The sequence below is a fragment of the Pseudoalteromonas sp. '520P1 No. 423' genome (assembly GCF_001269985.1).
Lineage (GTDB): Bacteria > Pseudomonadota > Gammaproteobacteria > Enterobacterales > Alteromonadaceae > Pseudoalteromonas.
This window is the reverse complement of the sequence record NZ_BBZB01000002.1, coordinates 1,153,427-1,211,097: the sequence shown is the minus strand read 5'-3', so window position 1 is coordinate 1,211,097 and position 57,671 is coordinate 1,153,427. Positions and strand designations below refer to the sequence as shown.

55 protein-coding genes and 5 pseudogenes (2 of these 60 running past the window's edge) are annotated in these 57,671 nt (G+C 35.3%); 38 read left to right on the top strand and 22 right to left on the bottom strand.

Going from position 1 to position 57,671, the window contains the following annotated elements:
* The 6 genes from glgC to PSA_RS23725 form a co-directional block, all read left to right on the top strand.
* Positions 1 to 484, top strand: partial view of a glucose-1-phosphate adenylyltransferase gene (glgC, locus tag PSA_RS23750; protein ID WP_042145235.1) — the 3' end only. 824 nt of this gene lie to the left of the window's left edge; only the last 484 of its 1,308 coding nucleotides appear in the window; its start codon lies off the left edge, out of view; the stop codon is at positions 482 to 484.
* Positions 485 to 498: 14 nt separating this feature from the next.
* A complete protein-coding gene (locus PSA_RS23745) occupies positions 499 to 2,052 on the top strand; it encodes a glycogen synthase (protein WP_042145234.1) in 1,554 nt (517 codons plus the stop codon).
* A gap of 191 nt (positions 2,053 to 2,243) precedes the next feature.
* Positions 2,244 to 2,525: a hypothetical protein gene (locus PSA_RS23740; RefSeq protein ID WP_059365076.1), complete on the top strand. Its 282-nt coding sequence runs from the start codon at positions 2,244 to 2,246 to the stop codon at positions 2,523 to 2,525.
* A complete protein-coding gene (locus PSA_RS23735) occupies positions 2,526 to 2,819 on the top strand; it encodes an ATP-binding protein (RefSeq protein ID WP_082305892.1) in 294 nt (97 codons plus the stop codon). It begins immediately after the preceding gene.
* Between the two features lie 103 nt (positions 2,820 to 2,922).
* Entirely contained in the window at positions 2,923 to 3,384 is a 462-nt protein-coding gene (locus PSA_RS23730; protein ID WP_042145228.1) for a DUF1456 family protein, read from the top strand.
* Between the two features lie 544 nt (positions 3,385 to 3,928).
* Positions 3,929 to 7,339, top strand: coding sequence for a PKD domain-containing protein (locus PSA_RS23725; RefSeq protein WP_052379969.1), 3,411 nt, complete (start codon positions 3,929 to 3,931; stop codon positions 7,337 to 7,339).
* Between the two features lie 315 nt (positions 7,340 to 7,654).
* Here the strand turns inward: PSA_RS23725 and PSA_RS24980 are convergent.
* The 3 genes and pseudogenes from PSA_RS24980 to PSA_RS23715 form a co-directional block, all read right to left on the bottom strand.
* Positions 7,655 to 7,828, bottom strand: a pseudogene (locus PSA_RS24980) (IS66 family transposase); the annotation flags it as partial.
* Between the two features lie 1,054 nt (positions 7,829 to 8,882).
* Positions 8,883 to 9,086, bottom strand: coding sequence for a hypothetical protein (locus PSA_RS23720; protein ID WP_042145226.1), 204 nt, complete (start codon positions 9,084 to 9,086; stop codon positions 8,883 to 8,885).
* Positions 9,087 to 9,451: 365 nt separating this feature from the next.
* Positions 9,452 to 9,703 carry a hypothetical protein gene (locus PSA_RS23715; protein ID WP_042145224.1) on the bottom strand — a complete coding sequence of 84 codons (252 nt, stop codon included), beginning with the start codon at positions 9,701 to 9,703 and terminating at the stop codon, positions 9,452 to 9,454.
* 574 nt (positions 9,704 to 10,277) lie between these two features.
* Between PSA_RS23715 and PSA_RS26700 the strand changes: the two are divergent.
* Together PSA_RS26700 and PSA_RS26695 are read left to right on the top strand one after the other, a co-directional pair.
* Positions 10,278 to 11,027: pseudogene (locus tag PSA_RS26700) on the top strand (reverse transcriptase domain-containing protein); the annotation flags it as partial.
* Positions 11,028 to 11,177: 150 nt separating this feature from the next.
* Complete coding sequence (locus PSA_RS26695) at positions 11,178 to 11,435, top strand: group II intron maturase-specific domain-containing protein (protein ID WP_231665543.1); 258 nt, start codon at positions 11,178 to 11,180, stop codon at positions 11,433 to 11,435.
* A 195-nt stretch (positions 11,436 to 11,630) separates the two neighbouring features.
* On the opposite strand, the gene PSA_RS23705 is transcribed toward PSA_RS26695, so the two are convergent.
* Entirely contained in the window at positions 11,631 to 12,008 is a 378-nt protein-coding gene (locus PSA_RS23705) for a hypothetical protein (protein WP_127924108.1), read from the bottom strand.
* Between the two features lie 559 nt (positions 12,009 to 12,567).
* On the opposite strand from PSA_RS23705, the gene ltrA reads away from it, so the two are divergent.
* A complete protein-coding gene (gene ltrA, locus PSA_RS23700) occupies positions 12,568 to 13,428 on the top strand; it encodes a group II intron reverse transcriptase/maturase (protein ID WP_231665509.1) in 861 nt (286 codons plus the stop codon).
* Between the two features lie 12 nt (positions 13,429 to 13,440).
* Positions 13,441 to 13,812: pseudogene (locus tag PSA_RS26690) on the top strand (group II intron maturase-specific domain-containing protein); the annotation flags it as partial.
* Between the two features lie 68 nt (positions 13,813 to 13,880).
* Here the strand turns inward: PSA_RS26690 and PSA_RS23695 are convergent.
* A complete protein-coding gene (locus PSA_RS23695) occupies positions 13,881 to 14,279 on the bottom strand; it encodes a hypothetical protein (RefSeq protein ID WP_059365074.1) in 399 nt (132 codons plus the stop codon).
* 98 nt (positions 14,280 to 14,377) lie between these two features.
* Here PSA_RS23695 and PSA_RS23690 point away from each other — a divergent pair, with 98 nt between their 5' ends.
* Positions 14,378 to 15,403, top strand: coding sequence for an IS110 family transposase (locus PSA_RS23690; protein ID WP_059364957.1), 1,026 nt, complete (start codon positions 14,378 to 14,380; stop codon positions 15,401 to 15,403).
* Positions 15,404 to 15,768: 365 nt separating this feature from the next.
* Here PSA_RS23690 and PSA_RS23685 read toward each other — a convergent pair whose 3' ends face one another.
* From PSA_RS23685 to PSA_RS23675, 3 genes are all read right to left on the bottom strand, one after another.
* A complete protein-coding gene (locus tag PSA_RS23685; protein ID WP_059365067.1) occupies positions 15,769 to 16,197 on the bottom strand; it encodes a hypothetical protein in 429 nt (142 codons plus the stop codon).
* Between the two features lie 572 nt (positions 16,198 to 16,769).
* A complete protein-coding gene (locus PSA_RS23680; RefSeq protein ID WP_042149385.1) occupies positions 16,770 to 17,786 on the bottom strand; it encodes an ATP-dependent 6-phosphofructokinase in 1,017 nt (338 codons plus the stop codon).
* 113 nt (positions 17,787 to 17,899) lie between these two features.
* The gene (locus PSA_RS23675; RefSeq protein ID WP_042149383.1) at positions 17,900 to 18,904 is read right to left on the bottom strand and encodes an AraC family transcriptional regulator; all 1,005 of its coding nucleotides are present in this window, start codon (positions 18,902 to 18,904) and stop codon (positions 17,900 to 17,902) included.
* 198 nt (positions 18,905 to 19,102) lie between these two features.
* Between PSA_RS23675 and PSA_RS23670 the strand changes: the two genes are divergently transcribed.
* From PSA_RS23670 to PSA_RS23640, 7 genes are all read left to right on the top strand, one after another.
* Positions 19,103 to 20,884: an acyl-CoA dehydrogenase C-terminal domain-containing protein gene (locus tag PSA_RS23670; protein WP_042149381.1), complete on the top strand. Its 1,782-nt coding sequence runs from the start codon at positions 19,103 to 19,105 to the stop codon at positions 20,882 to 20,884.
* 22 nt (positions 20,885 to 20,906) lie between these two features.
* Complete coding sequence (locus PSA_RS23665; RefSeq protein ID WP_042149379.1) at positions 20,907 to 21,656, top strand: electron transfer flavoprotein subunit beta/FixA family protein; 750 nt, start codon at positions 20,907 to 20,909, stop codon at positions 21,654 to 21,656.
* The gene (locus tag PSA_RS23660; protein WP_042149377.1) at positions 21,656 to 22,585 is read left to right on the top strand and encodes an electron transfer flavoprotein subunit alpha/FixB family protein; all 930 of its coding nucleotides are present in this window, start codon (positions 21,656 to 21,658) and stop codon (positions 22,583 to 22,585) included. The genes PSA_RS23665 and PSA_RS23660 overlap by 1 nt, the downstream gene beginning before the upstream one ends.
* Positions 22,586 to 22,598: 13 nt before the next feature.
* Positions 22,599 to 24,245 carry an electron transfer flavoprotein-ubiquinone oxidoreductase gene (locus PSA_RS23655; protein WP_042149375.1) on the top strand — a complete coding sequence of 549 codons (1,647 nt, stop codon included), beginning with the start codon at positions 22,599 to 22,601 and terminating at the stop codon, positions 24,243 to 24,245.
* Between the two features lie 129 nt (positions 24,246 to 24,374).
* Positions 24,375 to 24,608, top strand: coding sequence for a hypothetical protein (locus tag PSA_RS23650; RefSeq protein WP_042149373.1), 234 nt, complete (start codon positions 24,375 to 24,377; stop codon positions 24,606 to 24,608).
* Between the two features lie 354 nt (positions 24,609 to 24,962).
* Entirely contained in the window at positions 24,963 to 26,642 is a 1,680-nt protein-coding gene (locus PSA_RS23645) for a trypsin-like serine protease (RefSeq protein WP_082305890.1), read from the top strand.
* Between the two features lie 160 nt (positions 26,643 to 26,802).
* Positions 26,803 to 28,035, top strand: coding sequence for a hypothetical protein (locus PSA_RS23640; protein ID WP_042149370.1), 1,233 nt, complete (start codon positions 26,803 to 26,805; stop codon positions 28,033 to 28,035).
* A 69-nt stretch (positions 28,036 to 28,104) separates the two neighbouring features.
* Here PSA_RS23640 and PSA_RS23635 read toward each other — a convergent pair whose 3' ends face one another.
* A complete protein-coding gene (locus PSA_RS23635; protein ID WP_042149367.1) occupies positions 28,105 to 31,098 on the bottom strand; it encodes a TonB-dependent receptor domain-containing protein in 2,994 nt (997 codons plus the stop codon).
* Between the two features lie 196 nt (positions 31,099 to 31,294).
* On the bottom strand, positions 31,295 to 32,449 hold the full coding sequence (locus tag PSA_RS23630; RefSeq protein WP_042149365.1) for a glycerol-3-phosphate dehydrogenase/oxidase: 1,155 nt from the start codon (positions 32,447 to 32,449) through the stop codon (positions 31,295 to 31,297).
* 432 nt (positions 32,450 to 32,881) lie between these two features.
* Here PSA_RS23630 and PSA_RS23625 point away from each other — a divergent pair, with 432 nt between their 5' ends.
* Positions 32,882 to 35,674 (top strand): ATP-binding protein, encoded by a 2,793-nt coding sequence (locus PSA_RS23625; RefSeq protein ID WP_042149361.1) that lies wholly within the window; start codon positions 32,882 to 32,884, stop codon positions 35,672 to 35,674.
* Between the two features lie 65 nt (positions 35,675 to 35,739).
* Here PSA_RS23625 and PSA_RS23620 read toward each other — a convergent pair.
* Positions 35,740 to 36,534 (bottom strand): annotated as a pseudogene (locus PSA_RS23620) (LruC domain-containing protein).
* Positions 36,524 to 36,778 (bottom strand): hypothetical protein, encoded by a 255-nt coding sequence (locus tag PSA_RS26105; protein ID WP_042149356.1) that lies wholly within the window; start codon positions 36,776 to 36,778, stop codon positions 36,524 to 36,526. Before PSA_RS26105 ends, PSA_RS23620 begins: the two are co-directional and overlap by 11 nt.
* Positions 36,779 to 36,989: 211 nt before the next feature.
* Here PSA_RS26105 and PSA_RS23610 point away from each other — a divergent pair, with 211 nt between their 5' ends.
* From PSA_RS23610 to PSA_RS23580, 8 genes are all read left to right on the top strand, one after another.
* Complete coding sequence (locus tag PSA_RS23610) at positions 36,990 to 37,466, top strand: AAA family ATPase (protein WP_042149354.1); 477 nt, start codon at positions 36,990 to 36,992, stop codon at positions 37,464 to 37,466.
* A 393-nt stretch (positions 37,467 to 37,859) separates the two neighbouring features.
* Entirely contained in the window at positions 37,860 to 38,315 is a 456-nt protein-coding gene (locus tag PSA_RS23605; RefSeq protein WP_042149351.1) for a DMT family transporter, read from the top strand.
* Positions 38,302 to 38,457: a hypothetical protein gene (locus tag PSA_RS25655; RefSeq protein WP_157575831.1), complete on the top strand. Its 156-nt coding sequence runs from the start codon at positions 38,302 to 38,304 to the stop codon at positions 38,455 to 38,457. Before PSA_RS23605 ends, PSA_RS25655 begins: the two co-directional genes overlap by 14 nt.
* Positions 38,458 to 38,502: 45 nt before the next feature.
* The gene (locus tag PSA_RS23600; protein ID WP_042149348.1) at positions 38,503 to 39,984 is read left to right on the top strand and encodes a carboxypeptidase M32; all 1,482 of its coding nucleotides are present in this window, start codon (positions 38,503 to 38,505) and stop codon (positions 39,982 to 39,984) included.
* 400 nt (positions 39,985 to 40,384) lie between these two features.
* A complete protein-coding gene (locus PSA_RS23595; RefSeq protein ID WP_042149345.1) occupies positions 40,385 to 40,753 on the top strand; it encodes a hypothetical protein in 369 nt (122 codons plus the stop codon).
* 54 nt (positions 40,754 to 40,807) lie between these two features.
* Entirely contained in the window at positions 40,808 to 41,431 is a 624-nt protein-coding gene (locus tag PSA_RS23590) for a hypothetical protein (RefSeq protein WP_042149342.1), read from the top strand.
* 79 nt (positions 41,432 to 41,510) lie between these two features.
* Positions 41,511 to 42,020: a GNAT family N-acetyltransferase gene (locus PSA_RS23585; protein ID WP_042149339.1), complete on the top strand. Its 510-nt coding sequence runs from the start codon at positions 41,511 to 41,513 to the stop codon at positions 42,018 to 42,020.
* Between the two features lie 154 nt (positions 42,021 to 42,174).
* Complete coding sequence (locus PSA_RS23580) at positions 42,175 to 42,687, top strand: hypothetical protein (protein ID WP_052380147.1); 513 nt, start codon at positions 42,175 to 42,177, stop codon at positions 42,685 to 42,687.
* A 76-nt stretch (positions 42,688 to 42,763) separates the two neighbouring features.
* Here the strand turns inward: PSA_RS23580 and PSA_RS23575 are convergent, their stop codons facing one another.
* Positions 42,764 to 43,090 carry a hypothetical protein gene (locus PSA_RS23575; RefSeq protein ID WP_042149333.1) on the bottom strand — a complete coding sequence of 109 codons (327 nt, stop codon included), beginning with the start codon at positions 43,088 to 43,090 and terminating at the stop codon, positions 42,764 to 42,766.
* A gap of 231 nt (positions 43,091 to 43,321) precedes the next feature.
* Here PSA_RS23575 and PSA_RS23570 point away from each other — a divergent pair, with 231 nt between their 5' ends.
* Positions 43,322 to 43,852: a hypothetical protein gene (locus tag PSA_RS23570; protein WP_042149330.1), complete on the top strand. Its 531-nt coding sequence runs from the start codon at positions 43,322 to 43,324 to the stop codon at positions 43,850 to 43,852.
* Between the two features lie 57 nt (positions 43,853 to 43,909).
* On the opposite strand, the gene PSA_RS23565 is transcribed toward PSA_RS23570, so the two are convergent.
* From PSA_RS23565 to PSA_RS23555, 3 genes are all read right to left on the bottom strand, one after another.
* On the bottom strand, positions 43,910 to 46,408 hold the full coding sequence (locus PSA_RS23565; RefSeq protein WP_042149328.1) for an ABC transporter permease: 2,499 nt from the start codon (positions 46,406 to 46,408) through the stop codon (positions 43,910 to 43,912).
* 34 nt (positions 46,409 to 46,442) lie between these two features.
* Complete coding sequence (locus tag PSA_RS23560; protein WP_042149325.1) at positions 46,443 to 47,135, bottom strand: ABC transporter ATP-binding protein; 693 nt, start codon at positions 47,133 to 47,135, stop codon at positions 46,443 to 46,445.
* Positions 47,136 to 47,210: 75 nt separating this feature from the next.
* A complete protein-coding gene (locus tag PSA_RS23555; RefSeq protein ID WP_042149320.1) occupies positions 47,211 to 48,509 on the bottom strand; it encodes an efflux RND transporter periplasmic adaptor subunit in 1,299 nt (432 codons plus the stop codon).
* 226 nt (positions 48,510 to 48,735) lie between these two features.
* Between PSA_RS23555 and PSA_RS23550 the strand changes: the two genes are divergently transcribed.
* Entirely contained in the window at positions 48,736 to 50,130 is a 1,395-nt protein-coding gene (locus PSA_RS23550) for a sigma-54 dependent transcriptional regulator (RefSeq protein WP_042149317.1), read from the top strand.
* Positions 50,120 to 51,472 carry a PAS domain-containing sensor histidine kinase gene (locus PSA_RS23545; RefSeq protein ID WP_042149315.1) on the top strand — a complete coding sequence of 451 codons (1,353 nt, stop codon included), beginning with the start codon at positions 50,120 to 50,122 and terminating at the stop codon, positions 51,470 to 51,472. The genes PSA_RS23550 and PSA_RS23545 overlap by 11 nt, the downstream gene beginning before the upstream one ends.
* Positions 51,473 to 51,540: 68 nt before the next feature.
* On the opposite strand, the gene PSA_RS23540 is transcribed toward PSA_RS23545, so the two are convergent.
* Positions 51,541 to 51,828, bottom strand: a complete 288-nt coding sequence (locus PSA_RS23540; RefSeq protein ID WP_042149312.1) for a hypothetical protein — start codon at positions 51,826 to 51,828, stop codon at positions 51,541 to 51,543.
* 154 nt (positions 51,829 to 51,982) lie between these two features.
* Between PSA_RS23540 and PSA_RS23535 the strand changes: the two genes are divergently transcribed.
* Positions 51,983 to 52,453, top strand: a complete 471-nt coding sequence (locus PSA_RS23535) for a hypothetical protein (RefSeq protein ID WP_042149309.1) — start codon at positions 51,983 to 51,985, stop codon at positions 52,451 to 52,453.
* Between the two features lie 13 nt (positions 52,454 to 52,466).
* The gene (locus PSA_RS23530) at positions 52,467 to 52,736 is read left to right on the top strand and encodes an MBOAT family O-acyltransferase (protein WP_052380146.1); all 270 of its coding nucleotides are present in this window, start codon (positions 52,467 to 52,469) and stop codon (positions 52,734 to 52,736) included.
* Between the two features lie 193 nt (positions 52,737 to 52,929).
* On the opposite strand, the gene PSA_RS23525 is transcribed toward PSA_RS23530, so the two are convergent.
* A complete protein-coding gene (locus PSA_RS23525; RefSeq protein WP_042149307.1) occupies positions 52,930 to 53,406 on the bottom strand; it encodes a helix-turn-helix domain-containing protein in 477 nt (158 codons plus the stop codon).
* Positions 53,407 to 53,638: 232 nt separating this feature from the next.
* Here PSA_RS23525 and PSA_RS26685 point away from each other — a divergent pair, with 232 nt between their 5' ends.
* The 4 genes from PSA_RS26685 to PSA_RS26680 are packed head-to-tail and all read left to right on the top strand — an operon-like array spanning position 53,639 to position 54,637.
* The gene (locus PSA_RS26685) at positions 53,639 to 53,806 is read left to right on the top strand and encodes a hypothetical protein (protein WP_231665504.1); all 168 of its coding nucleotides are present in this window, start codon (positions 53,639 to 53,641) and stop codon (positions 53,804 to 53,806) included.
* Positions 53,807 to 54,256 (top strand): LysE family translocator, encoded by a 450-nt coding sequence (locus PSA_RS23520; RefSeq protein WP_269432888.1) that lies wholly within the window; start codon positions 53,807 to 53,809, stop codon positions 54,254 to 54,256.
* A 14-nt stretch (positions 54,257 to 54,270) separates the two neighbouring features.
* Positions 54,271 to 54,522, top strand: a complete 252-nt coding sequence (locus PSA_RS23515) for a hypothetical protein (protein WP_059365065.1) — start codon at positions 54,271 to 54,273, stop codon at positions 54,520 to 54,522.
* Positions 54,416 to 54,637 carry a helix-turn-helix transcriptional regulator gene (locus PSA_RS26680; RefSeq protein ID WP_042149305.1) on the top strand — a complete coding sequence of 74 codons (222 nt, stop codon included), beginning with the start codon at positions 54,416 to 54,418 and terminating at the stop codon, positions 54,635 to 54,637. The genes PSA_RS23515 and PSA_RS26680 overlap by 107 nt, the downstream gene beginning before the upstream one ends.
* 101 nt (positions 54,638 to 54,738) lie before the next feature.
* Here the strand turns inward: PSA_RS26680 and PSA_RS23510 are convergent, their stop codons facing one another.
* On the bottom strand, positions 54,739 to 55,845 hold the full coding sequence (locus PSA_RS23510) for a type 1 glutamine amidotransferase domain-containing protein (RefSeq protein ID WP_042149303.1): 1,107 nt from the start codon (positions 55,843 to 55,845) through the stop codon (positions 54,739 to 54,741).
* A gap of 204 nt (positions 55,846 to 56,049) precedes the next feature.
* On the opposite strand from PSA_RS23510, the gene PSA_RS23505 reads away from it, so the two are divergent.
* Both PSA_RS23505 and PSA_RS23500 read left to right on the top strand, forming a co-directional pair.
* Positions 56,050 to 56,235 (top strand): hypothetical protein, encoded by a 186-nt coding sequence (locus tag PSA_RS23505; protein WP_042149301.1) that lies wholly within the window; start codon positions 56,050 to 56,052, stop codon positions 56,233 to 56,235.
* Positions 56,236 to 56,327: 92 nt separating this feature from the next.
* Positions 56,328 to 56,594: pseudogene (locus PSA_RS23500) on the top strand (integrase core domain-containing protein); the annotation flags it as partial.
* Positions 56,595 to 56,596: 2 nt separating this feature from the next.
* Here the strand turns inward: PSA_RS23500 and minE are convergent.
* The 3 genes in view from minE to minC are tightly spaced (at most 5 nt apart) and all read right to left on the bottom strand, a layout consistent with a single transcriptional unit that may run on beyond the window.
* A complete protein-coding gene (minE, locus tag PSA_RS23495) occupies positions 56,597 to 56,854 on the bottom strand; it encodes a cell division topological specificity factor MinE (protein ID WP_042149299.1) in 258 nt (85 codons plus the stop codon).
* A gap of 1 nt (position 56,855) precedes the next feature.
* Positions 56,856 to 57,665 (bottom strand): septum site-determining protein MinD, encoded by an 810-nt coding sequence (gene minD, locus PSA_RS23490; RefSeq protein WP_042149297.1) that lies wholly within the window; start codon positions 57,663 to 57,665, stop codon positions 56,856 to 56,858.
* A 5-nt stretch (positions 57,666 to 57,670) separates the two neighbouring features.
* Position 57,671 carries a 1-nt sliver of a septum site-determining protein MinC gene (gene minC, locus PSA_RS23485; protein WP_042149295.1) on the bottom strand. Its footprint extends 713 nt past the window's final position, so just 1 of its 714 coding nucleotides falls inside the window; the start codon falls outside the window, past its right edge; its stop codon straddles the right edge of the window (only 1 of its three bases is visible, at position 57,671).

Sequence of the window (57,671 nt, the reverse complement as noted above, 5' to 3'; positions counted from 1 at the left end):
TTGGGAAGCGAATATGGAGCTTGCTTCTCCTGAACCTCAACTAGACCTATACGATGCAAACTGGCCAATTTGGACATACCAAGAACAATTAGCACCCGCTAAATTTGTATTTGATGATGACGAAAGGCGCGGAATGGCTGTAGATTCAACTGTTTCTGGTGGTTGTATTATATCTGGCGCAACAGTTAGAAAATCTTTATTATTTTCAAATGTGCATGTGCATTCTTTTTGTGAGATTAATGAAAGTGTTATTTTACCAGCAGCTATAATTGGTCGAAATTGTAAAATTAAACGTGCCATTATAGATAGAAGTTGTGAAATTCCTGATAATTTAGAAATAGGCTATGACCTAGATCAAGATATTAAAAATGGTTTTAGAGTTTCAAAAAAAGGCATTGTTTTAGTTACCAGAGATATGCTTATCGCTTTAGAGAAAAAACAACAATCTACACAAAATATTGAACAAGTAGCTGAATTAGCTTAAGGAATATCAAGGATATGCGAATATTAATGGTCGCGGCAGAAAATGATGCGATTAAAGGTGCGAAGGTTGGTGGTGTTGCTGATGTAGTAAGAGATATACCGCAAGCACTTGCCAATCTTGGCAATGACTTAGATGTAATTATTCCTGATTATGGAAATTACACTCATATTTACGAATCAAATAAGTTAGCAACCTTTTATGTGCCATTTTCAGGTCACCATGAAGAAATTACTTTACATGAAATATTCACAGGCAAGGGGGAGCTAGCTGTAAGACAACTCATTCTAAGCCACCCTTTATTTACTTCTGGTGGCATAGGGCGTGTTTATTTAGATGATCCCTCTGATAGACCGTTTTCATCAGATGCAACAAAATATGCTTTATTTTGCGCCGCTGTTGCACAAGGTATTTATGAGCAACATATAATAATGCCAGATGTATTACACCTTCATGATTGGCATAGTGCACTTGTTGCTGTTTTATGTGAATACAACGAAAAATATCATGAACTGAAACAAATACATACGGTTTACACAGTACACAATCTCGCTTTACAGGGGATCCGTCCTTTTAAACATGATGAATCAAGTTTAGAACATTGGTTTTCATCTTTATCATATGATGGTCAACTAATATGCGATCCAAGATACCCTCATTGTTTTAATCCAATGCGTGCAGCAATTAATTTGGCAGATAAAGTGCATCTAGTTTCACCTACATACGCTTTAGAAGTGTTAGAACAAAGTAATTTTAATCAAGGTTTTTTTGGTGGTGAAGGGTTAGAGCTAGATCTGAAAAAAGCCTCACTTAATGACAAAGTGGTGGGTATTTTAAATGGCTGTGATTATCAAAATATACCAAATGTTAAAGTATCAAATGAAACGCTATTAAAATCCGCTAAAAGCGCTGTATTAGCTTGGATGTCAATAGAACCACATTTAAAAAGTGTTCACTATATAGCAAGTGAGCGTATAAATGACTGGCTTAATCGCGGTACTTTTGATGGCCCATTAATTACTAGTATTGGTCGATTAACAGATCAAAAAGTGCTTTTATTAAGACAAAATATCGGTAGCCCTGACACTTTTTCACAAATATTACGTCATCTAGATGCCAGTGAAGGCAAAATGATTATTCTAGGTTCAGGGGATAAACAAATTGAACTGGAATTAACTCAGCTTATGGCAAAACACGATAACTTTCTATTTTTGAATGGTTATGGTCAAAACTTAAGTGACGCACTATATCAATTAGGGGATATATTTTTAATGCCAAGCTCATTTGAGCCATGTGGGATCAGCCAAATGTTAGCATTAAGAGCCGGGCAACCTTGTTTAGTTCATTCAGTAGGCGGACTTAAAGATACTGTTAAACATTTAGAAAATGGTTTTTGTTTTAATGGCAATTCGATTATTGAACAGCAAAATAATTTAGTAACTGCTTTTAATCAGGCATTATATATTTTTAAATCAAAGCCTTCTCAATGGAAAAAAATTGTAAAAAACGCTAAACAATCAAGGTTTAATTGGCAAGATAGTGCACAGATGTATTTAGAAAAACTTTATTAAATCTTAATTTTAATAATACAGACGTTATAAATTATGATATCTGTATTATTTAATTAGAGGCATAAAATAATTATAAATCAGTCTATAATTTCATAATAAACAGTTACTAAATTAGAATTTAATTGAACCAAGAACTTAACGCACAGCTCATATCTAACTGAAATGCCACCTTAACTGTTATTGCACAATTGATGGATATTCCTGTTGTACTGGTAATGTCGTTAAATGGAAATCAGATTCAAGTTTTTTCTAAAAATAATTCAGCATTATTAATTGATGATTATAAAGATATTTCTATTGCACAAAATGAAGGTATTCTCACTGAATATAATATTGCAGATTTAATATCAAATTGCTTAAAAACAAAAGAAAACCAAATTACCGCTTTGAATATCACAATTAAACTCAAATGTGATACCAGCTTAATATTCAAAACATGTAATAACTTATTTTCACAAGTTTTGACACATTAAATCAATAATACATTAGTACATGCATTTGAACCTGAGACTAATAATAGAGTTATTAATATAGAGGCGATACAAGCTCACTCTCATTTGCAATTAGCCTATACAGGTAATGTCGGCGCAATAACCGCCAATATTCGAGATAAAATATTCAATCCTTTTTTTACTACCGATATGAAAAAAGGGCATGGCTTAGGGCTAAGCATTGTTGAAAAAATAATTTCCTTACAGCTCAATGGAAAAATAGAGTTAGTTCATACATCTCATGGTTCATCTTTTGAAATTTTATTGCCTAAATAATATCAACGGTTTAATATTTTTATGTGTTTGTGGTTAAACCTGTTAAAATCCCTGAATTCTATTTAGGCATTTTAAAGACCTAAACACTATTGAGAACACATAAATGACAAATAACGATCTACTTTTTAAAATTCACACAATCTTTGATCATACAACCGAGGAAATGCTTGAAATATTTTCCTTGGCTAGCCAAGAAGTAACGGCTGAACAATTAAACGCATGGATTTTAAAATCAGAAGAAGAAACGTCTGAACCACTAGATGATAAAAGTTTAGAAACATTTCTTAATGGTTATATTGTTTTTAAACGTGGCCCGAGTGAAAAAGGTCTACCAGCATTATCAGCTAAACTTAATAACAACATCATTTTAACTAAATTAAAAATAGCCCTTAATTTAAAAGCGGAAGATTTAATTGCGCATTTTCAAATCGCGGGATTAGAATTAAGTAAACATGAAATCAGTGCTTTTTTCAGGAAGCCTGCAAACAAACATTATAAAAAATGTACAGCTCAAACCTTAGCTTGTTTTATGAAAGGCGTTACATTAAAGAACTCAACTAAATAGATCCTATTTTATTTAGCTACCATTTAAAATTCAAGGCTGCTACTAAGGTGGTCTTGAATTAAACCACTGACAATAAATACATGGTCTAAATATGCAATAGCTACGGTGTCTACATGGATACTTAGATTTAATCTGAAACTATAACGCTATACTCTTAAGTTTGTCCTAATTTAGATTAGCCCATTACCTTAACTAAATTGAAATTAGTACAATATTCACCTTCTCTTGCATCACTCATAAAAATGTTATTTTGCACCCATTTTTATTTCATAATACTCAACAATTAATCTTATAAATTAAAACCTGTCAGCAATTTAGGTTAAATTGTAAATATAAAGTTGCATCAATATTAAATATTGTATACATTATCCATGTTGTACCTTTTATCTTTGCCATAATTTTAACTCTCGCTGTAAAGGCTTAATGGAGTTAACCTGGGTCATATTGTTGAATTTAGCATAATGATATTTGGTCTATGTCTGCTTAAAAGCAAACGTAAGTGCAACATTTATAAAAATAAATTAATTAGCACTAGGGAAAACCCATGTCTTATATGAATAATGCAACTAAGTTAATGTCAGCTTTACTCGCATTAACCAGTGTTTCTGCAATGGCCGGTTCAAACCAGTTAAGCATTAATACACTTAAAAAACAGTTAAACTCAACGCAACACACAAAAAACCAGCAAGGTAACGTATGTGGCACAGATACAAACTTGCAAGACTGGAATCAAATTCAAAAAAACAATAAGTTTCAACTTGAAAACAAATTAAGTAAAGCGAATGCTGTTTTACAAAAACTATCAAATAGCAGTGCAGATATACAAGCTGCAGCTGGTAATGGAATCGCCGGTCGCTATTACATACCTGTTGTATTTCATGTTTATGGTAATGAATTCAACTGTACTGACGAAAGTGCAATGTGTTTAACAGAAGCTAAGATTTTAGATGGTCTAAATAGAACAAATGAAGATTTTCTTGGTACAAATACACTTGATGGTCCGATTGCAGCAGAGTTTCAGGCGATCCGTGATAATTTAAACATTGAGTTTGTATTAGCTAAAAAAGATCCAAATGGTAACCCTACTAACGGTATTGTGCGTCATGGTGCAAAATCTGGATATGGTGACGGTTCAAAATTTGATAGTGAGATCTCTGCAGATGCATGGGATAACTTCAAATATATGAATATTTATATTCAGCAAGATTTATATAATGATGGCACAACAAGTAGCTCGGGTGTTGCATGGTATCCAGAATTAAACATGTCTCAAGCAGGCTTGTCACGTGTTGTGTATAACGGCAATTTCCTAGGTAAAAATTCAAGCGAAAACTTCCGCTCTGTATTTACCCATGAATTTGGTCATTGGTTAAACTTACCTCATACTTTTGACGGCGATGTTTGTTCTGTCCATCAAGAAGCATTTTGTGCAGCAACAGGTGATAATAACTGTGATACACCACAAATGAGCAGCAGTATTTTACAAAACAATGCACTTAACTGTTTGGGTCAGCCGACAAATACAGAAAACTTTATGCACTATTCTGATAACTATGCCATGTATACAGCTGGTCAGGTTCAAAGAATGACTGCGGCATTACATGGTCCTGCTCGTGCAACTTTATGGTCAAATGAAAACTTAATCGCGACAGGTTTATCTGACTTAACAAGTACAGCTGATCATTATTGGGATGGTTCTGGATTAGATATTGCGCCTACAGGGTCTTTAATTACTGAGGTTACTAATTTATCTGCGGCTAAAGGCAATGTTGATAATCATGTTGTAAATATTCCAAGTGGCACAGAAGCAGTTGCATTTTACTTAGATGGATATACAGAAGATCCTGATATGTATGTATCAAAAGGTAGTGTACCTGCTAAAAATGGTGATACTTGGACTGCTGATTATATTTCATTCAAATCTAAAGGTGTGCCAGAGCTAGTTACTGTTTCTGCACCATCATCAACTCTTGAATATAACACTACGGTAGATGCTTTTACTGCTTACTCTAATGCACGTTTACAAATTTTAGCGGTAGATGATGAGACTTTATGTAATGGTTGCGAGAGAGTATTTTTAGCTGAAGAAACAAACCTAAGCGCAAAAAAAGGTGACGCTGTAAAAACTTATCAATATCAAGTTCCTTCAGATGCAACAAGAACTGTTGTTGTTATTGCAGGGGGTTATACGGGTGATCCTGATATGTATGCAAGCATGAATAGTGTTCCAGATACAACAACATTTGATTGTGGGCCATTCAGTGCCCCAAGATTAAGTGAATTTTGTGAGTTAAACGCCGGTGGTGGCGAACTCAATGTGATGATTGAACCATTCTTAGATTACAGCAATGCAACTTTTAGAGTTTATTATGAGCGTTCTTTAGGTTCTGATTTACCTTTAGCCGAAGCAAATGGTGCATATACAGCAATATTGGGACAAAAAGTAATATTTAGTAGCGCAGGTACTACTGATACAAATGGCAGTATTCAAAGTTACTTATGGGATTTTGGTGATGGCAATACAAGTAACCTAGCTAACCCTGAGCATACATATGCTACAACAGGATCATTTACTGCAACCCTTACCGTAATAGATAATGATAGTAACACAGCCTCAGATACTGCAAATGTCATAATACAAGCATCAAATGAAGCGCCTGTAGCACAAATTAATGGTCCATATTCAGCTATTTCAGGTCAAGAAATAACGATGAATAGTAATGGTTCTGTTGATCCCGATGGTGCAATTGTCACGTACCTTTGGCACTTTGGTGATGGTAATACAAGCTCTCAACCAAATCCAAAACATACATATGCAGCTTCAGGTGATTATACAGTTACATTAAGCGTAACTGATAACGGTGGTTTAACTGCTACTGCAACAACAAATGCATCTATCACTGATATTTCTTATTGTTCAGCTTCAGGCAATACAGGATACGAGTGGATAGCTAATGTTTCATCATCAGGTGTTTCACATGCAAGTTCACAAGAAGGCTATGCAGATAATACATCTGTTATTATTCCTATGGTTATTGGAAACAATCCTATTGCATTGACTGCTGGTGGTAACTATACAGAGTATTGGACAGCTTGGGTTGACTTAAATGAAGATGGCACATTCACTAATAATGAAAAATTATTATCAGGTTTATCAGGAAAGAATCAAGTGACAGCTAGTATTACAATGCCAAGTTCTTTGGCTGGTAAATCGGCTCGTATGCGCATAGCAATGAAATATGGCAGTGCTGCAACAAACCCTTGTGGCAACATAGGTGATGGTGAAGTGGAAGATTATACTGTTACAGTAGGATCAGCTACAAACCAGGCTCCTGTTGCAAATGCAAATGGTTCATATACAGCAACATTGGGTGATTCAGTTAACTTTAACGGGTCAGGTTCAACTGATGCTGATGGCTCAATTACCACTTACGCGTGGAACTTTGGTGATACAAACTCATCAGATAATACAAGTGCCGCTATCAATCCGACACATACTTATACAAGCGCAGGCAGTTATACTGTCACTTTAACAGTAACTGATAATCAAGGTGCTTCACATACAGATACAGCAGATGTGACTATATCTCCAAAAATACCAACGACTAACTTAGTTGATGCTTGTGCGACTAAAAATGCTGTAACGAGTGGTAGGTTAGAAAATGGTGTTGCGGCATGTTTAGGTAATGCTTCAACCATGTGGTTTAGTATCCCTGAAGTAAATAATCATCAAAAGATTGCTATCACAACAGGTCATGGTCAAGGTAATCTAGATATTTTATATAAAAATGGTGGCTGGCCAAGTACTAATAGTAACGATGCTTCGGCATCTGGTTCAACAACAACGTGTATCGATGTTGCAGCAGGCACTAACTATTGGTCTTATTTAAAAGTATCAGGAGGGGCATCTGGTTCAACGATTATTGTTGATATGGATGCTGCTGGCTGTCGATAAAATAAGTCATTAAGTAAAATATTGTTTTTACAAATGGGTAACTTAGGTTATCCATTTTTTTAAACCGTTAGATCTGAAATACTTTGACGACATAATATCCTGCAAAGCACTAATTTATCGGTAATATGCAATTGCGCCCCCATTTCTTTTACCATCCCTTTACTTATACCTAAAGGAGAAAATCAGACACCCACCAGATCTTCAGATAATAGAAATTCAGTATTGATACGGATATATATCGCTTTTGAAAATGCACCTATAAAAGCTTGTTGAACAAGGAGTGTTTGTTGCTTGGTTTTTTCCTATAAACTGCCATTATTGGGCTTGTTCTTCTAAAGAATATTTTGGCTGATTTTTGCATAGCAATTCAAGAGATAGGCTTGCAGATACATATTGTTTTCTGCAAGTCGATAAATAGCTTCTGATCAAACAAAACATCTCTGCGCCTTGCATACTTCTAAAACATCCTGATATTTTCTTTGTGTGCTTGGGGCGTAAATGCCATATAAATATTTGTCGTATTAACACAACCCGCATTGCGATATGTATGTGAAAGTTGCATTTTATTTAACTCATGCATGGTTGTATTGTAGGTAAATAACAAAGCATCAATGCGTTTTTTTATCAAGTTTGCCTATGCTTTGTTTTATATAACGACCAAGATAAGGCTGAAACTGAAATTGTTCAGGGTGGGTTTTGACATAATCGTTTAGCTCTTCAATAGACGTATCGTTCCCTATGCCTATTTGCATATCTGAAAGTGATGATGCACCTTGATATTGCCAGTTAGAATAAAAGGAAGAGAAAAAACATACGTTGAATACCTATTTCTTCTTTTGGATATTTTAAAGTCGGGGCTTCAGCTTTGGCAGGACAGAGCAAGACATCAATCTTTCCTTCTTTAACGAGTTTTAGTATAAACAAGATTAGTCGAGCAGTGCAATACACTGCTTTATATTTTAATTTTTAAAAGAAGCTAATGACTGTTCAATGCAAATAGCACAGACGTTGCATTTTATTCCTGTTTTTTAATTTTTTAAGTCTGACATAAACAATACGCTAAGTTACATCATCTATTTTAAACTTTTGTAGTGATTTACCATAACCCATAACCCATAAAACACAATTATTAGAGTTAAGGTTTAGGAATACTTATTCGTTTTGTTAAATTTAATGCAGGATTAACAATAAACAAATCATAAAAAGCTGTTGAATCATTTATTATCTAACTATCTTCAGCTACTTTATTAGTTACAAAGTGAGACTTATTTTTACTAATTTAAAGAACTACTATTATTGATATATAAGACTTTTATTGGAGCTATTTTTAGCAATGAATCAAAATATATATGTTTTGCACGGTTTTGAGTGATAAAACCTTATTAATAAAACAATGTAATGCGGCCTATAAAGCCGCTTTGTTAGGTCGACGAATCAAAATATAGGCGCTTTTGAATCACTTTGGGGTATTTTGTACAGTTCACTTTTACCATATTTCGGCCTTACAGTTATTTGTTCTTGTTTATTAGCTTGTATGTGTTTATTACTTTTGAGCCAACTCATTTTCCTTAATAAGTACATCAAAGTAGTTTGTGTCGTTTGGGCGAACATTTATATTTCCAGCAAAGTCGTCCCTACAGCCAGGATTACAAAAACCAACAGTAAATCCGCGATACAGTGCTAGAGAATCAACTTCAACTATTTTTCCTGAACGAGGACAGAATTTATTAATCGCTGTATTAGACATAATTTGACTCCTTGTAACTCTTTAAGCAACTAATTGAAACACATAAAAGCTTAATAGGCGGATTTATTCCGTGTTTTAACACGGACTTTTTCCGTCTATCAAAGACACATTTACAATCTTGTATTCAATGGTCGGGTTTTTAAAATTTTATATTTTGCTCGGCAAAACCGAGCACACTTAGTTATTTTGATGCGGATAACCGCATCAATCTGGGGTATTTTGTACAGTTCACTTTTACCATATTTCGGCCTTACAGTGATTTGTATCCGCTACGCCGTTTTAAGCGGCAAAAAATTGTTTGCTAAAATGTTGAGGAACGAAAACAGCAAACTGTTTCTTGTCCTTTCAAATGACTTATATTGCATTTACTCATCAGCTTTTTTTCCCTTTTTCTTTCTGGAACAGAACAAAGAATAAAAAGGATAACCAAACGCTGAAGTGATAAGTAGACTAACCATATAAGCAAATGGGGGTACTATTAGGTTTATTGAAGCATACAAAAATCCCTCACCTTTAATCAAAGAGTAAAAATATGCAAATAACCCTAATAATAAACCAGCTCCAAAACCTACTACAGCAAACAACGAACAAAGTTCTTTTGGTGGCAATTTTTTCACGAAATATCATTATGCTTTATAACGCCCGACTTAACAGGCGGAAATAGCAGGCTAAAATTAGCGACGAAGGAGCGCAAGCCTGCTGTTTTTTCGTCCTTAGTTTAGGCACTTGTGTACGCCCGGCATGGGCATTTACTAATGAGGTGAAAGTCCTCTGTAGGAAGATCACCGTTTACTAACATGCTGTTATTAAACGCTAACTACTAGCGAATGGCAAGGGCTAAATCGTGAGAGATAGTCCGGAGGAAGCCGCTAGCAAATCTGCGAGTTGATGAACAAAAATATCATATGAGGCGTAGGCTGGAGGCGAGTTGGCACAAGACAACGAAGCCAAGTGATCTAACGGCCACCGTAAATGATGCAGCAGTGCACAGAAAGTGAATGCAATTATCCGGGGAGATCTGTTTAACATGCAATTGATAAAGTAACCAGTGAGGCAACTGGTCGATCAAGCCTTGGCAATCAGTTTAGTTATCGAATTGGTTGAGCGAATATAAGATAACAAATCAATCGCGTTTATCTGAGTAATCTTATAAGTGATTAAACAGAAGTCAGCAGACGGCATAGTAGCCAAATGCTCAGCGACCTGAACATTGGCACAGCATGGCAACATGTAAAATCCAATAAAGGCGCACCGGGCATTGATAACATGAAAATCGATGAGTTTAACGCGTTTGCTGTGCAACACTGGCAAGGGATTAAATCTAAGATACTCGATGAGACTTACCAACCTCTTCCGGTTAAACGGGTACGTATTCCCAAATCGGATGGTGGTGAGCGATTGCTTGGGATCCCCTCTGTTATCGACAGAATGATCCAACAAGCCATTTCTCAAGTAATAACTCCGTACTTTGAACCACTATTTTCATCTCATAGTTATGGGTATCGGCCAGGTAAAAGAGCAAGTCAGGCAGTAAGTTATGTTTAATCTTGTGTTAAACAAGGTTTTAAGACTGCGGTTGATATTGATTTATCGAAGTTTTTCGATGAAGTAAGTCATGACATGTTAATGAACCGCATTGGTCGTAAAATCAAAGATGAATCACTCATGCGACTGCTCGGTAAATATTTACGTGCAGGCATAGCAGAAGTTGAAACCGGTCTTTGGTTTGCATCGGATAAAGGCGTACCGCAAGGTGAGCCACTGTCTCCATTACTATCTAACATTTTATTAGATGAATTGGACAAGAAGCTATCTAATGAGCAACTCAAGTTTGCGCGTTATGACGATGATATTATCATTTTAGTGAAAACTAAAAGTAAGGGTACTCAAGTCAAAAAGGATATCAGTCATTACATTACCAAACGTTTGAAATTGATTGTAAATGAATCTAAAAGTCGAGTAGGCCCAGTGTCAGGCTCGAAGTTTCTAGGTTTTACCTTTCGTTACGCACAGGTGAAAATACATGACAATGCTTTAAAGTTATTTAAAGAGAAAGTCAGGAAGCTCACCAATCGTAATTGGGGTATATCTATGACACTACAAATTCATAAACTCACACAATTTTTACGTGGTTGGGGGGATTACTTTTTGATAGCCAATGTTTATCAACTCGCGGTTGATCTAGATGCTTGGATACGACGTCGATTGCGTATGTGTTATTGGCGTCAATGGCGAAAGCCACGAACAAAGGTGAGAAGTTTAATTAAACTAGGAGTGAGTGAATATTTAGCTATTTCATGTGGCATCACAAGTACCAAAAGTAGGCGCTTTAGGCGAAGGACCTTGTAGAAGCTCAAAAACCAAAGGGATCAATATAGCGATCAACAATGATTTTTTGGCTAAACAAGGACTCGTATCATTAAGAGATGTTTGGATAAAGATTCATTACGGGAGATGAACCGCCCATTGCGGACCCGCATGATGGGTGGTGTGGGGGCTGGAGGTTAGAGACCCCCGGCTACCCGATTATGTTTTTACTACTAATTAGTGAGTGTAAATCGAGTAAACTATAGGAGTAGAGTATATATCCCAGCATTTGCTCGCAACTAAGTTAACTTTTTGACCAGCTTTTTTGGCAGAAAGTAATGTTTCATACATTAAAGCACCTCGTGAAGTGTTGAGGAGGATAACTGGAATGTTATTGTCACAACCAAGAGCTGTTCCATCAAGAGTAACACCACCTAGATATACTCTAGGATTTGCATCATCAATAATTTGAATATTCCCAAGTTCTACAGGCCCTGATGTTACAACAGCAGCTTGAGCCGATGCGGCACATAAAAAAGTTAATAAAGTGATTAGTTTTTTCATAGAGTTTTTCCTCATTATTGTTATAGATAGATTAAAAATATGATCTGCCATTAGAAACATAACGCCTCAAACACCGGCTTGGTGAAGTTGGCGGCTTTTTTGGAACAAAAAAGGTGACAGCTTTACCAAGTCCGCGTGCTTTGACTTGTGTACGCCCGGCATGGGCATTTACTAATGAGGTGAAAGTCCTCTGTAGGAAGATCACCGTTTACTAACATGCTGTTATTAAACGCTAACTACTAGCGAATGGCAAGGGCTAAATCGTGAGAGATAGTCCGGAGGAAGCCGCTAGCAAATCTGCGATCTGATGAACAAAAATATCATACTAGGCGTAGGCTGGAGGCAAGTTGGCACAAGACAACGAAGCCAAGTGATCTAACGGCTACCGTAAATGATGCAGCAGTGCAGAGAAAGTGAATGCAATTATCCGGGGAGATCTGTTTAACATGCAATTGATAAAGTAACCAGTGAGGCAACTGGTCGATCAAGCCTTGGCAATCAGTTTAGTTATCGAATTGGTTGAGCGAATATAAGATAACAAATCAATCGCGCTTATCTGAGTAATCTTATAAGTGATTAAACAGAAGTCAGCAGACGGCGTAGTAGCCAAATGCTCAGCGACCTGAACATTGGCACAGCATGGCAACATGTAAAATCCAATAAAGGCGCACCGGGCATTGATAACATGAAAATCGATGAGTTTAACGCGTTTGCTGTGCAACACTGGCAAGAAATTAAATCTAAGATCCTCGATGAGACTTACCAACCTCTTCCGGTTAAACGGGTACGTATTCTCAAATCGGATGGTGGTGAGCGATTACTTGGGATCCCCTCTGTTATCGACAGAATGATCCAACAAGCCATTTCTCAAGTAATAACTCCGTACTTTGAACCACTATTTTCATCTCATAGTTATGGGTATCGCCCGGGTAAAAGAGCAAGTCAGGCAGTAAGTTATGTTCAATCTTGTGTTAAACAAGGTTTTAAGACTGCGGTTGATATTGATTTATCGAAGTTTTTCGATGAAGTAAATCATGACATGTTAATGAACCGCATTGGTCGTAAAATCAAAGATAAATCACTCATGCGACTGCTCGGTAAATATTTACGAGCAGGCATAGCAGAAGTTGAAACCGGTCTTTGGTTTGCATCGGATAAAGGCGTACCGCAAGGTGGGCCACTGTCTCCATTACTATCTAACATTTTATTAGATGAATTGGACAAGAAGCTATCTAATGAGCAACTCAAGTTTGCGCGTTATGCCGATGATATTATCATTTTAGTGAAAACTCAAAGTAAGAGTACTCAAGTCAAAAAGGATATCAGTCATTACATTACCAAACGTTTGAAATTGATTGAAAATGAATCTAAAAGTCGAGTAGGCCCAGTGTCAGGCTCGAAGTTTCTAGGTTTTACCTTTCGTTACGCACAGGTGAAAATACATGACAATGCTTTAAAGTTATTTAAATAGAAAGTCAGGAAGCTCACCAATCGTAATTGGGGTATATCTATGACACTACAAATTCATAAACTCACACAATTTTTACGTGGTTGGGGGGATTACTTTTTGATAGCCAATGTTTATCAATTCGCGGTTGATCTTGATGCTTGGATACGACGTCGATTGCGTATGTGTTATTGGCGTCAATGGCGAAAGCCACGAACAAAGGTGAGAAGTTTAATTAAACTAGGAGTGAGTGAATATTTAGCTATTTCATGTGGCATCACAAGTAAGGGATCTGGTAGAAGCACAAAAACCAAAGGGATCAATATAGCGATCAACAATGATTTTTTGGCTAAACAAGGACTCGTATCATTAAGAGATGTTTGGATAAAGATTCATTACGGGAGATGAACCGCCCATTGCGGACCCGCATGATGGGTGGTGTGGGGGCTGGAGGTTAGAGACCTCCGGCTACCCGATTAGTTTTCGATTTCTGATATTAGTTTACCATCGATCGACATTACACCATCTTTTATGACTACATCGCCCGTCCAGATAGAACCATAAAACCTACCATCAAGGTACAAATCTTTGTGGTATCTGCCTATAATTTCTAGTTTATGGAAATTTGATTGTCTGCCGAACTTTACAGTATGTCGTAAAGGAGATGGTGACGTTTTACCTATGGTAGAAATTGGCATTAGCTCCTGACTAAATGGTTCGATAATCTTTACAGTCAACCCGGGGTGGTTGACATTATATTCAACCCACTCACCAACTCTATTGCCAGAATCGGCACCAGTAAACCCTGTCAGACCAGCACAACCAGAGATAAAGGAAAGAAGTGCTAAAATACTTAATTTATATATATCGTTCATTGTGAACTCCAGAAAACTAACGAATGATATGGACTCCCCATCCAATTGGCATTTGTGCCATATTGAAAGTGTAAACAGTCAAAAAATGGAGAGCCCATATGTCTTTAATTAAAGTTGTTGGCATTGATTTAGCCAAATTAGTTTTTAGTATCCACGGTGTTGATAAGCATGACAAGTGTAAATTAAGAAAAACTATCAAAAGAAACAAGCTATTAGAGGAAATAACACAACTTCCACCCTGTATTATTGCAATGGAAGCTTGCTCCGGTGCCCACTATTGGGCAAGGGAATTTATCAAACTCGGTCATGATGTGCGTATTATGGCGTCTAAATTTGTTATTCCCTATCGCCAAAATGAAAAGAATGACGCCAATGATGCTGAAGCTATTTGCGAAGCAGCTACAAGACCAAAAACACGTTTTGTCAGTATTAAAAGCGAAGAACAACAAGCCGTGCTGTGTTTACACCGCATCAGACAAGGTGCAATTAAAGACAGAACCGCACGTATAAACCGATTACGCGGTTTACTCGCTGAGTTCGGTATCATCATGCCAAAAGGTCGATACCCTGCACAAAATGCCATTAACGGTATTCTTGAAGATGCTGAAAATAACCTACCTTTTCTTGCGCGTGAATTGCTCAATGATTTATGGCAAAGTATTAAATCTTTAAATGCAGAAATACTCAAATACGATAGAAAACTGTACAAACTCGCCAACCAAATGAAAGACGCCAAAAGGCTTATGAGTATTCCAGGTATTGGCGAGGTCACTGCAACAGCCGTAGTCGCCACAGTAAATGATGCTAAACATTTTGATACCAGTCGTTCTTTTGCTGCATGGATTGGTTTAGTACCAAGGCAATATTCAACTGGTGGGGTTGCGCGATTAGGCCGTATCAGTAAACGAGGTGAAAAACATATTCGCACTTGCCTGATACATGGTGCTCGAGCAGTAATCGCAAACTGCAAAAATAAAACAGACCGAACGAGTCTGTGGGTCAAAGACCTCATTGAACGACGCGGTTTTAAACGTGCAACGGTTGCATTAGCTGCAAAGAATGCCCGCTTAATTTGGGCACTGTTACATTCAGAAAAAGAATATCAAATTGATTATGTAAAATAAGTTTTAAAGTAACAAAGTTAAATAAAAAAGAGTTTAACTCACCGAGTCTGTGCATTAGCAATTGACGATAACACGGTCAGACCGAGAGCAAGAAAGCCTGTTTAGTCGGGAAGAATAATTCTTTATAAAAGAAGATTCTGTTTAACGAATGAGGCATTGCTCAAGCGCAAATCATCAGGGCGATAGCGTAACAAAGCTAAAAAACGCCGAATGTAGAGCTGCTGTCAGATCTTCTTGTTATCAAAAAGTGTTATTGCTTGACAACGGGGAGTCCATGTAGCCTCACTAAGAGGCAAAAAATAGTTGGTTAAAATAAGCGACGCAGGAGCAAAAACCAACTGTTTTTTGTCCTTTTGAGTGCCTAGTTAGATTTTACTGTGACACCAATCATCGAATCTACGAGCAAACTCGAGCAATATATAAAATAGTGAACCTACAATAAATGCAAATGGAATAGTCCAAAGTTCATGTTGCCATTTTAAAACCATGCATGACCAAAACGAACCTATTGTTATTGCACCAGCAATTGCATTTGTTAAATGTGAACCCAAACTATGCTTACTCGGTAGCTTTAACTTAGCAAAACCTCTTGCCAATTCCCCTGCACCAATACAACCAATAAAATAACCACTTAACTCAAAATTTATATTAAATTCCCAGCCAACCAAAGGAAAGAGAAACCAGAGAAGCAAAAAACCAATACCGTAGGCTGAGGCAAAAACTAAAACGGTTAATGCAGAGTGCAACTCTTGGCGAGTGTTACTATAAAAATACCTGATTAATGCTCCAAACATTTTATTAAACGCAATCCTTTCGTAAAATCTAACATTTGTATAAACGGCGCGCACACTTATCAGGTTAGACCTTTTAATATAAATTAAAAATAAGTAATTAAAAATAAATAGCTTAGAGATAAATAACGTCAAAAACGGAGGTAGTAAAGTGTGCATGCACGCTTTTCTGGTTAGACCTCTACGTAAAAATCACTATTTAATGCTTTATTATCAGACACATGTTGAACAATTTTTAACTAAATAAAGTGTGCTTGCACGCTTTGTAATTTATGTGCGCCTATTATATCGGAGCATATTTTCGTATGCGATTGATTGTACCTACTTTATTTTTTTACAGCAAGACAAAGCGTGCGCTCTATATTAGCAAACCGTGCGATGATTCTGTAATTATGAGGTCATTTATGCAAATAACATACTGGAATTTACAAAAAGCATTAAAAATACTTTAAAATTTACTGGCTAAAGTGATACAAAAAAAGCGTAGTTAAGCGCTTTATATTTTGCTCGGCCAAACCGACCAGACTTAGTTATTTTGATTCAAAAGTACAATTTAAAAAGAACTACATACATTATTAAATCGTCAGGTTAAAACTAAACTGCTCAAGTCGTTTAATTAATGCTTGATTGGTGATGTTTTTCTGATTGGTATCAGCAAGTGGGAAGTGGATTATTTCACTTTTGTTCATGCCAACCATGATATCACTTTTTTTATCACATATTGCTTCTACAGCACTAATACCAAGTTGTGTCGCTAAAACACGGTCCATGGCAACGGGTGCGCCGCCGCGTTGTACATAACCTAAAATCGCACTTTGGGTATCGACACCGGTATGGGCTGAAATCTTTTTAGCAAGCTCTGCAGTAGAGAATGATAGGGCGTTTTCTGCAACTACTATCACATAACTTTGCGGATAATTGTGCTTAGTTGCATCTTTAATTGATTCAAGTAACCCAGCTATAAATTCTGATTCGTTTTCAATCAGTTCATGACAAATAATTTGTTGTGCGCCCGATGCGATACCTGACTCCATGGCAATAAAACCACAGTCACGACCCATCACTTCAATTACAAAAATGCGGTCAAAGGCATCAGCGGTATCTCTTATTTTATCAATGCAATCAAGTGCGGTATCAATTGCAGTCCAAAAACCAATGGTTTGATCTGTGCCATTAATATCGTTATCTATGGTACCTGGAATGCCGATCAGCTGACCTTGCCATTTTTGGGCTAAAGCTTGTGCGCCTTTAAAACTGCCATCACCACCAATCACAACTAAAGCATTTACATTTAAATCATTTAAGCTTTTTGCGGCGTGTGCTACGCCTTCGCTTTGATACATGGCTTTACAGCGTGCTGTTTTTAAAACAGTGCCGCCTTTATGAATAATATTATCAACATTTTTTAAAGTTAAGTCGATATAGTCTTTTTCAATGATGCCATGAAATCCAGCGATAAAACCGAATACTTGATACCCATTTTGAATTGCTTTTAAGGTGACTGCGCGAATAGCGGCATTCATACCGGGCGCATCGCCACCTGAGGTAATTATGGCAAGTATGGGTTTATCTGCTATTACTATTTTATCCATGGTATCAAACTCTATATTTATCTTTGCTGACGCTAGATTATCGTAAGTTATCTGTCTGATCTATCTAAGATTTGGTCAATTAAAATTTAAAGTCAAAATTACAAATTATCAGCTTATTTAGTCCTGTAAATTTTTGGTGATACACCCGTCCAAAGTTTGAATGCGCGAGTAAATACCGCTGGCTCTGAAAAACCAAGTTGCCGTGAAATATCTGATATTGGAATGTTAGGTTGGCTTAATAAGTGAATTGCAGTATCACGTCTCACATTATCTTTTAATGCTTGAAAACTGGTACCTTCATCATTTAATTTTCTTCTAAGCGTACGAGTTGTTACATGTAGTTGTTGCGCAATTGCATCCATATTTGTTGATGCTATTTGTGCATTATTCTCTAAATAAGTTACAACTCTTTGTGTAAACACCTGAAAATAAGCTTGGCGCGTAAACCAATCAAATGGTGCACGTTTAAGATAGATTCTAAGTGCTTTAGCTGTTTGGATCACGGGCATTTTTAAATATTTGGTATCAAATATAATTGTCGTACTCTCTTGATTAAAATCTGCTGGGCAGGGATACATTAAGCTGTATTCATCAATATGCAGAGGCGCTGGATAGGCCAAATGAATAGACTTTAAAGGTATATGTTGGCCAATGAGCCAACTTGGAAAGCGATGCCAAACTAACATCAAAAATTCTCGCAAAGAATAATCAGGATCAAGAGATTCGTCGGCTAAAGTCATTGTAAAGTAGGCAAGGTTACCTTCAACTTTAAACTCTAATGTCACTGCATCTGTTATTAGGTTATAAAAGTGACTGATATGGCGATATACCGCTTTTAAGTTTGGACAATGAGCAGCTTGTTTTGCCATTAAGGTAAATACACCGTGTTTTGTTGCTTGACTTGCAAGGCCTAAAAAGTCGTCATTTCCTTGATGCCACAGCTCTCTCATTAATCTACTAAACTGATCAGGTGTGATCCTTAGCTGCGAATTTTTTAACATATCTAAATTCAAATCAGCTTTTTGTAATAATAGTTCGCAATTTAAATCTTTGTTTTTTGCAGCTTTAATTAAAGTAGTAACAAAATGAATTGAAATTGAATGATGTACTAAACTCACAGTAATGCCTATTTATTCTTCGAATATGTCCGTGGATCACATTTTTAAAGCTAAATACACGGTGATTATTATCAAATTTTAAATAAATTGTCCGAAAATATCAATTAATGCGCTTGTTTTGTTATTGTTTGTCGCTTGGATGCAAGGTTAAATAACCTTAATAAAGCGACGTGTGCTTAAAAAATAAAGGGAAAGATCATGAGTGAGTATAACCATCCATATAAAGATGTAGATTTTGTAATAAAAGAGATTGTTGAATTTGACGCTTTTTGCGAAAACGCAGGACTTGAAGATGTAAATAGCGAATTTGCATCTGTCATATTAAATGAAGCAGCTAAACTTGGTTCAGAAGTGATAGCACCATTAAATAAAACAGGCGATAGTCAAGGTGCTACTTTAACAGATAATAAAGTACTACAAGCAGATGGCTTTAATGAAGCGTATCAACAATATATGGAAAATGGTTGGTCATCGCTTACCGCTGAAGAAGAATATGGTGGTCAGAATTTACCTAATTTATTTGGTACAGCCATAAACGAAGTATGGCAAAGTGCTAATTTAGCCTTTTCTCTTTGCCCGATGCTAACGCAAGGCGCAATCTCAGCCATAAAACATCATGGTAGTGATAGTTTAAAACAAACTTGGTTGCCTAATATGATAAGCGGTCAATGGACTGGCACTATGAACTTAACAGAGCCAGATGCAGGCACTGACTTAGCCGCTATTAAAACAAAAGCGATTCCAAGTGATGATCATTACCTTATCTCAGGTCAAAAGATATTTATTACTTGGGGCGATCATCAAATGACCGAAAATGTCGTGCATTTAGTCTTAGCACGACTACCTGATGCTCCCGCTGGCGTAAAAGGTATTTCTCTATTTGTTGTACCTAAGTTTTTATTAGATGAGCAGGGTAATACGACTAGTCAGCTTAATGATGTTCACTGTACTGCACTTGAACATAAATTGGGTATACATGCGAGCCCTACGTGTTCTATGAGTTTTGGTGATAATGATGGCGCGGTAGGTTATATAGTAGGTGAACCACACAAAGGTTTATCGTATATGTTTACTATGATGAACCATGCAAGACAAGATGTTGGCCTACAAGGGTTAGCTGTTTCTGAGCGTTCATATCAACAAGCATTAAAGTACGCTAAAGAACGCTTACAAGGTACCAACAAAGATGGAAGTCGTTTTTCTATCATTAAATTTCCTGATGTGCGCCGTATGTTAATGCAAATGAAAGCGAGCATAGAAGCGATGCGCGCACTTGCTTATGTTGCTAGTAATGAAGCTGATAAATCACGATATGCAAAAACATCTGAAGAAAAAGCTAAACATTTTTCACGTGTAGAACTTTATACACCAATTGTAAAAGGTTGGTTAACCGAATTAGCTCAAGAAGTGACTTATCTTGGTACACAAATTCATGGTGGTATGGGTTTTATCGAAGAAACAGGTTCTGCACAACATTATAGAGATGCCAGAATATTAACCATTTATGAAGGCACAACAGGCATTCAAGCGCTAGATTTAGTCGGCCGTAAAACCTTATTTGATCAAGGTGAGCAATTAGCACAATTACTATCTGATATAAAACAAACAAGCAAAGATTTACAACACTATCCAGAGTTGGATAAGTTAGCTTTATCGCTAGACAATGCTGTAAAAACTGGTCAGCAAGCTAGAAACTGGTTATTAGATAATGCGCAAACAGATAAGTCTGCTGCTGGCTCTATCAGTGTGAACTTTATGATGATGTTTGGTTATATTTCTGGTGCGTGGATGATGGCAAAGGCGGCAATAAAGTCACAAAAAAAATTAAATTCAGCCCAAGGTGATCCCCAATTCTTTAAAGCGAAATTAGTGACAGTTCAATTTTACTTTGATCACTTACTACCGCGAATTCATACAAACATGGCAAGTATTCAAGCAGGCAGCAACAGCATCATGTCATTATCTGAAGACCAATTTTAAAATTTAAGAATAAGAGAATAAAATGAAAATATTAGTCACAGTAAAACGCGTTATAGACTATAACGTTAAGGCACGTGTTAAAGCGGATAACAGCGATGTTGATTTAGCAAATACAAAAATGGCACTTAACCCATTTTGTGAAATTGCTGTAGAAGAGGCGATTCGATTAAAAGAATCAGGTGCAGCAACAGAAGTAGTTGTTGTGTCGATAGGTCCTAAAGCATGTCAGGAGCAAATTCGTACGTCACTTGCACTAGGTGCCGATCGCGGTATTCAAATTGAAACTGATTCAATGCCAGAATCGTTAAATGTAGCAAAGTTGCTTGCTAAAGTGGTTGAAGCTGAACAACCAGGTTTGATCATTATGGGTAAACAAGCGATTGATAGCGATAATAATCAAACGGGTCAAATGCTAGGTGCGCTATTAGATATACCGCAAGGCACATTTGCATCTAAAGTTGCGCTTGTTGGCGATAAAGTACATGTTACTCGTGAAGTTGATGGTGGCTTACAAACGGTTGCACTGAATATGCCTGCAATCGTAACGACAGATTTGCGTTTAAACGAACCGCGTTACGCATCTTTACCTAATATAATGAAAGCTAAACGTAAACCACTTGCCGTTCAAACCCCCGCTGATTTAGGTATTGAACTAAAAAACCATACAAGTCTCTTAAAAGTTGAAGCTCCAACTGAGCGCCAAGCGGGTATAAAAGTAAACAGTATAGAAGAATTAATCGAAAAACTACAAAATGAAGCGAAGGTGATCTAATGGCTATTTTAATTATTGCAGAACATGATAACGCGGTATTAAAAGCGGCGACTTTAAATACGATCACAGCAGCATCTCAAATGGGTGAGGAATGTCATTTACTTGTTGCTGGTAAAAGCTGTCGTGTTGTTGCAGAGCAGGGCACTTTGGTTAATGGTGTTTCAAAAGTATTACTTGCTGATAATGATGCGTATGAATACCAACTTGCTGAAAATATGTCTAAGTTAGTAATAGAAATAGCCTCAAATTATAGCCATGTTGTATCTGCTGCAACAACAACGGGTAAAAACTTTATGCCACGCGTTGCTGCTTTGTTAGATGTGGCACAAATCTCAGATATTATAAAAGTTGAATCAAGCAATATATTTCAGCGTCCAATCTATGCAGGCAATGCGATTGCAACAGTAGAATCTCTAGATGCAATTAAAGTGATCACAGTACGAGGCACAGCATTTGATCCGGCGTCTGCATCTGATGTAAGTGCGCCGATTGAAAGCTTAGAAATTGTTAATGATGCACAAATATCAGAGTTTGTCAGTGAAGAAGTCGCAGTATCAGAACGGCCAGAGCTCACAGCCGCAAAAGTGATCATCTCAGGTGGTCGCGGTATGGGTAATGGCGAAAATTTTACTTTATTAGAAAGCGTAGCAGATAAACTGGGAGCAGCAGTGGGTGCATCTCGTGCTGCTGTTGATGCTGGATTTGTCCCAAATGATATGCAAGTGGGTCAAACAGGTAAAATTGTGGCACCAGATCTCTATATTGCAGTGGGTATTTCTGGGGCAATTCAACATTTAGCAGGTATGAAAGACTCTAAGATCATCGTCGCTATTAATAAAGATGAAGATGCGCCTATTTTCCAAGTAGCTGATTATGGTTTAGTTGCAGATTTATTTGACGTACTGCCAGAGCTAACCGACAAGTTATAAGTGAGATTTGAATATGCGTGAATCAATGGAGTTTGATGTTGTAATTGTAGGAGCTGGACCATCTGGTTTAGCAGCTGCATGTAAATTGATGCAACAAGCAAATGAAGCAAAGCGTCAATTAACTGTATGTGTAGTAGAAAAAGGTTCTGAAGTTGGCGCGCATATTCTATCTGGCGCAATTGTTGAACCTAAAGCGTTGAATGAATTATTCCCTAATTGGCAAAAAATGGGTGCCCCGCTCAATACGCCTGTTACAGAAGATCAGCTGTTCATGTTTCAAAATGAAGAAAAGTCGATAAAATTCCCAAATATGTTTGTGCCAAAAACAATGCACAATACGGGCAACTACATTGCCAGTTTAGGTAATATTTGCCGTTGGTTAGCTGATCAAGCGGAGCAACTAGGTGTAGAAATATTTCCTGGTTTTGCAGCATCTGAAATTCTTTATAATGAAAGTGGTTCCGTAAAAGGTATTGCCACTGGAGATATGGGAATAAGTGAAGAAGGTGAGCAAAAAGACAGTTATATGCAAGGCATGGAGTTACATGCAAAATATACCCTTTTTTCAGAAGGTTGCCGCGGTCACTTAGGAAAATCATTATATGAAAAATTTAATTTAGATAGTAAAAGTGACGAACAGCATTATGGATTAGGTATAAAAGAGCTTTGGGATATTCCTGCAGATAAACACCAACCAGGCTTAGTGATCCATGGTTCTGGCTGGCCGTTAGATAAAGGTACTTCAGGTGGCTTTTTTTTATATCATACTGAAAACAATCAAGTGGTAGCAGGTTTAATTGTTGATCTAAGCTATGAAAACCCATACTTAAGCCCATTTGATGAATTCCAAAGACTCAAACATCACCCTATATTAAAGCAATATTTAGATGGCGCAAAGCGCGTTTCATATGGTGCACGTGCAATTACCAAAGGTGGGTTTAACGCTTTACCTAAAATGACATTTCCGGGTGGATTACTCATAGGTTGTAATGCAGGGACTTTAAATTTCGCGAAAATTAAAGGCACTCATACTGCAATGAAGTCAGGTATGCTAGCTGCAGAAGAAGTATTTGAGGCAATAAACAATGGCTGTGATGGTGCTAAAGAACTAACGACTTTTGATGACAGGTTTAAAAATTCTTGGGTTTATGAGGAGCTAAAACAGAGCCGAAACTTTGGTCCTGCGATGCATAAGTTTGGTGCAATATTAGGTGGAGCATTTAATTTTGCTGACCAAAATATATTTGGTGGAAAATTACCTTTTACTTTACATGACAATAAAGCTGATTTTGCACAATTAAAAACACTGGCAGCTTACAGTGTTATTGATTACCCTAAGCCTGATGGGAAAATAAGTTTTGATAAGTTATCTTCTGTATTTTTATCAAATACTAACCATGAAGAGGACCAACCTTGTCATTTGAAGCTAGCTGATCGTCAGATTCCGATATCATACAATTTACCTGAATTTTTAGAACCAGCTCAAAGATATTGCCCAGCAGGCGTGTATGAAGTTATTGAAGAAGAGTCGGGACCTAGATTTCAAATAAATTCTCAAAATTGCGTGCACTGCAAAACCTGTGACATAAAAGATCCGTCACAAAATATAACTTGGGTTACACCGGAGGGCGGCGGCGGCCCTAACTACCCAAATATGTAAAATACATTTAACTCCACCTATAACCTGAAGCGACACTTCAGGTTTTTATATGGCTGTTATTTTGCGAAGATATAATTTGATGTCTATACTTTTTATAAGTGCAAATTAAATTAGCAGAAAATCAATACGATGAAAGAAGACAAACGCCAAAATATTGAACGTAAAATTCAAGAATTATTAAACGAGTTAACATTAGCTCAAAAGCTATCGCTTAATGATGTTGGCCAATTTGGTTATCATTTGGCATTTATTAGAGATATGCCTGAAGGTAAAACAGCGATTGTCACTTTAGATGAATCAATTATATCCATCGCTGAAGATGGTGAAGTTGATCATAAACCCGATATAAAATTAAGAAATTAAGCCCTTTGAATTAAAATAATTTATTAAGTATTACAAGTTCAATCCTATAAATAAAAATAGAAGCCTAATCGCTTGTTTATTGTATTTTAAATCAAACAAAATATATTGCTCTAAGTTACAAATATTTCACTTCCTATCACTTGTTAAATCAAACTTATCGTTTTCGATTTCTGTGCGTAAACTTATTTATACATTTAAGTTATTGTTACAAAGAAATAAAGTGTGAGAAACAAACAATAGTTTACAAATTCGATAAAGTGCCTTTTTTAGGTATTTGTTGCATAAATGTTAATCTGAGATTATATCTTAGGTGTCACTTGTGGCTTTAAGATTAATAAAAATAATGAGAGAATTATGAATATAAAAAACAATAATACAAACACGGTGAGTAAAAACTTATCAGTAATGTTAAAGACTTCAGCAGTTATGGCAGGCTTACTAACTGGGTCATCATTTGCTGCTATTGACGATGGTGTTACACCACAAATTGTAGGTGGAACAGCTTCTACGCCATATTCTAGACCTTATCAAGTTGCTTTACTAATGAATGGACGCCAAGGGTGTGGCGGTACCTTGATCAGCAGTAGTTGGGTATTAACAGCAGCTCATTGTTTAGATAACGCTTCAACCAGCTCCTTAACTGTAAAAGTTGGAGCTCATAGTATGCGCTCTGGAGATGGACAAACTATTCGTGTTAGCCAAATTATTAACCACGAAAATTGGCGTGGTGCAAATGGTATTCGCTCTGGCAATGATATTGGGTTATTAAAGCTAGCATCACCTGCAAGTTCGCAATATAAACCAGCAAAATTACCAACACAGTTAATTGAAGATCAATATGCAGGTGTTGGCAGTTATGTAACTGTATCTGGTTGGGGTTTAACAAGTAATCGTGGTTCTCAAAGTGACATTTTAAGGGAAGTTGATTTGCCAGTAATTTCTAATGCATCTTGTAGTAGTCAATTACAGTTTAATCTTCCAGGTTCTGTGATCTGTGGTGGAGGTACAGGTGGTGTTTCTGCGTGTAACGGTGACAGCGGGGGGCCTTATGCGATATCTGCTAACGGCGATTTCTATAGTATCGGAACAGTAAGCTGGGGTAGTGAATGTAGAGGTGCAACTGCTTTTACCCGTACAACTAGTTATGTTGATTGGATCAAAGCAAAAACAGGTATTGGTGAAGTTGATGATATGCCACCAACAGCACGTTTTAGTGCTCAAGTAAGCGATATGTCCGTTAATTTCACAAGTACCTCTACAGATGATAAAGGTGTTGTATCATATAGCTGGAATTTTGGTGATAATAATACTTCAGTTCAAATCAACCCTAGTCATGATTATGCTGTAAAAGGTGATTACACAGTTTCATTAACAGTAACTGACTCTAGAGGTCAAACAGATACAACTTCTCAAGTTATTAAAATTGATGGTGGTGTTGTTTTACCTGGTTGTGATGGCATTAATGCTTGGAGTGCTAGTACAAGTTACCAATTAGATGATATTGTTAGCTACCTAAACAATAAATACCAAGCAACTTGGTGGTCTACAGGCGCACAACCTAATGTTTATAGTAATGTATGGAAAAACCTTGGTGAATGTAGCTCAACTGGCGAAAATCAAGCGCCAGTAGCAAGCTTTAATGTGACTACTTCAGAGTTATCGGCAAGTTTCACTGACAGTTCTACAGATGATCAAGCTGTGGTTTCTCGTGTATGGGATTTTGGTGATAATACGTCATCAAATTCAGTAAACCCGATACATGTTTATAATTCTGAAGGCACTTATTATGTGACATTAACAGTTATGGACGCTGAAGGTTTAACGAGTGTATCAACACAACAAGTAACAGTTAATGAATCAACAAATACAGGTTGTTCAGGTATTGAAACATGGACTGCAACAGCTGTTTATTTAACAGGTGATGAAGTCGCACTTAATGGTGTTAAATATAAAGCCAACTGGTGGACTCAAGGGCAAAATCCGGCAGAATCAGGTGATTGGGGTCCATGGACTGAATCAGGAACATGTAATTAGGATAGCTTAAGTTATAAATGAAATTATTGTTGTAACAAAGGAGTCCCCTGGCTCCTTTTTTTATGCGCAAGCGTTAGAGATAAATATAATGCGGGTTAATTTCCTTATAACTATAATTTAAGATAGAATTCTAGATAGGCTAAAATAATTATTAAAATATATGTCTTTTAAAACAAAACCCCTTACAAATGAAGATTTTATTGCACTAAATAGAACAGGTGAAAACTTTAAAAGTGTTTTAAATGGTCTATTCTCACAATTTCCGCAATCAGCGCATTCGATATCAGGTATGTCTAAATGGCTTGATTACAATAAATCTAACTGTCAGCGTATTTTAAATGCTTTACAAAAGAGTCGAAACGGAAAAGAAGTATTAACTCTATTACCTGGTATTTCCGGTTTAGATGACTTTATCTCTAAATTAAAGCATGTCTCATTACAAAAACAGCATATTCTAGAACTTGAAAATGTGGTTCAAGCTTTTAATCATCAAATTAAGCTCTATGCAAAAAGTCATGCCCATTTAAAACGGTTATTAACTGATAATGAGCCAAATAAAATCACTGAAACAGTCAGTTTGTCAGCACAGCAAAAAAGAAATCAACACTTTTTGTGTTCAAAACAATTGCTATCATCTTCTATAAAAACGTTATTTTCGTGTTATGTATTAACTGAAAATCAAAATGATAAGCAGTTTTTACAAGAAGTCGCCATGATCACAAAGATTGGTATTGAGCGAAGCAAAGCTTCACCTCCGTTTGTTCAGTTTTATACACACCCAAATCCAACTGGTTTTATTGCACCTGACAATGTGACTTCAAACTCAAGAATAGATACAAGCAAATTCCAAATTGGCATAATAGATGAATTTTCAGATCCTAATTTAGCTGACTCATATTCTAGTTTTTCAGCGAGTAATTCAGGCATAGTATTTAATGACTTAGATAGCAATGCACCTTTTGATGCTAGCTTTTTATTTAGTAACCCAGATGAGTTAGCTAACCCTTTGGTGCACCAGAGTAAATGTAGTTCAACAAGTATTAGTATTAAATCACCGACTGAGAAACTCGTAATGATGGTTTTTTTAGACAAAAAATTAGATATGAGAAGTTCAGTTAATGTGGGATGTTACTCTAATAATCAAAGAGTAGAAGAGGGTAAACTTAGAGCCTCAGATATGTGGACTGAGCGATTACCAGAGTTCCCAGAGCTTAATGTTTTACATTCAAGTTCAGAGCGAGCCAAAATAATTGGCACACTCAAAGTGGGCGATATGAGCGACTACTTATTTAACTATGCAAACTTAAATAAAGATGACTTTGTGTGTTATATGATGGAAGTTGAATATCCGATTTGGTCATCTACATACCGTATTTACTTTGAACATTGCTAAAGTATATCTTTTCTTACATAAGTATGTAAAAACGCCACAAAGTGGCGTTTTATTTATCTATATTAAGGGTTACAAATTAAACTGCATACCAGCATAATATTTGCGACCTATGCCATCATATAATAAGCCACCGGCATTTAAATTAGGCAATGCTGCTGGTTTTTTATCTGCTACATTGTCTATTCCTAAATACAAAGATATGTCATCATTATATGAATAACTTAAGTTAAGGTTATGGTAAGTATATGCTTTAACTTTATTATTGAAAGATTCTGGGAAAGCTTCAGGCTTAGCATCCTTATCAAAAGTAGATTCGCCTATGTAGTTTACAGTCCAACTTGCTACCATATTATCAGTTTTTAAAGCTGACGTGACTAAAGCCCTAAAATGAGGAGAGCCTACTTCACCAGCTTGGCTGTCTATATCAGTTGGATCTGCTGAGTTTTGTTGAAAGGTTTTTTCATCTAAATAAGTGCCTTTGAAAGTAAAGTTTAGCTGACCGAAAGATAAACCATGGCTATAGTTAATATCTAAGTCAGTACCACTTGCTGCAAAATTTGCAGCATTAATACTTTGTGTAGAAACCAGTAAAATTTGACCTTCTGTATCTCTTTTAACAGCATCACAAAAAACGCTATTTAAACTTTGACCATCAACACAGTTGTTTAAAATATCAGTAGCTTCAAAGGTAGTGATAGCGTCTTCAATATTGATATCCCAATAATCTACTGCAATACTAAGCTCACTAAACGGGGTATAAACTAAACCAACAGTTAATGTATCTGCAATTTCAGGGTTTAGTTCAATATTGCCTTTACTTTCAACAGAGCGTGTACCAAAAGACGCATTAGATACAAAATCTGGTGCTAAACCTAAGCTTGCGCAATTGGCTACACGACTGCTGCCATCAGGGCCTAATAACTGATTATCAGAGTGACATGGATCTGTCATATTTGCGCCTCCAATTGATTCTGCTGCAAATAACTCTTGTATATTTGGCGCTCGAACGGCATGAGAGTATGTATAACGTGTTCTAAAATTACTGTTAATAGCCCAATTAAGCGCTAATTTATAAGTAGAGTCGCCACCTGTCACACTATGATCAGAATAACGTGCCGCTAACTCCAAATCTAGATTCTCTATTACAGTTTGGCCTTCAATTATAGGGACAAGTAATTCGCCATAAATTTCTTTTACAGTATAGCTACCGGTTACAGGGCTTAAATATGAATTTTCAGGGCGGGTAGGACCAGTACGAGAACCCACTAAACCTGAGCCAACGCCATCTGCATCTACTGCTTGGGATAATAAGTCTGGGGTACTGTTTGATGTTTCTTTACGGTATTCTACACCTACTGCAAAATCTACAGTTCCAGCAGTTGCTTCAAATAATTCACCACTTAAAGAAAATGCTGCGACTGTCTGCTCGATAGAATTCCTTTGTTGTAATGTCACACCCACGTAATTTTTTGCTTCATCAGAGGCTAAACCATCAATTGGATTAAATGCGACACACTCTGGGTTTTGCGCAGCATCTCGACAAACAGCGTTACCGTTTTCATCTGTGACAGCATCTAAAGAACGATAGTAATTTTCATTTAATATATCAACAGAGTTTAATTCACTATCAACTTTACCGTGTTGAATATAAAAATTGTAATCATAATCTGAAAATGAACCTTCACCACCCAATGTGAATTGACTAGTTTCTCTGATGTTCTCATTTCTTGCAGTTAAACCAACAACTGCTAATGCAACAACATCGAGTTCCCTTTGATGCATAATATCTACAAGTTGCTGTGGTCTAAATGGGTTATCTTTGGTAATAGAAATAAGCGGCCCAAAGTTATCATCGTGAAAAACCGACGCTTGTGTCGATACAGCCGATTCTACTTTGCCATATTTAGCTTCTGCAAATAATCTAAGATCATTATTTACATCATAGTGACCATTAATATTAAAAATTAAACGTTCACTTGGTGAGTTTAGTGTGCCCGTTTCCTGGGTTCTGAAACCATCTCCACCATCACATGGTACAACCTGACAATTTATACCCGGAACAAAATCTCTGAATTGACCCGTTTCTCTATCGATCGCATATGTGTCATAGCCTAAGCTGAAAGGATCATCTGCAAAAGTAGGAGGCAGTGGATTGTTAATAATATCAAAACCAGTATCCTTTAAAACCCAATCATCATTAGGCACATAAAATAAACCTTCTTTACTTAAAGCTTGATATCGTACATCGTTAAAGAAAATAGTATCTGCTATACCGTCATCTGGACCAGTGTTGAGTGGATTAGCTCTAAATGCATAACGATTTAAAGCGTAATCTCTTGCTGTAAATGGGATTTCTTCTTCATTTGAGTAAGATAAATGTGCAGTGATATTACCATTATCATTATCAAAATTACGACCATATGTAAAAGAAGCGTCTTGAGTTTCGCCATCACTTTCACCAGTTACCCCTGCTGAAATATCAACTTTTAAACCTTCAATATCATCTTTTAAGATAAAGTTTACAACACCTGTAACAGCATCTGCGCCATAAATTGCTGATGCGCCACCAGTAATAATTTCAATATGATCAACCAGTGCAGAAGGGATCATGCTCATATCTACTGCGGAGGTACCGGCAGCACCTGGCACATGACGGCGACCATTTACGAGCACTAATGTTCTGTTTGTACCTAACCCTCTTAAATTAGCAAGTTCTAATCCTGCATTATTTAAAGAAAAACTCGCGCCACTATTGGTATTATTACCTGCACCACCAATACCATCTAATAAGGCAGGGTATTTATTAAGTAAGTCGCCTATATTTTTAGCACCAGACATCTCTATTGCTTCAGAATCTATGACGGTGGTAGGTGTTGTCATTTGTGCACTCGATCTTTGAATTCGAGATCCTGTCACTGAAATACGCTCCACTTGCTCATCAGCCAGTTCTTCTGTGGCAAAACTCGGTGTCGCGGCATAAATAGAACTCAATGTAGTAAATACAAGCGCTTTTTTGACTGCATCAGCCAGTTGCGTTTTATTTAAAATTAGATTTTTAGTCATTTAATTACACCCCAATTTATATCTTTTTAGATATATAAATCCTGTTGATTTTTATATTTATGATTAGAATTATTGAGATATAACAATTATCTCAGATTATTTCTGAGATAAATATAACAATTGAGATACATGTGGGCAATATTTAGTTATATATATTTACAATTTAAATTTTTAAAGGCAGCTAGGAGGTTAAGTCTTATAATTTGAGATTATCAATATTTACACATTTTTCTTTTGGGCCAATGGTGTGTTTGATTTGTTTAACCACTTTTTTGGCTGTACTTCTAAAAGTTGTTAACTTACCACCATATAAACTGATAATGTGAGGGTTTTGAGGTGATTGCCAGATAATGCTTTCTCTAGGGCGTGAAAAAGCAGCATTTTTTTGCTTAGGTAATACACGTACTCCTGCAAAGGAGCGAATGATTTTTGGTAATTCTCCTTTATAATAACTTTGGTAGACTGATAATAAATAATCGATTTCCTCTGCATGGGGGCTGATATATTCTGGAAGTTCTTCTAAAACAACTTCAGTAGTGCCTATTAGTGTTTTACCATACCAAGGCATAACAAATATCACACGTTGATCAGCTTTAGACTCTAAGTAGAATATTTTTTTGGGCGCCGTTTTATCTAAAATAATATGCGTACCTTGCACCCAATCAATATTGCAGCCCTTAACTTGTGGGTAAATTTTATCTAAAGTTTCATTCACCCAAGGCCCAGTTGCGTTAATTATCATTAGTGTATTAACTTCACTTATCCCTTTATTTATATTAAATGATACTTTATATCCGCTACTGAGCTTTTCAGCTTTAATAAATTCGGCATGAGAATGAGCACTGGCTCCTAAGTTAAGCGCACTTTTAATAATACTGTTAGTTAATAATTGATCGTTTGTTTGTGCATCCCAATATTGGAATACTGCAATTAACCCCTCTGTTTTTATATCTTTTAATAGTGACCAATCTGTTTTTGGTATTTCTTTATAACGGCTTAGCTTATTAAATCCAGATAGTAGAGCATATAATGATAAACCTAATCTTAATGTCCAAACACTTCTTGAGGTATCACTATATACAGGAATGTAAAAAGGAATAGGGTGTACTAATTCGGGGGCTAATTTTAATAATGAGGCACGTTCTTGTAATGCGTTGTATACCAAGTTAAGTTGCATTGTTTCTAAATAACGTAAACCCCCATGTATTAACTTACTTGAACTACATGAAGTTTGACTTGCGTAATCACCTTTTTCCAAAAGTAATACGCTGTAACCAGCTGCGGCTGCACATTGGGCAACGCCTGCACCTGCTATACCTCCTCCAATAATAGTGACATCAAACTGCGTCATAAACTTATAATCTCAATAAGACCTTATTAAGTTAAGTTTGTAAAATATATAAGAATAATCAAGTATAAAAGTGAATATTTTTGAAGGCGTTATTTAAACTCCCACTCAGGGCCAGTTAAATAACACAAATGGTATGATATAAAGGCTTATTGTATAAGTAAGCTATTGTGGATGGTATTTTTTAATATTGAAATGAGTTAGAACACGCCGGGTTATTTTGTGCCTCATAGTTTATATCCTGCTGGTTATCATTGTGATCCAAGTTTGCCACTGCCATTTACGTGTATGGCTAATCAAAGAAATTTTATTGCTTTATATAGCTCTTCTATATAAATATAATCATTATTTTAAACTAAAATATATTAGTGAATAGTTTTAAATATCTAACTTGAATGGTATTTTAGCTTTTAAAAGTATCAAAAAAGCGAATATATGACTAATAAGCCAGCTTTAATTTCTAATCTTTGGATAAAATCAATTGTCTTTGGCTGCTTTGGTGGCCTAATCAATTTATTACCGCTGTCTTTTTTATCAAACACCGAATTTCTTTTTGGTCAATTATTTGCATTTTATATCCTATTCAAATATGGATTGCGTTATGCACTTGTAACAGGTTCTTTAGCGAGTAGTTTCTTATTTATAAAGTGGGGACATAGTTGGTCTGCAATTGTACTTACTCTTGAATTATTGTGGTTATATAGATACTCAATTCAAAAACATAAACCTATCTTTAGCACTGGAATCGTGTTTTGGTTATTAATAGGCATCCCAATTATTGGCGTAATTGGGGTTGTTATATTTAATATTCCTTGGTTATCTATTGTCATTGCACAGGTTAAATATTTATTAAATGCAATGGTGTGTTTGTCAATCGCAAATATGGTGTATTTATATTCATCTCATTTTATATCACAAAATAAAAATCATAAAACGTCTTTAGAAAGTCTACTGAATCAAACAATTAGTACTTTGGTTGGTTTAGCAATTTTAGCTGTTACGCTTATTGTGATTAATTTTAACCACCAAAAGTTTCAATTTGATGTGCGTACACAATTAGCCAATAAAGCGGGTGGTATTGCAAATCTAGTTGATACACATTTAACACGCCATGCAAATGCAATAAAAGTTGGCTCTCAAAGTATTGTTAATGGTGCATCTCATCAAGATGTCATTAATAACTTAACAGACAACTATCCTAATTTTTTAACCAGCTTTACGGCAGATAAAACAGGTTATATAGAAAGTGCGGTACCAAGTAGTTTTCTTAAAAAATTAAAAAGTGGTAGCTTCTCAGTAACAGATAGAGAGTATTTCAAACAAAGTGAAATGAATAAAAACGTGTACATATCAGATGCTTTTGAAGGTAGAGGTTTTGGCAATGATCCTATCGTCGCAATTGCTAAAGGTATTTATGATAATGACCGTTTTACAGGTATTATTGAAGGCTCATTAAATTTAAAAGACTTATCAAATTATCAACCTAAATTGTTTGATCAAGTTGTGGATTTGTTGATTTTAGATAAAGAAAATAAAGTGGTATTTTATTCAGGTGAAATGGATTATCCAATTTTAAGTAAAGTATCTCAAGATAAATTAGCATTATTAAATATTGATGATAACAACCCCATATTTACCACAAAAGAAAACGAAGCATATTTTGTAAGTAGTCAAAAATCACAGCAAAGCCAGTGGCGTTCTGTTTTGTTTTTTAAACAGTCTTATATAGAAATGCAATCAGCTTTATCATGGCTCAAAGCGATTTTAGCGATGTCATGTATTTTTGTCTTAGTGTTTATTTTCACAACCAAATTAAGCCGTTGGTTAGTATCTGGAATACATTCTTTAAGTCAGCAAATGAACGACTTTGACCCAATGAAAAATAATGGAGTAGCGCTTAATAAACAACAGTCTTGGTATGAAATTGATCAGTTACAGCAGCAGTTTAATATACTGGCCAATAAGCTTAATATTAGTTTTTTTGAGCTGGCAAAGTCAGATAAAGAAAATTCAGATCTTAATAGCAAGTTGAGTTTATATAATGAAAACTTGGCCTCAGAGGTAGAAAAAACCACACAGAGTTTAAAGCTGAGTATGCAAGTTGCTGAACGAGCTAATAAAGCTAAGTCTATTTTTCTTGCCAATATGAGTCATGAAATTAGAACGCCGATGAATGGCATTATTGGTATGAACAATATTATTTTAAAAATGCCTGATTTACCTGATGATGTCTTAGACAAAGTGCAATTAACACAAAGTTCTGCAAATACATTAATGACGTTACTAAATGATATATTAGACTTTTCTAAAATAGAAGCGGGTCAATTAAAGCTAGAACACTGTAAAACAAACCTTCATGATTTATTTGCAGAATCGATACAAATATTTAAGCTGTCTTCATTACAAAATGGGGTATCATTTAAAGTAAATGGCTTAGAACAGCTACCTATCTGGGTGGATACAGATCCTGTTAGATTGAAACAAATCATTTCCAATTTATTAAGTAACGCGGGTAAGTTCACTCATCAAGGCGAAGTGAAATTAAATATGACATATTCAAATCATATTTTAAGATTTGCTGTAGTTGATACTGGTATTGGTATAAATGACGATCAACAAAAAAAATTATTCACCGAGTTTAATCAGGCTGATAGCTCTACCACCAGAAAGTACGGTGGAACAGGTTTAGGGCTAGCCATCTGTCGTAAACTGGTTTTATTATTTAACGGTTCAATGGAGCTTGACAGTGAAATAGATAAAGGCAGCTGTTTTAAAGTGATGCTCCAAATATTACCTTCACAAATAAAAAGTGACAAAAAAACAGGTGTTAAGCAAGAGACTCATTTATATGGAAAAAAAATATTATTAGTAGAAGACAACAAAGTAAACCAAATCGTAGCACACACTATATTGGAGTCTTTTGATGCTAATGTAGAAATAGCTGAAAATGGTCAAGAAGCTTTAGACAAGTTATCTCAAACAACATATTCAGCTGTTTTAATGGATTGTCAAATGCCGATAATGGATGGTTTAGAAGCAACGCGATTAATTAGGCAGTCTCCAAGTAAGTATGGTAAACCTATCATCATAGCTTTGACGGCTAATGCATTTGATGAAGATCAGAAGAGGTGTTTAACAGCAGGAATGAACGACTTTATAAGTAAACCGATAGAGAACGAGGTGTTATTATCGGTACTTAATAAATGGACTTGTAAAAACTTTGAATGAAAAATCTTCTAATTTAAAAAAAATCAGAGCTTTAAGGGATTTATTTATTGCTAAATTAATTAATTTTATTGGCATTGCCAACAGTTAATGATTGTTGGGGCACTAAACCATGTCAAGTTACTATTACCAGAAGATTCTGCCCAAGGAGTAATTTCAGGATATGCATTAGTGATCTCAACTCGTTCATATGGGTGCTTCCAACGTGATGTAATATTTAGTGCTCAAGGTAAATTATCTGAAGTCATATAATATCTGCCAATTACACTTGATGAGTCACCATCTTGTGTTCCAAACTGAGATTGGTCAGCTAAGTCTGTTGGTAGTTTATTAGGTAAATGAACTTCTATTCCTCTATTATGCGTAGAAAAAATAAATGGGTTATAAGGAGCTGTTCCCAATAAACTCCTGTCAACCGCATCTGTGAAACTAAATGAGAAAGTAACGTCCTTAGATACTTTAACATCAGATGAATCAAATCCATCAAAACTCAAAGCAAAATCGTTGCTATCAGTTGGTGTTATGGTAACACGCCAGCGTTCGCCAAGATTTGTTTGACTTGAAGGTATTGTATTTCCAGTATGTTCTGATTTACCTGCAAAGGTATCATCTACAAAGTATCCTTGGCCAAAATCAACAAACCAACGATAGTGGTATGTAACTGAATCATTATCCGGATCAGCTTGTGTAGGCCCAATAATAGCTACTATTAAGTCATCATTTACGGAGGAAGCAGTATTAGGTGTAAAACTAATTTCAGGTTGATATGGAGGAGAATTATTTATTCCTTGAAGTAGACTTGGATCTAAATCTATGCCATCAACTGCAATGCCGTCATACTCACCATTTTGGCTATGAGTCACCTCTGAATCGACATCCCAGGCCCTGACCAGCAAGGTTGCGCTTTGTATTTGCTTGTGATTGCATTGACCAATTAAAGGTATCTGATACTGTAATATCTGAAAAACCAGTTGATTGAACAGGTTCTTCAACAACGATAGGACTTGGTTCTAGCTCGGTGGAAGTCGTTTTTGCTTTATCGCTGCCACCACCACATGCCATAAGGTATGGAAAAAATGAAACTAATAGTATGCGTAACTTTGTCATGATTAAGAGCTTTAGTTTACTTTAAGATGCTAATAACGCATAAAGCGAGCCACTATTAAACTATTGTTAATTATAACAATTAATTTTCACTTATTTGCATTATGCAATTCAGATTGGCTTTTACAATGATTTTGTTATTGTATTAAATAATATATATTGATGTGCAATAAGATATTTAACTGATATCACAAAATTTAAAAAAGGGTTTTAAATGAAAAAAGTTTTAGTATTTGGTAATTCAGGTTCAGGAAAATCAACTTATGCTAAAAAGCTAAGCTTAAATGAAAACTTAGTACATTTAGATTTAGATACAGTGGCATTTGAACAAGACAACCCAATACAAAGAAGACCGCTTAAAGAATCAATGTCTGAAATAATCCCCTTTATTGAGCAAAATGAAAACTGGGTGATTGAAGGTTGTTATGGTGATTTAATTCAGTGCCTTTTTGAGTACGCTAACGAATTAGTTTTCTTAAACCTTCCTGTAGAACTTTGCCAAGAAAATGCAAATAATAGACCATGGGAGCCTCATAAATATGAATCAAAAGCAGCACAAGATAAAAACCTGCCAATGTTATTAAATTGGATTTCAGGTTATTATGACAGAGATGATACGTTTTCTTTTACTTGCCATAATGAACTTTATCAAAGTTTCTCAGGTAAAAAACAACAGATAACATCTAACTGATAACAAGAATAAGATAATAAAAATAGAATATGCATCAGGGTTAATTCTGCTTAAGCCAAATACTGAGAAAAGTAGAGCATTGGCGCCGTGTGATTGCACCACGCCTTGATGAAGCTGCTGCGACTTTACAAGATAAAGAAGTACAAATTGAATCTTGGTTTAAAATATAAATACCATAATAAAAAGTATTTATTATGGTATTTAAGAGCAAATCGATTCAGCGGGTATTTGAAATATCAATGCAACTAAAACATCCTATAGATAAATTTTATTATGAAATTATGTCAGAGATCACAGCTAATAATGGTAACATTTTAGAGACATCTTTGATTGATATCCCACGGGAGTAATATCTGTACATTTATTTTATATCATTATACAAAGAAATTTAATTTGACTAACTTCGGAGTATATCTATTATTACCATTTAGTGTGTTAATTGGTATTTCTTTAGCATCTCAAGCAGGCGTAAATTCACAACTCAGACTTGCCTTAATTAACTCAATTCAAGCAGCTTTCATTTCGTTTTTGTTCGGTACAATTATTTTAGGTATAGTTGCTTTTATACAAGGAGATGCTTGGCTCAAACCAGGTTCATTAGCTCAGTTCCCTTGCTGGGCATGGATTGGCGGTTTGCTTGGATCCTTTAATATTGCAATGTCTATTTTTTTAGCACCTAAGTTAGGTGCCTTGGTTTTAGCGGTATATGTAGTATGTGATCAAGTTATTGCATCTTTGGCACTTGATCATAATGGTTGGCTAGGATATCCAAAAATTGAAATTAATACTAACCGAATAATAGGCGCACTATTTGTTGTTATAGGCTTGGTTTTGGTTGCTAAAAAATAACGGTTTGTATTTGATCAGCTTAACTTTTCTATTAAAACACAATAAAAACACGGATAAAGATAACCAAAGAGCCATGCAGTTATATCGTGCTATGGGTTTTGAGAGAGATAGTGACAATGTATATTATCGCGTGCCATGTTAGTATCTCATATTATTAATATATTTTTCAGATAATTAAGGGGAATTTATGCAGGATTATCAAAAGCTCGTATCACATTTTGAAAAGATTTCTCGATTTAAACATTTGGCTTCTATATGTGGTTGGGATCAGGCCGCTGTCATGCCAAGTGGTGGTAATCAGGCGCGTTCAGAATCAATGGCAGAACTATCAGTTCATATTCATCATCTATTAACGCTCCCTCAATTAGGTGACTGGTTTTCTAATGTTAATCAAAACGAACTATCAAGTATTGAAGCTGCTAGCTTTATTGAAATGAAACGCCATTGGCAGCATGCGACAGTATTACCTGAAAAACTTGTAGAAGCTAAATCCTTGGCTGGATCACAATGTGAACATGCTTGGCGTACTCAAAGAGGCGATAATGATTGGCATGGATTTGAAAATAACTTTGCTCAAGTTGTTGCACTATCTCAAGAAGAAGCCAAAATAAGAGCACAAGCAGCTAATTTAACGCCTTATGATGCCATGCTTGATTTGTATGAGCCTGGTATAACGACCCAATCTTTAGATGTCCTATTTAGTGACGTAAAAACTTGGCTGCCAGATTTAATTACACAAATATCTGATAAACAATCCAAAGAATCGTTTATTGCACCAAAAGGCACATATCCGCAAGAACAACAAAAACAACTAGGCCTAGATGTGATGAAGATGCTAGGGTTTGATTTTAACCACGGCAGATTAGATGTTAGTGCGCATCCTTTTTGTGGCGGTGTACCGTCAGATGTTCGTATTACTACCAGATATGATGAAAGTGATTTTGTACAATCATTAATGGGCATAGTCCATGAAACAGGCCATGCACGTTATGAACAAGGTTTACCTAAAGCATTAAACACATTACCTGTTGGCAGTGCGCGTTCTATGGGCATACATGAGTCACAAAGTTTATTTTTTGAAATGCAACTAGGGAGAAGTGAAGCTTTTATAAATAGCTTAGCCCCTATGGCTGCATCTATATTTAAACAAACAAATTCACCGGTATTTGAAAGTGATAACTTTTTAAAGCTTTATACCCGAGTGTCTCCTGGATTTATTCGAGTAGATGCAGATGAAGTAACTTATCCTGCACACGTAATCTTACGTTACGAAATAGAACGTGATTTAATGAATGGAAAAATATCTCATAAAGATATCCCTGAGTTATGGGATGCTAAAATGAAAATGTATTTAGGTTTATCAACTAAAGATAATTACACTAATGGGTGTATGCAAGATATTCATTGGACTGATGGCTCGTTTGGTTATTTTCCATCATATACTTTAGGTGCTATGTATGCTGCACAGTTTATGTCTGCTATGAATAAAGAAATTAAAGTTGATAGTTTGGTTGAGCAACAAAACCTGAGCCCCATATTTGATTGGTTAGGTAAAAACGTTTGGTCAAAAGCGTCATTATTATCAACAGATGAATTAGTTAAACAAGCTACAGGTAAAACTTTAAATGCACAGCACTTCAAAATCCACCTAGAAAACCGTTATCTTTAAATGTTTTTAATCATAGCGCAATAATATCTGCGCTATGATGTTTGCTTTATTTAGCCCTTAAAAGATAACATAACAACGAAGTGTAAATCCCCATAGACTCCTGTAAGGCGGGTTTAAAAACGATTTATACTGCGTTAAATAATTTTGAAATACGACTGAATGGATTCAGAAGGTAGCGCAATGCAGGAGCTATTGCCGAGAATAACTATGACTTCAATTATTTGCCTTGTCTAAAGCGCTTTTATCTCCCGCTGAATGGGAAGTTAATTAATACAATTGGTATTAGTATCATTTTGCATCAATTCAATTTGAAACCCAAAATTGTCTATAGCATTTCAAGTGGAAATCCTTACACTAAGCATCCTTAGCATTAAAATCGTAAGAAATAAGAGAGTCAGTTTTGAGTATTGAAGAACAAGAAATAAAGACACTGTTAACAAACTTAGAGTGCAGAACTAACTTTACAATGAAAAAAATCACTGAATATATGCTACCTAAAGTAAAAGAGGCTTTTTATCTACATATTGAGGGAAATACACCACATATAATTATCCGCCCGGTATTTGAAGTGTTTGTGACTGATTTAAGTGATATTGACGGAGTTACTAAAAGAAGTGATTATTTTCATAATGCTGAAATGACGCGTTTTCCAAAAAGGGTGCGTAAAGGCATAAACGAAATACATTACGGCATATCATTTAAGTTTGATGACAAAAAAGCTGTAAAAAAATTCATTAAAAAGCTGATTAACATTATCAATCCACAATAAGTTGGCTTAATGATTGCTTGGGTAATTGCTTTATTCGTTAATTAAAGGAACAACATGTCAATTATCAGCAATCAATTACCTGGAATAAATTCAGCAAATCATTCAGACAATAATATCTCTAAAACCACATCAACGAGTTTTAAATTATTTGAAGTTATGTCTAAACAGCCTGATCCAATGGCTGGTTTTGGCTCCGATGAAATTTCAGATAATGTACAATCACTCTATCGTGAACTTGGGGTAGAAGTTCAGCAAACAATGGATTCAAGTTTAGAAAAAAGAGAATACGATTTAAGCTATTTTAATAAGGTAATTAAAGAGATCACTGAAGTACCTATCAAAGTGGAAGTTGAGCGTCATGAGATGAAAGATGCCATTTTATTTGCGCGTTTAGGCATTGATTTCTTAAAAGTTAAAGAGATTGAAGTTAAAATTGATATGCTGACTTTAACAGGTCAAGATATTGAAAGTTCATCAGCTTTAACACAATCAGATAAAGATATATTACGTGAACGCATTAATGATCTTAAAGTGCAATTGGAAGAGCAAAAGGCAGCTTTAATGAAAGGGGAGACCCCTGAAGAGCTTGAACCATTTAAAGCGCTAGACTTCAAACAAGCCGATGAAATTAATCCTTTGTACAATCAGATACAAGATTCAAATAAATACTTATTTTGAAAAATCATGTTAAATTTATGACTCAATTGAATAAAGCAGCTAGTATATGTTTTTAGAGTTTATTTAAACAAGGTAAAGAATGGAAGTTTTACCCGCAACAATGGATCACTTAGAGTCTTACAAAGACTTTTTGCTAGCATGTTTGGATAGTGGTATTAAGAAGTATGAAATGCCACTTCAAGACCCAAAGTCCTATCTAGAAAAAATAGTGTCGCATACCATCGAAGATTTTCTTCCTGAGGATTGGCCTAAAACATCTACTTTTTTTTGCATCGAGAATGATGAAATATTGGGAACTATTAGAGTTCGACATGGTACAACACCTTATATCGAAAGGGTTGTTGGCCATGTAGGTTATGAAACTAAACCTACGGCAAGGGGTAAAGGGGTGGCGAAATTGATGCTTTCTTGGTTGCAACAAAATATTATCAGCCAAACTGTGATTATTACCTGTGAGTCAAATAATATTGCTTCAAGAAAAGTAATTGAAAGTTGTAGCGGAAAATATATCAATGAAATATACAGCCATGAAAAAAATGCTGAGGTAATGCGCTATCAATTACCAGGATTTAAAAAAGAATCTAAATAAGCGTATCTTGTTTAATATTAAAAAATACTCCCTTTGATATGCTGATTTCTAACAATGATAAATGTAATTCTATATATAACGAATATTAAGCTAGTCAAAGTTATTAATAATAGTTATCATTAACCTTTATTTTTAGTGTTCAAACTAGGTTATTATGAAAAAATTATTATGTATTTCAGCTGTTATAGCGTTATCAGCATGTTCTATGACAAAAGACCAAGTAGCGCCAACAGCAGATGAATTATTTGCAAATTATAAAGACAATGCACAGAAACTTGTTTCTTTAATTTCACAAAAAGGCAATGACGCAAAAGTTGAAGAATACTCAGAAACTTTAGTTGAGGTGTCTCAACCTATCATAAAGGCATTCATTGCAAAGTTTCCTCAGTGTGATGAGTATTTAACTGCAGTAAGTAAAGCTGCTGATATTATTCCTACTTTACCATTAAGTGAAATAGAATCTGGTTACCATGCAGATGGTAAATTACCACAACTTACAGATGCAAACTGTTATCACGCAAAAGATTTGTTAGTACACCCTGCAACAGTTCAAGCTATGGCAGTGATAGGTATTAAAACTGACAAACAGCGTGAACAAGCTAAACATGAAGTTGAAGAAGTTTTAACGCACTTTGCACAAGTAGAGACTGCTTTTAAAGGTCTTTAGGTTTTATACTTTTAAATAAGTTTAAAAAACAAAAAAGAGCAGTTAATACTGCTCTATTTATTTCTACATAATGGCCCTATTTAAGCGAACAAAGATTAAATTCAGGTTGTAAGTCACAAATGTTTTTTTTAATTTTATTTGCTGATGTTAAGTTATCAATTTCTTTTAAATAATTGGCCATTTCCCAAAAAGAATCAGCGTTATTTCGATTTAAACTTAAACCATAATTAATCACATGTTTAATATTTAGTGCATCTTCTGGCTTAGTAGACATTGCAAAATAAACACTTAATTTTTGTAGTAACTCTAATTCAATTTGGGCATCAAATCCAAAACGTTTACCAAAATCATCATAGTGCTGCTTTAGATTGGTAAAGTTACTTATTTTAGTAAAGAACAGCAAGAATTAACAAAACTGATAGATACTGAATCTTTAGATTTACAGCCGTTATATTCTCCTTCTGAAAATCGATTTATATATCAGACAAGCAGGCGAGGGTTTTCGCAATTAGTTATTAGTGATAAGGAAAGCGAAAAGGTATTATTTATTAATCCTGAACATGAAGAATTCTTTGGTTTTACATGGTCACCTGATGGCAGTAAAGTTGCTTTAGCCACTACGACTCAATTGTATATGTTTGATGCTAATACAGCGTCAGAATTAACAAAAGAAAAGTTAGATAATAAAATATATATTAGAGATTGGTTTAATAAAGATCATGCTTTACTCGTTAACTTAATAAAAAATGGGCAATCAAAACCTGCGAAGTTAAATCTTTCATCCACAAAGATAGACGTTTTAGTGGATATACCAGCAAGCTGTTCGATCTTAGATTCAGATGATAATATATACTTTAATAACAATAAACAGATATCAAAAATTGATAACAATAATCAGATTTCAAAGCTTTGGTATAGTGATACGGGCAATATTGAGAATATTCTAATAACAGATAAAAATGCTGTAGTTCAAGTTAATTTCAAAAATAACAATCAAATTTGGATGGTTGACTTAAAATCACTTCAAAGTAGGCAGGTTTACCCTGATCTAGATCCTAGGTTAATGATTTCTGATATTTCAAAAAATGAAGAAGCATTATTATTTCATTCTCATTTAAGTGTTAAAAGAGAAATCGCAATTTTAAATATGACAAATAATCTATAAATGGATACAAAAAGCTCGGTTTACTTATTAAGCTCCGAGCTTATTTTATACCCAAATTTATTCATACCTTAATGACTTAATAGGGTTCTTTCTTGCTACAGTTGCTGCGTTTGAGCCCACTGTACTCCAAGCGATTAATAAAGATAAAACACCAACCGATAAACAAATAGGCACTAACCATAAAGTATCTATACGATAAGGGAAGTTCTCAAGCCAAGTTAACATCATAAAAGACGCAATAGGCCAAGCAATAAGATTAGCTAATACTACTGGTTTTGAGAATTGCCAAATAAGTAAGGCTACGATGTCTTTTACGCTAGCGCCCATCACTTTACGAATACCTATTTCTTTAGTTCTGCGCTCTACCGTAAAAGCTGATAAACCATATAAACCTAAACACGCGATTACGATGGCAATTAATGAAAAGACTAAGAACAACTGCGCTGTAGTTAATTCATCATGATATTGCGCCGCCATCATTTCACTTAAAAACTGTAAGTTAATAGGCTGCATAGGTACATTACTTTTCCATACACTTTCAATACTACTAATCAGGTTTGGCATGTTATCAGCAGTAAATGAGATGTTTGCTACGTTGAATAATTCTGGATTTAACGTATACACTGACGCCCTTACACCAAATCTAATTGAACGAAAGTAAATATCTGGAATCACACCAATGATGGTTAAATGTTGCTTACCACGGATATCAGTTGCCAATGTTTTACCTATGGCATCTTGTGGGCTTTTAAAGCCAAACTTTTTCAAAGATGAATGGTTGAGTATAGCGCTGCTTTGACCCAGTTCTCCTGCTGCCACTTGTTTAAGTGTATCAGTGCCAAAATTTTCATCAAAGAGCCTACCTGCCAGAGGTTTAACACCATAAGCTTCAAAGAAGCCATAGCCCATATTATACTGATTCATACTGAGTGATTCGTTGTTAACACCCGTTTCATGAGTTTCTAAAAGCTTAAATCCACGATTATTTTCATTATCTTGTGAAGGCGCCTCTGAAGACAAAGTCACACTCGTCACTTCAGGTAGATTTAATAATTCTTGTTTTAAACTTGCAAGATTATCGCCCGCCGAACGAATATTAAGGATTAATTTATTGTCACTTTTATAACCGACTTCCATGTTATTAGAAAATAGTGTTTGTCCGTAAATAACTAAAGTTGATATTACTAAAATGATTGAAGTCGAAAATTGAAAAACAACTAAAGCACTTCTAAATTTAGCTGAACTTTTTGACTCAACACTTTTACTCGACTTTAATATTTTTCCAGGTAAAAATCGTGATAAATACAATGCTGGGTATACGCCTGCACCAACTCCTACACATACAGCAAGTCCAAGTAACATAAATAATAGACTAGGTTCATCAAACAAATGTAAGGATAACTCTTTACCTAATACTTCATTATATAAGGGCAGTATTAACTCAACCGCGACTAAGGCAAAGAGCAATGACAAGAGCACTAAGCCAATCGCTTCCCCTAAAAACTGAATAGCTACTTGGGTTCTACTGGCACCTAATACTTTTCGCATTGCTACTTCACGCGCTCTTTTACTGGCTTTAGCCGTAGACAGATTCATAAAGTTAATACAAGCAATTAATAACACTAAAGCTGCGACAATAATGAAAGTGATGATCATATTCCGATCGCCCATGGGTGTTAAATCTCCCATGCTACCAGCATCCCGCTTAGCTTGTAGGTGCAAATCTGGCACTGCCATTAACTTTAACTGAAAAACATCAGTAACGGTTCCTGAAGGGGAGTTTTTGGCAAAACGTTCGGTTAACGGACTCTCATTGTTTAGCCAATAATTAATCCGTTGCTGTAATTGCGTTATTTTAACGCCGGGATTTAATTTAAAATAACTGTAAACGTTGACGCTGGTCCACGTATTTAACATCTCATCGTTTTCGCTAAACAAAGCCGGCTGTAAATAGACGATTAAATCTGTATTTAAATGCGTTGCCTCAGGCAAATCCTTGATAACCCCTGTGATAGTCAATGTGGTGGTATTTTCTTCAACACAACAAACTGTTAGAGTTTCGCCAATCACGTCACTTTTTCCAAAGTATTTATAAGCAAGTTCTTCACTAATAACCAAATCCATCGGTTTGTTGAACGACGACTCTTTAGAACCATGGACAAAAGGCAAATCAAATAGGTTAAAAAATCTGCTATCAACCATAGTAAAATCTTCAGGAAAAGCATCTTCATTTTGCCTAACTGTCATACCAAACTGAATCAAACGCACGCCCTCTTCAATTTCTGTTTTAGCATAACTTTTGATCGCAGGCATCATTCTGCCTGCAGAACGTACAGTGTCAAAAACCTCCTGATTTGGAAGAGAGTAAGTGGTGTGCATGCGAACTAAACGATCATTGTCTTTTAGCCAAGTATCAAAGCCTGATTCTTGGCGAACAAATAACATGATTAAAATACAGCACATCAAACCAATGGCTAGACCAAAAATATTAATAACTGAAAAAACACCGTTTTTAATGATATTGCGCCAAAAGGTAATAAAGTAATTGCGAAACATAAATTTCTCCTAATATTAATTACATTAATTAAGGCTAAGCTGTTTTCTCAGCAGCACGAATACTTTGTGCCACAACATGACCATCAAATAAATTAATAGTACGTCTGGCATAATCTGCATGTGCTGGACTATGTGTCACCATAACTATGGTAGTGCCTTCGTCATTAAGCGTTTGCAGCATTTCCATGACCTCTTGACCATGAGCACTATCTAAATTACCGGTTGGCTCATCGGCTAATATCATTTGTTGATCGCCAACCACTGCTCTCGCTACTGCAACACGCTGTTGTTGTCCACCAGATAATTGACTAGGTAAGTGCTTAGCGCGATGGGCAATACCTACCTTATCCATGACCCTCTCAACTTTAGATTTACGAACTGCCGTAGGGATGTTGTGATAAATTAATGCCAACTCAATATTTTCAGCCACGGTTAACTCATCAATTAAATTAAAGTTTTGAAAGATAAAACCAATGCTTTTTTTACGAATTACTGAAAGCTGCTTTTCTGAATACCCAGCAACATTCTCTCCATTGAAAATGTAGTCGCCACTGCTCGGTGAATCCAACATGCCAATAGTATTGAGCAGGGTCGATTTTCCACAACCCGAAGGGCCCATAATGGCGACAAACTCTCCTTTAGCTATATCAATGCTGACATTGTTTAAGGCAGATGTTTCTACGTCATCTGTTTGATATACGCGTGTTAAGTTATTTAGTTTTAGCATGATAAATTCCTAGTGCTCTGCTCGAGCTTTTTAATCTTTGGTTCAATCGTTAAATTTGTATTGTTTTTTTATTAGCTAGTTAAAGTTCAGTCGGTGCATATCTTGGTAACTGCTATAAGGACTAGTCACCACTTGTTCACCTAATTCAAGGCCTTCAATCACTTCAATAAATTGATTATTACGACGGCCTAGGCGTACATTGCGTCTTAGAGCTTCATTATCATCTTGGTTAACAACGAATAACCATTTACCACCGGTATCTTGGAAAAATGCGCCATTAGGGATCAGTGTTGCTTCACTAGCATCACCTAAGGTCAGTTTGATTTGAATGGTTTGGCCACGACGAATACCTTTGGGTTGTGCGGAGACAAACTTAAAGTCCACCTCAAACTGACCGTTTTGAACTTGTGGGTAGATCTTTGAAATTTGTAAATCATAATTTTCGTATTTAGCATGCTGACCAAGATCAACTCTGCCTAAATAGAACTCATCAATAAACGCCGTTAATTTGAAATTGTTAGGTGTATCTATTTGCCCTAATCGTTCACCTCGACCAATGCTTTGTCCTACTTCAATGTCAAATCCTGACAGCTTGCCATTAACTGGTACACGAACATTCATGTTATCTAGGTTTTGACGTGATATTGCTAAGTTACTTTCAAGTCTCTGACTGGTATCTTTTAAAAATACTAACTGTGCTTTTTGCATGCGTGTATCTGATTGTTGGCTTTCTAAAGTCAACGATAGACGTGCTTGATACCATGAAAGCGTATCAGATGTATCATCATATTGAGATTGCATAATCGCGCCTGTAGGTAAAAGATCCTTTTCGCGTTTTAAAGTTCGCGTTAAGATTTTTATTTGATGTTTGATGTCGATGATATTGCTTTTATGTTTTAAACGGTTTTGCTCTAAGTTCAGTTCAATCGTGCGCATGTTATTAAGTTGTTCGGCAACTCTAGCTTCATTACCTAAAACATTTAGTTGTAATGAAGCATTTGATAACTCAACAATCAAATCACCCGCTTTTAAAGTGGTGCCATCCTCAACTAATATTTTTTCAACTCTGCCACCTTCAACAGCATCTAGAAATACAGTTTTTGCTGGTGTGACTCTTGCTCGTATAGGAATAAAGTCTTCAAAAACACCTGTTGTAACAGATGAAATTACAATTTTATTACTATCAACAGATAAAGCTTTTCCACTTGGTTTAGAAACCACGCTATAAGCAATAACTGTCACACATATCGCTATAAATAAAACAGTAAACCACTTTTTTAATGGTTTAGATATGTTTGTAACCTTACGGTCCATACCTGAACCGTTTACCGCAGGTGTTTCAGGAGTTACTTTAAGATGTGATGCGTGTTTCATATTTATTTCTCAATAATACATAAAATCATTTAGTAGATTTGTATTTTTATAATTCAAAGACAACTTAGTTATAACAAAAACAATGCCAATTTTTAATTCGTTGTTTATAAGTCTGTTTTTGTAATAAGTTAAATTTACTTTTAAAACAACTGTACGTTAATGAACACTTGGTGTACGTTAATGAACAATAAAAAATATGAAATGATGTGTGTAAAAGGATAAAAGTGTGAAAGCAGCTGGGCGAATATTAATAGTAGATGACGATGAAGATATATTGTCTGCAGGAAAGTTATTATTAAAAAGAAAATTTACGCATGTCAATACGTGTAATGTACCAGAACATATTCCTACCTTTTTATCAGGCCAAACGTTTGATGCAATTTTATTAGATATGAATTTTGGACCAGGTGAAAGTTCAGGAGATCAAGGCTTTTATTGGTTAAAGAAAATATTAGAAATAAACCCACAAAGTGTGATCATTATGATCACAGCTCATGGCGGTGTTGATGTTGCAGTTGATGCGATGAAATTAGGCGCAACAGATTTTATTGCCAAACCTTGGGATAACGAAAAAGTCATTGCTACCATTTCAAGTGCTGTCCTATTAGGTAAATCACGCTCAGAAGCACAAACTCTACGTGAAACAAATAAAGTATTAGTTGAAGCTGCTAATTCGGTGGGTAAACAGACTATCATTGGTCACTCACCGGCAATGCAACAAATACATTCTTTGATCCAGCGCTGTGCACCGACCGATGCCAATGTCTTAATATTAGGAGAAAATGGCACAGGGAAAGAATTAATTGCGCGAGAAATTCATAATCAAAGTTTGCGTAGTCGGCATGTATTTATGTCTGTTGATTTAGGTGCTATTTCAGAAACGTTGTTTGAAAGTGAGTTATTTGGACATAAAAAAGGGTCATTTACCGGGGCACAACAGGATAGAGTCGGGCGCTTAAAAGCCGCAGACGGCGGTACCTTATTTTTAGATGAAATTGGCAATTTACCACTGCATTTACAAGCAAAGCTATTAACTGTACTTGAGCAACGAAAAGTCACACCATTAGGTGCAAACGAAGCTGTACCCTTTAATGTGAGAGTTGTTAGTGCCACAAATATTGATAAACAAATGCTCAAACAGGAAACAAAATTTAGGCAAGACTTATTATTTCGCTTGAATACTGTTGAAATCGATTTACCGCCATTGCGACAAAGAGTCAGTGATATTGCATCTATCGCACATTATTATATTGAATCCTATTGTAAAAAATACAATAAACAACCAAAACTGATGACTGCCGAGGCTTTAAAATCAATAGAAGCTTACACTTGGCCAGGAAATATTAGAGAGTTACGTCATACCATTGAACGCGCTATTATTCTAAGCCAATCAGAACAGTTAGATTTTCAACTTGAAGCGATCGCTTCTTCTAACAATGATGTAAACGTAGAAGACAGTAATCAAGGGGAACTTCCTGATGATTTAAATTTAGAAAACATAGAAAAAAATGCAATTTCAAAAGCGCTTAAAAAACATGGTTTTAATATCAGTCATACAGCTAAAGAGCTTGGGTTAACACGCGCAGCATTATATCGCAGGATGGAAAAACATGGGCTTTAAAAAATTTTCATATTTGATAATCATACGCACAATATTTGTTATTACCTCTGTGGTGATCTTGACTCAAATTATTATGAGTCCGGGCTATCACGCAGCCACTGTATTAATGAGTTTGGTGCTAGGTTTTCAGTTTTACGAAATGATCCGCTTTGTATCAAAAACCAATGAAGAATTAACACGATTTTTTGAAGCTGCCCGTTATGCTGACTTTTCACAACGTTTTGATGCAAAACAATTAGGTTCAGGCTTTGGTGAATTATCTAATACATTTCAGGATATTTTGAATCGTTTACAGGAAGTTAGAACTTCTCAAGAACAAGAACTCAAACATATAAAAGCAGTCATTGAGCATGTGCCGGTACCGCTATTAAGCATTCATAATGACGGTCAAGTATCGGTTTGGAATAATAGTGCCAGACATTTATTTGGTACACATGTTATTAACCATGTTAGAGATTTTGCACAATTTGATGAAAGTTTCCCAGCAAAATTAAAAGCGTTTACTGTAGGTGAACGTCAGTTACTGAATTTAGAAATAGATGGTGTTGAACATAGGTTAAGTATCGCAGCAACTCAGATCATTACAGCAGGACAAAAAGAAGTATTGCTTAGTATGCAAGATATTCAAAGTGAACTAGACACAGCACAATTAGAAGCTTGGCAAGATTTAGTTAGTGTATTAACACATGAAATTATGAATAGTATTACACCAGTTGCATCTTTAGCTAAAACAGCTGTCGATATTGTGGGTGATATGCAGAATAAAATACAAAATCAACCTGAGCTAAGTGAAGACTTAGAAGATGTGCATGGTGCTGTACAAACTGTAGCAAGAAGAAGTAACGATTTAATGACCTTTGTAAGTAGTTACAGGCGGCTAACTAGGCTACCTACACCTAATAAAAAACTTATTAAGATTGTTCCATTGTTTGAACAAGTCGAAAAGATTGCTACACAAAGCTGGGAAACTAAAAATATTAAGTTAATTTTCAGGGTTTTACCCATCGAATTAGATGTGTTTATTGATCGAGAAATGATAGAACAAGTTCTAATTAATTTATTAAAAAATGCAGAGCAAGCATTTGAAAGTAACATTGATGCATGTGTAGCGTTAACTGCTAGTTTAAATTTACGCGGTAGAGTGGTTATTGAGGTGTCTGATAATGGCTGTGGTGTACCAGAAAAACTGGCATCTCAAATATTCGTGCCTTATTTTACAACTAAAAAGGAAGGTTCAGGCATAGGGTTAGCGCTTACAAGGCAAGTTATGATCGCCCATGGAGGCAATATTGTACTTAAAAAGTCAGATAAACAAGGTGCTATATTTAGCTTAACTTTTTAAGTAAAAAAAGAGCATACTCTAAATCGGTATGCCCTTAATTTTATTATAAATATGGAATGAAATACAGATTAACACCCGCCGTCTGCACCACTAGAACCGCCATCAAAACCTGAGCAAGTATTACTTGATGATGAATTTGATGTGACACTTGATGCGATAATTATTGGGGTAGTATCACTGTTTTTAGATGCTTTGGATGAAGTATTCGTATTCCTAGTCTTTTTTAAAGTACTCAGAAAACATAAGAAACATAGTGCAATGATCCCGATTGGATAAGACCATACTTGAGTTGTGAAAGCGCCATATAAAGCAAACAAAACGATTATTAACAGTAATATTCTGAATCCGATTTTCATATTAAATCTCCATTAAAGACCTGAACTTGTGAAATGAGTATTTGTATTACAACTTCACTCACAATAAGATAGGTAATGTTCCTAATTAATACATTACCTATTTATATTTAATTGTCAAATTACCGATATTCTACTTTTAAAAGGTTAAATCACTATGTTTAGTCATAAAACCCCATTGGTCATAGCTGGAATATTCTCTGCTATAGGTGCTTTGCTACACCTTGCTACCATAATCGGTGGGCCTGATTTTTATCGTTTTATGGGAGCAGGAGAGGGCATGGCCCAAATGGCTGAAGATGGGTTGGCTTATCCCACTATTGTGACTTCAATTATCGCTTTAATTTTATTTACTTGGTCAGCGTACGCTTTTTCAGGTGCAGGTGTGATAAAACGTTTACCATTATTAAAAACTGGTTTGGTTTTGATTTCATCATTTCTAATGATAAGAGCAATATTTGGTATTATTCTTATGTTTATAAACATTGAGCATGTTTACCTTAATGAGCTTCAAGCAAGACCTACTTTTATGGTAGTTACATCATTGATTTGTCTGATATTTAGTTTGTTATTTATTACGGGAACATACAAACAATGGCTATCAATATCTGAAAATAAAATTAGGTAATGACGCTCATACTATGAAAATAAAACTGACATTATCTCAATATGTTAAACGTAGAAACAGCGTTCCTTTAGGTGGTTCAGGCTCATTTAGTGAATTCTGGAAATATTGGAATCAGATATGGGGGTATTACCTATCGCGTTATATTTTTTCACCATTAAATGCGCGTTTTTATACTACAGTTGCAGTTATTTTGACTTTTATTACGAGTGGACTATTGCATGATTTTGCTGCATCTTTAATTAAGATGAAGCTCATATTTGTTACTACCCCTTGGTTGTATTAATGGGCTTCACTGTTGTAATGTCAGAACGACTCAATATTTCATATGGTCACTTTAATTGGTTTTATAGGGCTGTTATTAATGTATTTATTATTGTTATAAATTTTTTTTGGCATTATTTTTAAAAGCACTGCTATGAAAACCAGTGGCTACTATTTAATATTATATAAATAGTAGCCACTGTTTTAAATCGCGTTTATAAATGGGCTTCAGATACACGTTTCTTGTTAAAATGGTCAACTATCACATTTACGCCTAACCATATAAAACCAATAATAAAACTCAAAGTCGCAAAATCTAGATATCTAAAGTTGCCATGGATCTCATATTGATTATTAAAATCTGCTCCTTTTAAAGTAGGTATTACAATATCTATTACCCAAGCGCTCAATAGAATAATGGAAAGCGATAAAAATAACATCCACCCAAATTTAATAATAAAACTAAAAGTGACATTCTGAACAGGTGCTTTATTATTGAGTGCTAACGGGTCTACATGAAATACAGACGCTAAGGCTTTATGTGTTTCTAATGAACTATTACCTGTTTTCTCAACTCTCTGAATTGTTCTGATACTCAGTCCAGAAATTGCGGCTAGTTCATCTTGGCTCCAACAATGTTTTTCTCTTAGGTTTTTTATTTTTTTTGCATTTAGTTTCATGATGTTGCTCATAATTTTTCCTTGTTTATTAATTTATTTGAATAGGATAATAAACAAAGCGGGCAAATTTGATACTGACATTAAGGCGACACTAACATGACACGAGTGTGTCATGTTAGTGACATTCACATATTAGCTATAAATTTTATCAAGTTTAAGTATTAATACTTAAAAATGAATTTTATAAAACAGCAATTTTGTTCAATATTTAAAAATCCACCTTGAGTATATTCAAAGTACAAAAATGAATAGTAACTCAATCATGACAATCATCATTTCAATGTTTATATTTGCGTTGATAGGCGCTATTTCGCCAGGTCCAGTTAATATTATTGCAGCGGGTTCAGGGGCCTGCTTTGGCTTTAAAAAAACTTTACCACATGTAATGGGAGCAAGTTTTGCTTATACATAAATCGTTTTATTTGTTGGTCTTGGGTTAAATAAATGGATAAGTTTATATCCCCAGTTTATGGATATACTGCAATATGTCGGTGCTGCATTTTTACTTTATATGGCTTATAAAATTGCAACAACAAAACCAAATCAAGTTAATGAAGCAAAACAGAGCGAGCAGGCGCCTTTATTTATTGAAGGCTCACTTGCACAGGTTTTAAATCCAAAAGCTTGGTTGGTATCTATGTCAGGGATCAGCCTTTTTGTGAGTTCTCAAAAACAACCTTCTCTTTATTTATTAATTTTTTGCCTGATTTCATTTTTGGTTTGCATAATTGGCATATCAACTTGGGCTGCAATGGGGCATAGTATTAGTCGTTTATTATCAACACAAAAACGACAACTTAATTTTAATATATTTATGGGTCTGCTTTTAAGCGGTACAGTTGTTTCAATTATATTAAATTAAATATAGAGGGAGTTATGAAACAAGATAAAAGTATGTTTTTTAAAAGAAATGAAACACTGCCTTTTATTGAAATGCGTCAAGCTAATTTATCTTCGGCTTGTTATCATAGTCATTCTTATGATTATTTACCTTTCTCGGATATTTTAAATTCTTCAAATATTGCATACCAGCAATTTAGTCCAAGAATCAGGCTTAAGTCGATTTCATTTGATACGAAGCTTCAAACAAACTTATGGTTTATCCCCCCATGCTTATCAATTAGATAAGCGTATAAAAAAAGCTAAAAACTTATTAAAATCTGGCCATTCAATTATTGAAACATCCCATTTATTAGGCTTTGCTGATCAAAGTCATTTGCAACGAAATTTCAAAAAAAGATAGGCTGTTACCCCTGAGCAATATCAAGGTTTTTTATATGAATAGGGAAATATGCTAAATCAAATATTTCCCTCATCATGTATGATCATATTGAATAAAAACGATTAAAGTAACTTTAACATAGCCTTGGCTTCTTCTTGTTCTGGGTGAATTTTAATTAAATTTTGTAATGTACTTTTCGCTTTCTGTGTATTGCCAAGGTCTTTAAACCCTTTGGCCATAGTTAAGCTTAATTTTGGATGGTCAAAATAAAGAGAACCAAGCTCCATTAAGGATAAAGACATTAACTTATCACTATCATTTTTAGCCGACTTTAAGCTATAAAAACCATACATAGCTAGTAACTGAGGTTGATAACCGGTTGATGATTTTTTGTATTCATCTGCTGCTTTTTCATTTGAGTTAATTATTTGAGCAATGAGTTCATAGGTTCTTTCATCATCCCAAGGGGTACGCTTTGCTAATATGATGCCAAGAGATTGAACTAAGGCTTCTGCTACTTTGACTGTTGATGCAGGATTTTGACCGGTAAATAAACGCGTATCACTGGCTAAATGCGCTAGCATCATAGGACTGTTTTGAAATTTCGCACCTCTTTGTTTTAATTTAGTCTCTAATAAAAAGTCAAACTCTTTAGACCATTTTTTACCAAACAAAGCTTCCTCTTCATTAGTAAAGCTATTAACTATTTTATTCGCTACTAAATATTCACCATTTGATAATTTAACATCTACTAATGCAGCTGGGCCATGACAAACAGCACCAATTGAACCATTATTTTGATAAACATCTGCAATTAAACTCTGTAAATTACGATCAAAAGGTAAATCAAACATCGCACCTTTTCCGCCAACAACAAATATAGCAGCATAATCTGAACTATTAACTTGGGATAGTTTTAATGAGCTACTCAGCTTTTCAACAGCGTATTTATCATTGAGAAAATCTTGATTATATGGCTTGTCAGCATCATATTTATCAGCTTCTATATTGCCACCTTTTGGCGATGCAATATCTATTTCTAGACCGTTATTTTTGAAAATAGAATAAGTTTGAGAAAACTCGTCAAATTCAAAACCCGGTTTTGTTTCTCCTTTATCTACACCATAACTGCTGAGTACAATAAGTACTTTAGGAGCGGCATTTACAAAAAAGCTATAAAAGCACATTATTAAGGGGATAACGCATGATAAAACATATTTTAAATTCATATTAAATTCCTCATTTATTTGGGACTTGTGGTGTCTAATACCAATTGGTATAAAAGCATAAAGTAAGCGTTTCATTGTGAAAATAATGTGAAAACGGTATTCATTTTTCGTAATTAATTCTGATTAACTGCTTGAATCAGTTTATCAATTAAGGGTAGATTCGGTAATTCAGAAGAAGCACCTATTCCGGTCTTAATTGAAATCATGGGCCAATGGATAAATATTAAAAGTCAAAAAGGCCAGTTAGAACGAAATTGGTTAGCCCAACAACAAAAACTGTTAGAGACCGAAAAAATAGCTTTATCAAAAACCTTACATCAAGCAAAACTCAGTAAAAGCGATGTTGATGACAAAAGGCTTGCTTTAATAAAGCGTAAGACATCATCTTGATAATCTCTTAATCGTTCCAACAATGCTCTAGATTTTGTTCGTGTGAGAGACCATTTTTTGCGTTATTAAGCATGGATCATTTAATACACGACGAACATGGAATAACATATTCAATGACAGATGGGTATGACTGTTATAAAAACGCATTGGCGGAGCGAGTAAATGGGATCCTGAAGAACGAATATTTACTAATAAAACCCAAGGACTTGGAAGAGGCTAAAAGAATGGTGAAGCAATCTATCAACATCTATAATCAACAAAGGCCACATTCGGCCTTAGGATACAAAACGCCCGATAAAGTTCATCGAGCGCTTTCATTTTTAAAGTGTAAACCCATGCTGGGATGGGTCAATCTTTAAATTTACTTTTCTTCAGGTAAGGTCACATTTAATTCTAAGACTGCTAAATCATCTGCATTTTGTTCAAGTTGTACTGAAACTTGATCTGAAGATATTTCAACATATTTACGGATCACTTCTAAAATATCTTTTTTTAGTTGTGGTAAATAATCTGGTGTACCACGTTGCGATCTTTCATGCGCAACAATAATTTGCAATCGTTCTTTAGCTAAAGAAGCCGTTTTAACTTTTGGTGAGCGGAAATAGCTTAATAATGACATTTTAACCTCCAAAGATTCTTTTTAGTAATCCTTTCTTACGTACTTGTAAGAATCGATAATCAATATCTTCACCTAGTAATCTATCAATCGCATCTTGGTATGCTTTACCGGCATCAGATTCAGTATCTAAAATTACAGGTTGACCAGAGTTTGAGGCACTCAATACTGATGGCGATTCAGGAATAACCCCTAATAAGTCTATCGCTAAAATATCGTGTACATCTTCAACAGATAACATTTCACCTTTTTCAACGCGCTCAGGATTATAACGTGTTAATAATAAGTGTTCTTTAACGCTATCTAAGCCTTCTTCTGCACGTTTAGATTTACTATGTAAAATGCCTAAAATACGATCTGAATCACGTACTGAAGATACTTCTGGGTTAGTTGTTACTATTGCTTCATCAGCGAAATAAAGCGCCATCATAGCACCAGCTTCAATACCTGCTGGAGAATCACATATTACAAAGTCAAATTCTTGCTTTAATTCGTTTAATACGCGTTCAACGCCATCTTTGGTTAAAGCGTCTTTGTCCCGGGTTTGAGATGCTGGTAAAATAGATAACTTTTCAACTCGTTTATCTTTAATAAGTGCTTGATTAAGGTTAGCTTCACCATTAATCACATTTACAAAATCATATACAACACGGCGTTCGCACCCCATAATTAAATCAAGATTTCTTAAGCCAATATCAAAATCCACTATAACGGTTTTATAACCTTTGAGTGCTAAACCGGTACCGATAGCAGCACTAGATGTTGTTTTACCAACACCACCTTTTCCTGATGTAACAACAATCACTTTTGACATGATATT

What these genes read in the sequence shown, in the direction of transcription:
- PSA_RS23625 (WP_042149361.1), top strand. Translation starts at nt 32,882, where the DNA reads ATGACTAATAAGCCAGCTTTAATTTCTAATCTTTGGATAAAATCAATT.
- PSA_RS26685 (WP_231665504.1), top strand. Translation starts at nt 53,639, where the DNA reads ATGAATAGTAACTCAATCATGACAATCATCATTTCAATGTTTATATTT.
- PSA_RS23730 (WP_042145228.1), top strand. Translation starts at nt 2,923, where the DNA reads ATGACAAATAACGATCTACTTTTTAAAATTCACACAATCTTTGATCAT.
- PSA_RS23510 (WP_042149303.1), bottom strand. Translation starts at nt 55,845, where the DNA reads ATGAATTTAAAATATGTTTTATCATGCGTTATCCCCTTAATAATGTGC.
- PSA_RS23505 (WP_042149301.1), top strand. Translation starts at nt 56,050, where the DNA reads ATGGGCCAATGGATAAATATTAAAAGTCAAAAAGGCCAGTTAGAACGA.
- PSA_RS23560 (WP_042149325.1), bottom strand. Translation starts at nt 47,135, where the DNA reads ATGCTAAAACTAAATAACTTAACACGCGTATATCAAACAGATGACGTA.
- PSA_RS23640 (WP_042149370.1), top strand. Translation starts at nt 26,803, where the DNA reads ATGTCTTTTAAAACAAAACCCCTTACAAATGAAGATTTTATTGCACTA.
- PSA_RS23600 (WP_042149348.1), top strand. Translation starts at nt 38,503, where the DNA reads ATGCAGGATTATCAAAAGCTCGTATCACATTTTGAAAAGATTTCTCGA.
- PSA_RS26695 (WP_231665543.1), top strand. Translation starts at nt 11,178, where the DNA reads ATGACACTACAAATTCATAAACTCACACAATTTTTACGTGGTTGGGGG.
- PSA_RS23705 (WP_127924108.1), bottom strand. Translation starts at nt 12,008, where the DNA reads ATGGCAGATCATATTTTTAATCTATCTATAACAATAATGAGGAAAAAC.
- PSA_RS23670 (WP_042149381.1), top strand. Translation starts at nt 19,103, where the DNA reads ATGAGTGAGTATAACCATCCATATAAAGATGTAGATTTTGTAATAAAA.
- PSA_RS23515 (WP_059365065.1), top strand. Translation starts at nt 54,271, where the DNA reads ATGAAACAAGATAAAAGTATGTTTTTTAAAAGAAATGAAACACTGCCT.
- minD (WP_042149297.1), bottom strand. Translation starts at nt 57,665, where the DNA reads ATGTCAAAAGTGATTGTTGTTACATCAGGAAAAGGTGGTGTTGGTAAA.
- PSA_RS23535 (WP_042149309.1), top strand. Translation starts at nt 51,983, where the DNA reads ATGTTTAGTCATAAAACCCCATTGGTCATAGCTGGAATATTCTCTGCT.
- PSA_RS23630 (WP_042149365.1), bottom strand. Translation starts at nt 32,449, where the DNA reads ATGACGCAGTTTGATGTCACTATTATTGGAGGAGGTATAGCAGGTGCA.
- PSA_RS23555 (WP_042149320.1), bottom strand. Translation starts at nt 48,509, where the DNA reads ATGAAACACGCATCACATCTTAAAGTAACTCCTGAAACACCTGCGGTA.
- PSA_RS23565 (WP_042149328.1), bottom strand. Translation starts at nt 46,408, where the DNA reads ATGTTTCGCAATTACTTTATTACCTTTTGGCGCAATATCATTAAAAAC.
- PSA_RS23660 (WP_042149377.1), top strand. Translation starts at nt 21,656, where the DNA reads ATGGCTATTTTAATTATTGCAGAACATGATAACGCGGTATTAAAAGCG.
- PSA_RS23650 (WP_042149373.1), top strand. Translation starts at nt 24,375, where the DNA reads ATGAAAGAAGACAAACGCCAAAATATTGAACGTAAAATTCAAGAATTA.
- PSA_RS23525 (WP_042149307.1), bottom strand. Translation starts at nt 53,406, where the DNA reads ATGAGCAACATCATGAAACTAAATGCAAAAAAAATAAAAAACCTAAGA.
- PSA_RS23545 (WP_042149315.1), top strand. Translation starts at nt 50,120, where the DNA reads ATGGGCTTTAAAAAATTTTCATATTTGATAATCATACGCACAATATTT.
- ltrA (WP_231665509.1), top strand. Translation starts at nt 12,568, where the DNA reads ATGCTCAGCGACCTGAACATTGGCACAGCATGGCAACATGTAAAATCC.
- PSA_RS23690 (WP_059364957.1), top strand. Translation starts at nt 14,378, where the DNA reads ATGTCTTTAATTAAAGTTGTTGGCATTGATTTAGCCAAATTAGTTTTT.
- PSA_RS23610 (WP_042149354.1), top strand. Translation starts at nt 36,990, where the DNA reads ATGAAAAAAGTTTTAGTATTTGGTAATTCAGGTTCAGGAAAATCAACT.
- PSA_RS23585 (WP_042149339.1), top strand. Translation starts at nt 41,511, where the DNA reads ATGGAAGTTTTACCCGCAACAATGGATCACTTAGAGTCTTACAAAGAC.
- PSA_RS23725 (WP_052379969.1), top strand. Translation starts at nt 3,929, where the DNA reads ATGTCTTATATGAATAATGCAACTAAGTTAATGTCAGCTTTACTCGCA.
- PSA_RS23740 (WP_059365076.1), top strand. Translation starts at nt 2,244, where the DNA reads ATGGATATTCCTGTTGTACTGGTAATGTCGTTAAATGGAAATCAGATT.
- PSA_RS23685 (WP_059365067.1), bottom strand. Translation starts at nt 16,197, where the DNA reads ATGTTTGGAGCATTAATCAGGTATTTTTATAGTAACACTCGCCAAGAG.
- PSA_RS26105 (WP_042149356.1), bottom strand. Translation starts at nt 36,778, where the DNA reads ATGACAAAGTTACGCATACTATTAGTTTCATTTTTTCCATACCTTATG.
- PSA_RS23635 (WP_042149367.1), bottom strand. Translation starts at nt 31,098, where the DNA reads ATGACTAAAAATCTAATTTTAAATAAAACGCAACTGGCTGATGCAGTC.
- PSA_RS23745 (WP_042145234.1), top strand. Translation starts at nt 499, where the DNA reads ATGCGAATATTAATGGTCGCGGCAGAAAATGATGCGATTAAAGGTGCG.
- PSA_RS23645 (WP_082305890.1), top strand. Translation starts at nt 24,963, where the DNA reads ATGAATATAAAAAACAATAATACAAACACGGTGAGTAAAAACTTATCA.
- PSA_RS23590 (WP_042149342.1), top strand. Translation starts at nt 40,808, where the DNA reads ATGTCAATTATCAGCAATCAATTACCTGGAATAAATTCAGCAAATCAT.
- PSA_RS23655 (WP_042149375.1), top strand. Translation starts at nt 22,599, where the DNA reads ATGCGTGAATCAATGGAGTTTGATGTTGTAATTGTAGGAGCTGGACCA.
- PSA_RS23580 (WP_052380147.1), top strand. Translation starts at nt 42,175, where the DNA reads ATGAAAAAATTATTATGTATTTCAGCTGTTATAGCGTTATCAGCATGT.
- PSA_RS23665 (WP_042149379.1), top strand. Translation starts at nt 20,907, where the DNA reads ATGAAAATATTAGTCACAGTAAAACGCGTTATAGACTATAACGTTAAG.
- PSA_RS23720 (WP_042145226.1), bottom strand. Translation starts at nt 9,086, where the DNA reads ATGTCTAATACAGCGATTAATAAATTCTGTCCTCGTTCAGGAAAAATA.
- PSA_RS23530 (WP_052380146.1), top strand. Translation starts at nt 52,467, where the DNA reads ATGAAAATAAAACTGACATTATCTCAATATGTTAAACGTAGAAACAGC.
- PSA_RS23540 (WP_042149312.1), bottom strand. Translation starts at nt 51,828, where the DNA reads ATGAAAATCGGATTCAGAATATTACTGTTAATAATCGTTTTGTTTGCT.
- PSA_RS23680 (WP_042149385.1), bottom strand. Translation starts at nt 17,786, where the DNA reads ATGGATAAAATAGTAATAGCAGATAAACCCATACTTGCCATAATTACC.
- PSA_RS23695 (WP_059365074.1), bottom strand. Translation starts at nt 14,279, where the DNA reads ATGAACGATATATATAAATTAAGTATTTTAGCACTTCTTTCCTTTATC.
- PSA_RS23570 (WP_042149330.1), top strand. Translation starts at nt 43,322, where the DNA reads ATGTTTGATGCTAATACAGCGTCAGAATTAACAAAAGAAAAGTTAGAT.
- minE (WP_042149299.1), bottom strand. Translation starts at nt 56,854, where the DNA reads ATGTCATTATTAAGCTATTTCCGCTCACCAAAAGTTAAAACGGCTTCT.